Consider the following 45,911-nt stretch of genomic DNA (forward strand, 5'->3'; position numbering starts at 1 on the left):
CGCGCTGGACGTCCAGGGGTACGAGGCCCAAGTCCTGGACGGGGCGGGGGAGTTGGCGGACGAGATCTGCGGGGTGCGGATCGGGGCGCCGCTGGTGCCGCTCTTCGAGGGCGGGCGGCTCTTCGACGAGCTGCTCGCGCTGGCCCGGGAGCGGTTGGGGCTGACCCTGATGTCGCTGGAGCCGGGGTTCACCGATCCGCGTGAGGGGCGGATGCTTCAGTGTGCGCTGGTGCTGTTGCGCGAGGATGCCGCGGAGCCCCTGGGGGCCTCGGAGCTGGTTCCGGCTCAGGCCGCGCCTGCGTAGCGAATCGCGCGATGCGGGGTCGTGAGGGGGCCCCGCGCCCCTCAAACCCCCTTCGATCTGCGGACCGTGCCCGCTTCTCGCGCAGTTCCCCGCGCCCCTTGGCGGCATCGTGCTGGCCCGCATGGGCAACTTCAGCCCGTCCGGCGTTTGAGGACGAGCGCCCTTGAGGCGCGATACGGGGTCTGGGGCGGAGCCCCAGCGGGGTGGGGGCTAAGGGGCGTATAAAAGTTGAGCCTGGGGGGCTCAGCTCTGTTGACCGGGTGGGGTGGATGATGCATCCTTGAGTCAGTTCCACTCAAGTAGTCAGTTGGAGGAATCGAAATGGCACGTGCGGTCGGCATCGACCTGGGCACGACTAACTCCGTCGTCAGCGTTCTTGAAGGCGGCGAGCCCACCGTCATCACCAACGCAGAGGGCGCCAGGACCACGCCGTCCGTCGTCGCCTTCGCGAAGAACGGCGAGGTTCTGGTCGGCGAGGTCGCCAAGCGTCAGGCGGTCACCAACGTCGACAGGACCATCCGGTCGGTCAAGCGCCACATGGGCACCGACTGGAAGATCGAGCTCGACGGCAAGAGCTTCAACCCGCAGCAGATGAGCGCCTTCATCCTGCAGAAGCTGAAGCGCGACGCGGAGGCCTACCTCGGCGAGAAGGTCACCGACGCGGTCATCACCGTGCCGGCGTACTTCAACGACTCCGAGCGCCAGGCGACCAAGGAGGCCGGCGAGATCGCGGGCCTCAACGTCCTGCGTATTGTCAACGAGCCGACGGCCGCCGCCCTGGCCTACGGTCTCGACAAGGACGACCAGACCATTCTCGTCTTCGACCTCGGTGGCGGCACCTTCGACGTGTCCCTCCTGGAGATCGGCGACGGCGTCGTCGAGGTGAAGGCCACCAACGGTGACAACCACCTCGGTGGTGACGACTGGGACCAGCGCGTCGTCGACTACCTGGTGAAGCAGTTCCAGTCCGGTCACGGCGTGGACCTGTCCAAGGACAAGATGGCCCTCCAGCGCCTGCGCGAGGCCGCCGAGAAGGCCAAGATCGAGCTGTCCTCGTCCACCGAGACCTCGATCAACCTGCCCTACATCACGGCGTCCGCCGAGGGCCCGCTGCACCTGGACGAGAAGCTCACGCGCGCCCAGTTCCAGCAGCTGACCAGCGACCTCCTGGAGCGCTGCAAGACGCCGTTCCACAACGTCATCAAGGACGCGGGCATCAACCTGTCCGAGATCGACCACGTCGTTCTCGTCGGTGGCTCCACCCGCATGCCGGCCGTCGCCGAGCTCGTCAAGGAGCTGACCGGCGGCAACGAGGCCAACAAGGGCGTCAACCCGGACGAGGTCGTCGCCATCGGCGCCGCCCTCCAGGCCGGTGTCCTCAAGGGCGAGGTCAAGGACGTCCTGCTCCTCGACGTCACCCCGCTGTCCCTCGGCATCGAGACCAAGGGAGGGATCATGACCAAGCTCATCGAGCGCAACACCACGATCCCGACCAAGCGCTCCGAGATCTTCACGACGGCCGAGGACAACCAGCCCTCCGTGCAGATCCAGGTCTACCAGGGCGAGCGCGAGATCGCGGCGTACAACAAGAAGCTCGGGATGTTCGAGCTGACCGGTCTGCCGCCGGCCCCGCGCGGTGTCCCGCAGATCGAGGTCGCCTTCGACATCGACGCCAACGGCATCATGCACGTGACCGCGAAGGACCTCGGCACGGGCAAGGAGCAGAAGATGACCGTCACCGGCGGCTCCTCGCTGCCGAAGGACGAGGTCAACCGGATGCGCGAAGAGGCCGAGAAGTACGCCGAGGAGGACCACGCGCGCCGTGAGGCCGCCGAGTCCCGCAACCAGGGCGAGCAGCTCGTCTACCAGACCGAGAAGTTCCTCAAGGACAACGAGGACAAGGTCCCGGCGGACGTGAAGACCGAGGTCGAGACCGCCGTCGCCGAGCTGAAGGAGAAGCTCAAGGGCGAGGACTCGGCGGAGATCCGCACCGCCACCGAGAAGGTCGCCGCCGTCTCGCAGAAGCTGGGCCAGGCCATGTACGCCGACGCCCAGGCCGCGCAGGGTGCGGCCGCGGGTGCCGAGGGCGCCCAGCAGGCCCAGCCCGGTGGCAAGGAGGACGACGTGGTCGACGCCGAGATCGTCGACGACGAGAAGCCGCACGACACGAAGGGTGGCGCCGCCTGATGACGGAGGAGACCCCGGGCTTCGAGGAGAAGCCCGACGTCCCCTCCGGCGCTCAGGAAGACGCCGAGCCGAAGGCCGCCGACTCCTCCGAGGAGGGGAAGGCGGCCCCGGCCGGGGACGCAGCCAAGGACATCGCTCTGCAGGCTCAGCTGGACCAGGCCCAGACGGCGCTCACCGAGCGCACCACGGACCTCCAGCGCCTCCAGGCCGAGTACCAGAACTACCGCCGCCGCGTGGAGCGGGACCGCGTCACGGTCAAGGAGATCGCCGTCGCCGGCCTCCTGACCGAGCTGCTGCCCGTGCTCGACGACATCGGCCGGGCCCGGGAACACGGCGAGCTGACCGGCGGCTTCAAGTCGGTGGCCGAGTCCCTGGAGACGGTCGCCGCGAAGATGGGCCTGCAGCAGTTCGGCAAGGAGGGCGAGCCCTTCGACCCGACGGTCCACGAGGCCCTGATGCACAGCTACGCGCCGGACGTCACCGAGACGACCTGTGTAGCGATCCTGCAGCCGGGTTACAAGATCGGCGAGCGTACGATCCGCCCCGCGCGGGTCGCGGTGGCCGAGCCCCAGCCGGGCGCGGCCAAGGAAGAGAAGTCGAGCGACGAGGAGAGCGGTGGCCCCGACAAGGGCTGACGCAGCGGTCATTGAAGAAGTGATCGTCCGGAAGGAGGGACGTCGATGAACACGAAGGACTTCGTCGAGAAGGACTACTACAAGGTTCTCGGCGTCCCCAAGGACGCCACCGACGCGGAGATCAAGAAGGCGTACCGCAAGCTGGCGCGGGAGAACCACCCCGACGCCAACAAGGGCGACGCCAAGGCGGAGGAGCGCTTCAAGGAGATCTCCGAGGCCAATGACATCCTCGGCGACCCCAAGAAGCGCAAGGAGTACGACGAGGCGCGCGCCCTGTTCGGCAGCGGCGGCTTCCGGGCCGGTCCGGGTGCCGGGGGCGGCAGCTTCAACTTCGACCTGGGCGACCTGTTCGGCGGGCAGCAGCCCGGCGGCGCGGGAGCCGGCGGTTTCGGGGGCGGCCTCGGGGACGTGTTCGGCGGCCTGTTCAACCGGGGCGGCGCGGGCGCGGGCACGCGCACCCAGCCGCGCCGGGGGCAGGACCTGGAGTCCGAGGTGACGCTCAGCTTCACCGAGGCGGTCGACGGGGCCACCGTCCCGATCCGGCTGTCCAGCCAGTCCCCCTGCAAGGCCTGTTCGGGCACCGGCGACAAGAACGGCACGCCCCGGGTGTGCCCGACCTGCGTCGGCACCGGCCAGGTCTCGCGCGGCTCGGGCGGCGGCTTCTCGCTGACCGACCCGTGCGTGGACTGCAAGGGCCGCGGCCTGATCGCCGAGAACCCGTGCGACATCTGCAAGGGCAGCGGGCGGGCCCGCTCCTCGCGCACCATGCAGGTCCGCATCCCGGCCGGGGTCAGCAACAACCAGCGCATCCGGCTTCGCGGCAAGGGCGCTCCCGGTGAACGGGGCGGCCCCGCGGGCGACTTGTACGTGGTCGTCCACGTGGACACGCACCCGGTCTTCGGCCGCAAGGACGACAACCTCACCGTCACGGTGCCGGTCACCTTCGCGGAGGCCGCGCTCGGCGCCGAGGTCAAGGTGCCCACGCTCAGCGGTCCACCGGTCACCCTGAAACTGCCCGCGGGCACCCCCAACGGCCGTACGATGCGGGCCCGGGGCAAGGGCGCGGTCCGCAAGGACGGCACCCGGGGCGACCTGCTCGTCACGGTCGAGGTGACCGTGCCGAAGGAGCTGGACGACAAGGCCCGCGAGGCCTTGGAGACCTTCCGTGAGGCGACCGCGGGCGAGGACCCGCGGGCAGAGCTGTTCCAGGCCGCGAAGGGAGCATGAGATGGACCCCCGCCAGCGTCGGCAGCCCCCGTTCGGGGGCCGGGCGTACGAGTTGACCGACGAGACGCCGGTGTACGTCATCTCGGTGGCGGCCCAGCTCTCCGGTCTGCATCCGCAGACCCTGCGCCAGTACGACCGCCTCGGCCTGGTCTCGCCCGACCGCACGGCCGGGCGCGGCCGGCGGTACTCGGCCCGCGACATCGAACTGCTGCGTACGGTGCAGCAGTTGTCACAGAACGAGGGCATCAACCTGGCGGGCATCAAGCGCATCATCGAGCTGGAGAACCAGGTCGCCGCGCTCCAGGCCCGGGTCGCCGAGCTGTCCTCGGCGGTCGAGGGCGCGGCCGTCGCCATGCGGCAGCGCGAGGCCCAGGTGCACGCCTCCTACCGCCGGGACCTGGTCCCGTACCAGGACGTGCAGCAGGCCGGCGCGCTGGTCGTCTGGCGGCCCAAGAGACCGTCGGAGTAAGGCGGTTGGCCCCGGCCCCCGTACGCGCGCGAGAAGGCCCGCCGTCCCCTTCCGGGGCGGCGGGCCTTCGCGCGCCCGGTGATCTCCGTGAAGCGGGGTCCCGATGGGGATATGGTCATCGGGCTCGGTCGCAGGGAGGCGGGGGAGAGGATGTCTGAGCAGGTGGCGCATCCGCACGGCGCGGACCGGCTGTGTCCGGCCGGGGAACGGGCGTACGCGGACGCGCTGCGGGCCGGGCGCATCGCGCGGGAGGCCGCGGGCGACGCCACCTGCCTGATCGACCTGGGGCTGCTGCACCCGGACCCGGGCGCCCTCCAGTGGCTGCTTCCGACCTCGCCCCAGACGGTGATGGCGCGGCTGCTGCGCGGCATCCACGAGGACATCGCGGCGAGCCAGGCCCGGACGGGCGTGGTGGCGGCGGCGTTCGAGCGCTTCGCCGCGCTGGACGCGCCCGCGTCGGCCGGCACCGAGGCCATCCGCGTCCTGGACGGCATCCCCCGCATCAACGCGGCCATCGACGACGCCATCGCCGGCTGCGCCACCGAGGCGCTCACCATCCAGCCGCGCGGCATCCGCCCCGAGCACATCCTGTCGCAGGCGCTGCCGCGGGCCCTGGACATGGTGGGACGCGGGGTGCGGATGCGCACCCTGTACACGCACGTCGCCCGCTACGGCACCGGCCTCACCGACTACCTCCGGCAACTGGAGGGCCACGCGGTCGAGGTGCGCACCCTGGACGAGGTCACCGACCGGCTGCTCCTGTTCGACCGTACGGTGGCGATCATCCCGGCCGCCGCGGACGACAGCAGCGCCCTTGAGCTGCGGCACCCGGCGCTGGTGGAGTACCTGGCCACCGTCTTCGAGCGGCTGTGGCGGCTCGCGGTGCCGATGAACGAGTCGGTGCCGGCCGCCACCGACATCGAGGGCGTCACGCATCGCGAGCGGGTCATCGCGGCGCTGCTCGCGGAGGGCCACCAGGACGCGGTGATAGCCCAGCGGCTCGGCATCAGCGTGCGCACCTGCCGCCACCACATCAGCCGCCTCGCCGACGTGCTGGGCAGTTCGAGCCGCACCCAACTCGGCGTGCGCATCGCGCAGTCGGGCCTGGACGCGCACCCCCGGTAGTCCGGGGCGGGCTCGACATCGGGACATGTCAAGCTTTAATCCACCTCCAGTTGATGCAGTGCAGCAACATGATGGTGGTGGCCCGGCGGCTCCGGATGCATCGTGGTGTTCAGTATGAGCAGCTCACCTCACGGGGACGCGGGGCCGGGAAGCGGCGAGGTGGACGCCGCGGCCGTGGCTCTGCTCGTGCGCGGCATCCACGACGGCCTCGCCGAGGCGGAGCGCCGCGCGGGCGCGGTCGCGGAGGCCTTCGAGCGGTACGCGTCGATCGGCCTGCCCGCCGCCGAGCCCTGCGCGGCCGTCCGGGTCCTGGACGGCTTCGAGCGGATCGACGCGGCCATCGCCCGGGCGTCGGCCCTGTGCAGCACCGAGATGCTGACCGTGCAGCCCAACGGGATCCGCTCGCCCAGCATCCTGGCGCACGCCTCGACGCGCGACCCGGCGCTGGTGGCCCGCGGTGCCCGGATGCGCACCCTGTACACGCACGTGGCCCGCTACGGGCACGCCCTGAACGCCTATCTGGAGCGGCTGGGCGACGGCGCCGAGGTGCGCACCCTGGACGAGGTCCCCGACCGCATGATGATCTTCGACCGGGCGGTGGCGTTCCTGCCCGCCAACCCCGAGCGCACCAGCGCCCTCGAACTGCGCCAACCCGCCCTCGTCGGCCATCTGGTGACCGTCTTCGAGTCGCTGTGGAGCCGGGCCGTCCCGCTCGCCGATCCGGTGCCGGCGGCGACCGGCATCAGCGGCATCACCCACCGCGAGCGGGTCATCGCGGCACTGCTCGCCGAGGGCCACCAGGACGCGGTCGTCGCCCAGCGGCTCGGCATCAGCGTGCGCACCTGCCGCCATCACATCGGCCGTCTCGCCGAGGCGCTCGGCAGCTCCAGCAGGGCCCAGCTCGGCGTGCGCATCGCCCGGGCCGGGCTCGGCGGTCCCCCGCACCCCGGCGCCCCGCGGTGACGGCCTCAGGCGTCCTGGTCGAGGATGCCGGACTGCGCGATGAGGAAGCCGAGTTGGGCCCGGCTGCCGCTGCCGAGGGCGGCCGCCAGCTTGGCGATGTGCGCGCGGCAGGTGCGTACGTTCATGCCGAGGCGGCGGGCGATGGCCTCGTCCACGTGGCCCTCCACCAGGAGCTTGGCGATGGAGCGCTGGACGCCGGTGATGCCGGCCGTCTCCAGGTGGTAGGGCACCTCGTCGTCCCAGGGGACGGCGTACTGCCAGAACTGGTCGAAGACACCCACCAGGTACTGCACGAGCCCCTCGTGGCGCAGTTCCAGGGCGACTTGGCGGTCGCTGCGCGCGGGGATGAAGGCGATCTTGCGGTCCATGATGATGAGGCGGTCGATGATCTCCTCCAGGGTCCGCACCTCCAGACCGTACGGCGCGATCCGCTCCACGTAGCCGATGGTGGCGGAGTGGTGGCGGGCGGTGTGCTGGTAGAGGGTGCGCATCTCGACGCCGCGGGCGATCAGCGGCTCGATGCGGCGCAGTCCCGCCTCGAAGCTCTCGGGCCTGCGCCCGCTGCCGGGCTGGATGACGAGCAGTTCCTCGGTGCACTCGTTGATGACGCGGTCGAGCGTCGCGTTGATGAGCTCCAGGCCTTCGAGGACGGTGATCGCGTGCGTGCCGGTGGTCGCGGGGGTGGCGATCGACATGAACGGCTCGAAGGTGTCGGCGAGGGCGACCGAGAGGTTTCTGCGTTCCTGGATCTCGCGTTCCAGCGGCTGGGTCAGCAGGTTGAGCACCACCGTGGGCGGAACCGGGCGCAGCAGCTGGGCGTCGTCGGGATCGGGGCGCAGCAGGGTGAGGTCGACCAGGCACGGGGCGGCGTCGGCCTCTGAGCGGGTAATCCCGCCTGTACGCAGGGCAAGGGCGTACAGAGCCGTTCCTGTCTCGCACAGATCAACCGGGCCGTGATCGTGTCCTATATGCCCCTGTTTCAACCTAGTTGCACCCCCCTCATCCTTTTGAATTACAGGAACATGATGCCTGGCTGCGCTGGTGCAAGTGGCCGGAGTGGGCCATCGTCGTATCCGCGGGGGGAGGTAATGATCAAAAGAGGTGGAGATCGGCCATGAGCAGGATGGTTCGAGCACTAAGCACGACAGCCGTTGTGGCGGCTGCTCTCTGCGCTCTCTCGGCGCCTTGGGACCCCACTTGGGAGACCCACCCCGCGAACTCCGGATCAGCGACCGCCCTGGACGTCACCTGGGAGATCGCGCCGAGGACCGTGGCGATGGGCGCGGACCTCACCTGGGAGTCCGCTCCTGCGGGTGCTGTCGCATGAGCTTTCCGCCCGACGACCGCACCTTCCGGCGCGAAATGGCCACGGCCTACCGCTCGGGGTGGCATTTCATCGACCTCGCCACGGCAGTTCCGCATCGTGGCGATTCGTTGACGGTCACCCTGCTCGGTGAGCCGATCCTGATCGCCCGTGAGGACGACGAGGACGTCCGTGCCTACCGGTGCCTGCGCCGGCCGCGCGGGGCACCGCAGCCCATCCGCTGCGTGGTCCGGTACGGCATGGTCTTCGTGAACCTCGACCAACGTGACCACCAGCTTTTCGAGTCGGAGGCCCAACCCGATTCATCCACCGCCACCCCCCGCAGTGCCTGACGCGATCCCCCGTCGTTGTACATCGCGCAGGCGCTTCCCCCACACAGCGGCGCCATCGTGGACCTGAACACGGTGGCGCCGCTGTGCTGTCCGGGTACGGATCAGGTGTTGCCCATCGCCCTGGTCAGCCTGATCTCGATGAGTACCCGGTCCGGGTTCGGGGCCGGGGTCCGCTGGTAGCGCTCCGCGTAGCGCTCCACCGCGTCCGCGATCAGCTCGGGCTCCGTGCGCACCACCGCACGCCCCTCCAGCGTCGCCCAGCGCCTGCCCTCCAGCTGGCAGACCGCGACCCGCGCGCCCGCCGGGTCCGCCGCGACCGCGGCCACAATGTTGGCGACTTTTCGGCTCCTGCGGTTGCAGATGACGCGGGCGAGCCCCGCCTCCGGGTCGTACGTCACCCCCACCGGCGCCACGTGCGGCGAGCCGTCCGGCCGGGGCGTGGTCAAGGTGCAGAGGTGGCGCTCCCGCCAGAAGCTGAGATAGGCGCTGTCGGGATGGTGTACGTCGGTGGCCATGGTCCGGAAATCTAGCGGCCGTCTTTCCTTCGGCTCACCTTGAGCGGAATAGGCTCAACTTTGTGTACGTTGGAAGGGTCATAGGCGGCAGAGCCATGCCCAGTCGAACGACGAGGAGGAGCGAACGCACGTGGATGCCGAGCTGACGAACAAGAGCCGGGACGCGATCAACGCAGCAAGCAACCGGGCCGTCGCCGGGGGCCACCCGGATCTGACCCCCGCGCATCTGCTGCTCGCGCTCCTGGAGGGCCAGGACAACGAGAACATCGTCGACCTGCTGGCCGCCGTGGACGCCGACCAGGCCGCCGTGCGCTCCGGCGCCGAGCGGATCCTCGCCGCGCTCCCCAGCGTGACCGGTTCCACCGTGGCCCCGCCCCAGCCCAACCGCGAACTGCTCGCCGTCATCGCGGACGCCTCGCAGCGCGCCAAGGAGCTGGGCGACGACTACCTCTCCACCGAGCACCTGCTCATCGGCCTGGCGGCCAAGGGCGGACAGGCCGGTGAGATCCTCTCCCAGCAGGGGGCGAGCGCGAAGAAGCTCCTTGAGGCGTTCGAGACGAGCAGGGGAGGGCGCCGGGTGACCACACCCGACCCGGAGGGTCAGTACAAGGCGCTGGAGAAGTTCGGTACGGACTTCACGGCGGCCGCCCGCGAGGGCAAGCTCGACCCGGTCATCGGCCGGGACCAGGAGATCCGCCGGGTCGTGCAGGTGCTGTCCCGGCGCACCAAGAACAACCCGGTGCTCATCGGTGAGCCCGGCGTCGGCAAGACCGCCGTCGTCGAGGGCCTCGCCCAGCGCATCGTGAAGGGCGACGTACCGGAGTCGCTGAAGAACAAGCGGCTGGTCTCGCTCGACCTCGGCGCGATGGTCGCGGGTGCGAAGTACCGCGGCGAGTTCGAGGAGCGCCTCAAGACCGTCCTCTCCGAGATCAAGGAGAGCGACGGCCAGATCATCACCTTCATCGACGAGCTGCACACCGTCGTCGGCGCGGGCGCCGGCGGCGACTCCGCGATGGACGCGGGCAACATGCTCAAGCCCATGCTGGCGCGCGGCGAGCTGCGCATGGTCGGCGCCACGACCCTCGACGAGTACCGCGAGCGCATCGAGAAGGACCCGGCCCTGGAGCGCCGCTTCCAGCAGGTGCTTGTCGCGGAGCCGAGCGTCGAGGACACCATCGCGATCCTGCGCGGACTCAAGGGCCGGTACGAGGCGCACCACAAGGTGCAGATCGCGGACAGCGCGCTGGTCGCGGCCGCCACCCTCTCCGACCGGTACATCACCTCCCGCTTCCTGCCCGACAAGGCGATCGACCTCGTCGACGAGGCGGCCTCCCGGCTGCGGATGGAGATCGACTCCTCGCCGGTCGAGATCGACGAACTCCAGCGCGCCGTCGACCGGTTGCGCATGGAGGAGCTGGCGCTGAAGAACGAGACCGACGCCGGCTCGGTGCAGCGTCTCGACAAGCTCCGCAAGGACCTCGCCGACAAGGAGGAGGAGCTGCGCGGCCTGACCGCCCGCTGGGAGAAGGAGAAGCAGGGCCTCAACCGGGTCGGTGAACTGAAGGAGAAGCTGGACGAGCTGCGCGGCCAGGCCGAACGCGCCCAGCGCGACGGCGACTTCGACACCGCCTCCAAGCTCCTGTACGGCGAAATCCCGGGTCTGGAGCGGGAGTTGGAGGAGGCCGCCGAGGCCGAGGCCGAGCAGGAGAAGTCCAAGACCGGTGACAGCAAAAGCAGCATGGTCAAGGAGGAGGTCGGCCCCGACGACATCGCGGACGTGGTCGGCGCCTGGACCGGCATCCCCGCCGGGCGGCTGCTCGAAGGCGAGACGCAGAAGCTCCTTCGCATGGAGGCCGAGCTGGGCAAGCGCCTGATCGGCCAGTCCGAGGCGGTACGCGCGGTCTCGGACGCGGTGCGCCGCACCCGGGCCGGCATCGCCGACCCCGACCGGCCGACCGGCTCGTTCCTCTTCCTGGGCCCGACGGGCGTGGGCAAGACGGAGCTCGCCAAGGCGCTCGCCGACTTCCTCTTCGACGACGAGCGGGCCATGGTCCGCATCGACATGTCGGAGTACAGCGAGAAGCACTCGGTGGCCCGCCTGGTCGGCGCGCCTCCCGGCTACGTCGGCTACGAGGAGGGCGGCCAGCTCACCGAGGCCGTGCGCCGCCGCCCCTACAGCGTCGTCCTCCTGGACGAGGTGGAGAAGGCCCACCCCGAGGTCTTCGACATCCTGCTCCAAGTCCTCGACGACGGCCGCCTGACCGACGGGCAGGGCCGCACGGTCGACTTCCGCAACACCATCCTGATCCTCACCTCCAACCTCGGCAGCCAGTACCTGGTCGAGCCGTCGACCAGCGCCGAGGAGAAGAAGCGGCAGGTCCTGGACGTGGTGCGGGCCTCCTTCAAACCGGAATTCCTCAACCGGCTCGACGACCTGGTGGTCTTCTCCGCCCTCACCAAGGACGAGCTGTCCCACATCGCCGGGCTCCAGATCGGCCGCCTCGCCAAGCGCCTGGCCGACCGCCGGCTCACCCTGGACGTCACCCCCGAGGCCCTGGAATGGCTCGCGGACGAGGGCAACGACCCGGCCTACGGAGCGCGCCCGCTGCGCCGCCTGATCCAGACCGCCATCGGTGACCGGCTCGCCAAGGAGATCCTGGCGGGCGAAGTGACCGACGGAGACACGGTTCGGGTCGACCGATTCGGGGAGGGGCTGATCGTGGGGGCCGCGCGGTAGGGCCGATCCCGCCACCCCCGGGCACATCGGCCGATTCGGTCAGCCCGCAGCGGATACCCGGGGGCGGGGGTTGCCAGTCCTGCCCCGGCATGGGGGAGGATGACCGGAACCGTACGAAGGAAGATTCACGATGAGCATCGACCCGTCCTCGATTCCGAATTTCGGGGCTCAGCCCGCCGGTCCGCAGCCTGGCGGCGCCCCCGCCGGGCCCGTGGTCCCCGACCAGGATCTGGTCAAGCAGCTCCTGGACCAGATGGAGCTCAAGTACGTCGTGGACGACGAGGGCGACCTCGCCGCGCCGTGGGAGGATTTCCGTACGTACTTCATGTTCCGCGGCGAGGACGACCAGCAGGTCTTCTCGGTGCGGACGTTCTACGACCGGCCGCACAGCATCGACGACAAGGTCCAGATCCTGGAGTCGATCGACGACTGGAACCGCCGCACCCTGTGGCCCAAGGTCTACACGCACACCCACGACGACGGCACCGTCCGCCTCATCGGCGAAGCGCAGATGCTGATCGGCACGGGCGTCGCCCTGGAGCACTTCGTGTCCTCCGTGGTGAGCTGGGTGCGCGCCTCGATCGAGTTCGACAAGTGGCTCCTGGAGCAGCTCGGCCTGGAGAAGGACGTCGACGGTGACGAGGGCGACGAGTCCGGCGAGTCCGACTCCGAGTGAGCCCCCCGGGGATTCACAGCGCCATGGTGGCCAGCGTCAGCAGATAGGCCCCGTAGCAGAACGAGAGCCCGGCCAGGGCGGCGGTCACCGTGATCGCCGCCCGGGGCCGGGCTCTCGTCAGTGCGAGGGCGACCGGGATCAGGAGCGGGAACGCGGGCAGCAGGAAGCGCGGCTTCGACTCGAAGAAGCCCGACCCGCCGAGGGCGATGAGGACCAGGACGGCCGTGTAGACGAGCAGCGGCAGCGCCGGCCGGTCCAGGGCGAACAGCACGAACAGCACGACCATCACCGCGGTCAGCAGCGCGGCCATCGTGAACCCCAGGTCGTAGGGGGTCAGCGCCATCCGCTCGAGGAAGTGCGGCCAGCCCGCGCCGAAGTCGAACCGGGAGGTCCACCCGGCCTGCACCGAGAAGTAGCCCCCGAACGGATCGCCCTCGCGCACCCCCACCCACAGGACGTACCCGCACCAGCCCAGCGGCGCGAGCAGCGCGCCCGCCCACACCCGCCAGGACCGCCCCTCGCCCTGCCGGATCGCGTGTCCCGCCGCCACCAGCACGGCCGCGGCCACCGCGACGGCGTTCGGCCGGGAGAGCCCGGCGAGCAGCGCGAGCGAGCCCGCCCACAGCCAGCGGCGCTCCAGGACCGCCCACAGCGACCAGGCCGCCAGCGCCGTCATGACGGGCTCGGTGTACGCCATCGTCAGCACGACCGCGTGCGGCAGCAGGCCCCACAGCAGCACCAGCAGGGTGCCCACCGGCCGGCCGTACAGGCGCTCCCCGATCAGGTAGATCCCCCCGGCCGCCAGGGCCGCCGCCGTCCAGGACACGAGCAGCCCCGCGGTGCCGCCGGTGACGGGCAGCACCGTCGTCACGGCGCGGATCAGGCCCGGGTAGAACGGGAAGAACGCCAGGTCGCTCTGGACCGAGCCGTCCGGCCAGAACAGGGTGCGGCCGTAGCCGTGGGCCGCGATCCGGGTGTACCAGTCGGCGTCCCAGGAGGTGGCGAGCCGGACCCGCGGCGAAAGCCCCCGGTGCCAGGCCGCGGCCGCCATCAGCAGGAATCCGGTCAGCCGCGCGGCGGCGAACAGGCCGAGCGCCGGGGCCGCCCGGCGCAGGGTGCCCGTGTGGAGCGGGGCACTCACGATGCCGCCGACCCGGCTGCCGCGGGCGGGGGCGGTGATCTCGGCGGACAGGGGGCACCTCCGGGCGCTGATGGTCGGTCAGACCGACCATCAGCGCGGAACCCGCCGCCCGCGACCGCTGGGCCCCCGACCGGGTAGAACTCCGCCCGCCCGGCGGCGCCCGCGCGTGTCGCCGTGACAGCGGGGGAGGCCGTGAGCTACCCGGCCAGCGCCTTGAGGCGGGCGACCGCCTCTTCGAGCACCGAGGTCTGCTTGCAGAAGGCGAAGCGGACGAAGGGGGCGCCCTCGTCGCGGTGGTCGTAGAAGACGGCGTTGGGGATCGCCACGACGCCGCAGCGCTCGGGCAGCGCCCGGCAGAACGCGAAGCCGTCGCTCTCGCCCAGCGGACGGATGTCGGTGGTCACGAAGTACGTCCCGGCCGGGCGGAACACCTCGAACCCGGCCGCCGCGAGACCCGCGCTCAGCAGGTCCCGCTTGGCGAGGTGGTCGGCGCGGAAGTCGGCGAAGTAGGAGTCCGGCAGCCGCAGCGCCTCGGCCACCGCGTACTGGAAGGGACCCGACGCCACGTACGTCAGGAACTGCTTGGCCGAGCGGACCGCCGCCACGAGCGCGGGGGCGGCCGTCACCCAGCCGACCTTCCAGCCCGTGAACGAGAACGTCTTGCCCGCCGAGCCGATGGTGACCGTGCGCTCGCGCATGCCGGGGAAGGAGGCGAGCGGGATGTGCTCGGCGCCGTCGAAGACGAGGTGCTCGTACACCTCGTCGGTGACCACCAACAGGTCGCGCTCGCAGGCGAGTTCGGCGACGGCAGCGAGCTCGGCGCGGGTCAGGACCGTGCCGGTCGGGTTGTGCGGGGTGTTGAGGAGGATCAGCCGGGTGCGGGGGGTGACGGCGGCGCGCAGCTCGTCGAGGTCGAGGACGAAGCGCCCGTCACCGGCGCGCAGGGTGACCGGGACCCGGGCGGCCCCCGCCATCGCGATGCAGGCGGCGTACGAGTCGTAGTACGGCTCCAGGGCGATGACCTCGTCGCCGGGTTCGAGCAGCGCGAGCAGGGAGGCGGCGATCGCCTCGGTGGCGCCCGCGGTGACCAGGACCTCGCTGTCGGGGTCGTAGGAGAGGCCGTAGCGGCGCCGCTGGTGCTCGGCGATCGCGGTGCGCAGTTCGGGGACGCCGGGGCCGGGCGGGTACTGGTTGCCGTGGCCCTCGCGCAGCGCGCGGACCGCCGCCTCCCGTACGGCCTCGGGGCCGTCGGTGTCGGGGAAGCCCTGGCCGAGGTTGATGGACGCGGTCCGCTGGGCGAGGGCGGACATCTCGGCGAAGATCGTCGTCCCGAAGTCGGCGAGGCGGCGGTTGAGGAGGGGGCGCGCGCTGGAGGTCATGACGGCCATCCTGCGGGCAACCTCTGGAGTTGCTCAAGTGTGCTTTGGCGCCGGACCGCCGGGGGCATCCCCCCTCCACGCGGGACAACGGGGGACCGCGGCCGAGAGGACGGTGGGGGAATGGACATCGCGATCGAGATGGGGATCCTCGCTCTGGTGCTGCTGATCATCGCGGTCAGTCCGGCGGCGCGGCGCCGTCGCAAGGGCATGGCGGCGCGCCGCCGGTCGGGCTCGTCGTCCGCCGCCGGGGGCTCCGCCAGCTGGTGGGCCGGGGGATCGGACGGCGGGGGCGGGTCGAGCGGCGGTCACCACGGCGGCCATCACGGCGGCGGCCACCACTCGTGCGGGGGCGGCCATTCGTGCGGGGGCGGCCACTCCTCCTGCGGCGGCGGAGGCTGCGGCTCCAGCTGAGCGCCCGCCGCGAACCGCGGGCGTACCAGACCGCGAACTCCACGCACGCCAGGCGGAGTTCGCGCCCGGTCCGGCGGGTCGGCCGGATCGCGGGCGGTCGCGGCTGTCACGGGGCAGCCGATTCCGCCGCCGGTCGTGCCCGTTGTGCGCCCGGTTGGCTTTCGCCGGCCGGGCGCCTTCTTTCACGCCTGTAGTTGAACGTTTGAACCGAGTGGCCCCCGAGGGGATGGAAACCCCATCAAGTTGGGTAAAAAAGCTGTGACCGCCGCGCACTTCATGATTCCCTCGCAGATGAGAAACGACGCAGCCCTCGGGCCCCGGGCGATCACAGAGCGGTCCCCCGACCTTCGTTGCGGTCCGAGTCGACATCGGTCACCCACCCGCCAGATGTGTGTTTTGCGGAGCCCACCCATGCTCACGACCCTCAAGACCGCCTACACCGACACGCGTGCCGCCGACCTCGCCTGGGCGCTGGGCCGCGAGCCGCTGCCCGCCCTGGCCGTACTCGACCTCGAACTGTCCGGCGCCAAGCTCCAGTTGCGGCTGCTCGGAGCCTCGCACCAGGTGCTCCTCGACGAGGAGCGCGGAACCTGTTCGGAAACCGTCGCCTGCATGCCCGGCAGCAGTACACCGCTGCCGCTCGGCGTGGCGAAACGTCTCGGGGAGTGGTACTACGAGTTCGCCGCGCGCGTCGAGACGCTCTCGCGGGGCTCGTTCGCGGGGCGCGCGCAGGAGCTTCTCGCCCTGGTCGCCGACCACCCCCACGGCCTGGCCGGAACGTTTCCGGGCTCGCCGCACGCGTTCACGGCGATGCTCGCGCAGCGCGGCGACGGCCAGGTGTGGTGGCGCACCTGGCACGCCTACCCGCAGGAGGGGCAGCTGGTGGTGACGCGGACCCGGGTCGGCGTGCGGGTGCCCGCCCCCGCCGGGCTCTGAGGCTCGCGATTCCCGGGTGGGCGACTCCAGTTGAACCCGTGTGGGTGACAGGATGCGAACGGAGTGTCACGTAGCGTTCGCAAGGTGATCGAACCGCTCCCCGCTCCCGTGAGTAGTCCGCGGTCGGGTCGGTTCCTCGTCCTGGCCGTGGTGTTCGTCTGTGCGGCCTGCGGTCTCGTGTACGAGCTCGAACTGGTCGCCCTCGCCTCGTACTTGATCGGTGACTCGGTCACCCAGGCCTCGGTGGTCCTGTCGGTGATGGTGTTCGCGATGGGCGTCGGCTCGCTGCTCGCGAAACGGCTGCGCTGCCGGGCCGCCGTCGGCTTCGGGCTCATCGAGGCCGCGCTCGCCCTGGTGGGCGGCTGTTCGGCGATGGCGCTGTACGCGACGTTCGCCTGGTTCGGCGGCTCGCGCTACGCGCTGGTCGCCTTCTCGCTCGCCATCGGCATGCTGATCGGCGCCGAGATCCCGCTCCTGATGACCCTCATCCAGCGGGTCTCGCGGCGCGCCGCCGGGGACGCGAGCGGCACCGTGGCCGACCTGTTCGCCGCGGATTACGTGGGCGCGCTCGTGGGCGGCCTCGCCTTCCCCTTCCTGCTGCTGCCCGAACTCGGCCAGCTGACGAGTGCGTTGCTCACCGGCGCGGTCAACGCGGTCGCGGGCGGCGCGCTCGTCCTGCTGCTCTTCGGCCGCGACCTGTCCCCGCGCGCCCGCTGGTCGCTGCTCGCCGCCAACGCGCTCGTCCTGGCCGTGCTCGCCCTGACCACCGCCATGGTCGACGACTTCGAACAGGCCGCGCGCCGTGCCGTGTACGGCGGGCAGGTGCGGGTCGCCGTCCAGACCCGCGTCCAGGAGATCGTCCTGACCGGCAAGGGCGGCGGCCCGCTCGACCTGTTCCTGGACGGACGGCTGCGCGTCAACGGCAGCGACGCGTCCCGCCGCCACGCGGCCCTGGTGGGGCCCGCGCTCGACGGCGGGCCGCACGGCCGCGTGCTGATCCTGGGCGGCGGCGACGGGCTCGCCGCCCGCGAAGTCCTGCGCCGCCCCGGCGTGCGCTCGGTCACCCTCGTCGAGCTCGATCCGGTTCTGATCCAACTGGCCCGCAGAGACCCGGAGTTGGCGGCCCTGAACGGCCACGCCTACCGGGACCCCCGGCTGCACCCGGTCATCGGCGACCCCTTCGGCTGGCTGCGCGGCGAGGGCTACACCTCGGGCCCGTACGACGTGATCGTGTCGGATCTGCCCGATCCCGGCATGACCGCGAGCACCAAGCTCTACTCGCAGGAGTTCTACGGGCTCGCGGCCCGGGTCCTGGCGCCCGGCGGGCGGCTCGTGGTGCACGCGGGGCCGGTGGCGGGTCGGCCGCGCACGTTCTGGACGGTCGCCTCGACCGTGCGCGCGGCCGGCCTGACGACCTTCGCCTACCGGGCGACCGGAGCCGGCGCCGGGCTCACCGGGGGCCCCGGCCACGCGTCCGGGCCGGCGAGGACCCCGCGCGACTGGGGCTTCGTCCTGGCCGCCCGGCCCGCCCCGCGTCCGTTCGCGGCGGACGCGGGGCCGTCGGGGTCGCCGCCCGCGGTGCGGCTGCCGGCCGGCGCCGAGCCGCTGGCCCCGCCCGAGGACGCCGCCCGGTTCCCGCCGTCGACACTGGTGCACCCGCGCTACTCCGACTGAGGCGCCCCGCGGGGACGGCCGGGCGGGCCGGAGCCCGGCCGGCGCGGGGTGGGCCGGTGATCGGCGCCGCGTTTGCGCAGACGCGACGGCCGGCGCTGAGTAGGCTCGGTGGCTATGGAGCATGAGGTGTTCGTTCCGGTTGAGGCCCAGTCCCTCCGGCAGACGCTGCGCGACCCCGGCCGGGTCGCGCGCTGCGTGCCGGGGCTCCAGCAGGATGCGGGCGAGCCGCCCATCGCGGGCCGGCTGAAGGTCCGCCTCGGCGGGAGCACCATCACCTACCGGGGAGCCCTGCGGATCACCGAGCAGGACGACGACGCGTTCGCCGTCGAGGGCGAGGGGGTCGAGGTCCGCGGCGCGGGCGCGGCCAAGCTCACCCTGACCGTACGGCTGGAACCGGCCTCCGGCGGCACCACCCTCGCCTTCGCGGGGACCGCCCTCGCGGAGGGCCGGGCCACCGACGTACCGGCCGACGCGGCCCACGCCTCCGCGCTGCGCCTGCTCGACCGGTTCGCGGCGGCCCTGGCCCAGCCCGTCGGCGGCGAGGAGGATGCCGACGTCGCCGACCCGGACCGCACCACGGGTCCGGCGGCCGATTCCGGCCCCGCCCGCGAGGCAAAGCTCGACCCCGAGTTCGACACGGACCTCAACACCGACCTCGACGCGGAGAGCCTCGCCTCCGTCTTCGACACCGAGGTGCCGCCGCCCTCCCTGGACCGGCTCGCCGACGAGGAGTTCACCATCGAGGTGGGCGAGGCGATGCCCGCCGAGGCCGCGCACGCCCGGCGCACCATGATCGGCCGCAGCGCCGAGGAGGTCGACCACGCACCCCCGCGCGGCCGGTACGCCCCGGTCCCCGCCCCCTCGGGCAGCACCGCGAGCGCCACGCTGCGCTGGGTCGCCCCGGCCGCGGCCCTCGCGCTGGCCTCCGCGGTCGTCGTCGGCCGGGCACTCAGGCGCCGGCGCTGACCCCGCGGCCCGGGCCCACCGGCTAGGGTCGAAGGCGTGAGCAGTGACCAGATCAAATTGGGCGCCGGCGCCGCCGAACTGACCGTCGACGCGGGCAACGGCTGCCGGATCAGCAGCCTGCGGATCGACGGCACCGAGGTGCTGCGCCAGGGCGACAAGTACGGCTGCTTCCCGATGGTGCCGTGGTGCGGCCGCGTCGAGAACGGCCAGTTCCGCGACGGCGGCGTCAAATACCAGCTGCCGCTCAACTCGCCCCCGCACGCCATCCACGGCACGGCCCGCGACCATGCGTGGAAGACCGCGCGGGTCTCGGACAGCGAGGCCGTGTTCACCTATGAGCTCGGCGAGCCCTGGCCGTTCACCGGCCGGGTCACCCAGATCTTCGAGCTGACCCCGGACGCGCTGACCGTGCGCATGGGCGTCGAGACGTACGAGAACTCCTTCCCGGCGCAGGTCGGCTGGCACCCCTGGTTCGTGCGGGAGCTCGACGGCAGCCGGGTCGAGCTCGCCTTCGACGCCGCGTGGCAGGAGGAGCGCGGCGCGGACCACCTTCCCACCGGACGGCGCATCGAGCCGCTGCCGGGTCCCTGGGACGACTGCTTCGGGATGCCCGACGGCGTGGACGTCACCCTCACCTGGCCCGGGCGGCTCGAACTGAAGGTGACCAGCCCCAGCGAGTGGGTCGTGGTCTACGACGAGCAGGACGAGGCCGTGTGCGTGGAGCCGCAGTCAGGCCCGCCCAACGGGCTCAACACACTGCCCCGCCTGGTCACCCCCATCGACCCGCTGGAGCTGACGACGACCTGGAGCTGGCGCCGCCCGTAGACCGGGCCCTTAAGCTCTTGGGTATGACTGACGTACGCGCTGACCTGCTCCAGCAGATCAAGGACAAGGCCGTGGTGCACGGCAAGGTGACCCTCTCCTCCGGGATCGAGGCCGACTACTACGTCGACCTGCGCCGGGTCACCCTTGACGGCGTCGCCGCGCCGCTGGTCGGCCAGGTGATGCTCGACGTCACCGCCGAGTTCGACTTCGACGCGGTCGGCGGTCTGACCATGGGCGCCGACCCGGTGGCCGGCGCGATGCTGCACGCGGCCGCCGCCCGCGGCCGCACTCTGGACGCCTTCGTGGTCCGCAAGGCCGCCAAGGCGCACGGCATGCAGCGCCAGGTCGAGGGCCCGGACATCAAGGGCCGCCGGGTCCTGGTCGTCGAGGACACCTCCACCACCGGCGGCTCGCCGCTGACCGCCGTCGAGGCGGTCCGCGCGGCGGGTGCCGAGGTCGTGGCCGTCGCCACGATCGTGGACCGGGCGACCGGCGCCGCTGAGAAGATCACCGAGGGCGCGGGCGTGCCGTACGTCTTCGCGTTCTCCTCGACGGAGCTGGGCCTCGCGTAAACCTCGCTACCGAGGGCGGAAAGTCGTGACCTAGGTCCCGGGACCCGGGCGGCCACTTCCTGACCTGCGCGTTCTTGAAGGGGCGGGCCGTTTCACGTGAAACGGCCCGCCCCTCGCGCATCCGCCGGGTGGAGCCACGGCCAGAGTCTGGAAAGATAGGCCGCGACGATGACGTCGCCCCCAGGTCAGGGCCAGCACATATCGCACACCCCGCACATCACAAGGAGCGGACAGATGCCCATCGCAACCCCCGAGGTCTACAACGAGATGCTCGACCGGGCGAAGGCAGGCAAGTTCGCCTACCCGGCCATCAACGTGACCTCGACCCAGACCCTGCACGCTGCGCTGCGCGGCTTCGCGGAGGCCGAGAGCGACGGCATCATCCAGATCTCCACCGGCGGTGCGGAGTTCCTGGGTGGCCAGTACAACAAGGACATGGTCACGGGCGCGGTCGCGCTGGCCGAGTTCGCGCACGTCGTCGCCGCCAAGTACGACATCACGGTCGCGCTGCACACCGACCACTGCCCCAAGGACAAGCTGGACGGCTACGTCCGCCCGCTCCTGGAGGTGTCCGCCGAGCGCGTCGCCAAGGGCCTGAACCCGCTGTTCCAGTCCCACATGTGGGACGGCTCCGCCGAGACCCTCGCGGACAACCTGGCCATCGGCCAGGAGCTGCTCGCCAAGGCCGCCGCCGCGAAGATCATCCTTGAGGTCGAGATCACCCCGACCGGTGGCGAGGAGGACGGCGTCAGCCACGAGATCAACGACGAGCTGTACACGACCGTCGACGACGCGCTGCGCACCGCCGAGGCGCTGGGCCTGGGCGAGAAGGGCCGCTACCTGCTCGCCGCGTCCTTCGGCAACGTCCACGGCGTCTACAAGCCGGGCAACGTCGTGCTCCGCCCCGAGCTGCTCAAGGACCTCCAGGCGGGCGTCGGCGAGAAGTACGGCAAGGCCTCGCCGTTCGACTTCGTCTTCCACGGTGGCTCCGGCTCCACCGCCGAGGAGATCGCGACCGCGCTGGAGAACGGCGTCGTCAAGATGAACCTCGACACCGACACCCAGTACGCCTTCACCCGCCCGGTCGCGGACCACATGTTCCGCAACTACGACGGTGTCCTGAAGGTCGACGGCGAGGTCGGCAAGAAGTCGACGTACGACCCGCGCACGTGGGGCAAGCTGGCCGAGGCCGGCATGGCCAAGCGCGTGACCGAGGCGTGCGCGAACCTGCGCTCGACCGGTACGAAGCTGAAGTAGGCGCTGCTGGTACGTCCGCTTACGGCTCGGGCCCGGTGTCCCCTCGCGGGGGTGCCGGGCCCGAGCCATGTCCCGGGGAGGCCCGCATGACCACGTACGACTTCGACATACCCGTTGACCGGCGCGGCACCTGGAGCATCCAGTGGGACGGGGTGGCCGACCGGTTCGGGGCGCCGGGGCTGCTGCCCTTCACCATCTCCGACATGGACTTCCCCTCGCCGCCCGCGGTGCTCGCGGCGCTCCAGGAGCGGGTCGCGCACGGCGTCTTCGGCTACACCGACTGGCAGAACGAGGAGTTCCGCTCGGCGGTGCGTGACTGGTACCGCATCCGGCACGACACCGAGATCGACACCGCGCGTCTTGTCTACGCGCCGTCCGTGCTCAACCAGCTCTCGCAGCTCCTGCGCATGTGGACCGAGCCGGGCGACGCGGTCGTCGTCCACACCCCTGTGTACGACGGCTTCCGCAAGGCCGTCGGCGGGCTCGGGCGCGAGCTGCGCGGCGTCCCGCTCGACGATCCGGCCGCGCTCGAAGCGGCGCTCGCGGGGCCGCGGAGCCGGGTGCTGCTCCTGTGCTCGCCGCACAACCCGACCGGCCGGGTGTGGACGGAGCCCGAACTGGCGCACTTCGCGTCGCTGGCCCAGCGGTACGGGGTCGCGGTGATCAGCGACGAGATCCACGCGGACTTCGTCCACGACGGCCACCGGCACCTGCCGTGGACGCGGTTCGGGCGGGGCCGCTGGGCACTGATCACCTCCGGCACGAAGTCCTTCAACTTCCCCGCGCTGACGGGTTCGTACGGGCTGATCGGGGACGCGGCGGACCACGCGGAGTTCGTCCGCCGCATGGAGACCGGGGAGGGCCTCGGCTCGCCCGCGGTGCTGTCGCTGACCGCGCACATCGCGGCGTACCGGGAGGGGGCGGGGTGGCTGGACGCGCTGCGGGCGTACGTCGCCGCGAACCTGGAGCTGGTGGCGTCGCGCCTCAACTCCGCGTTCCCCGAGCTCGGTTGGGCTCTGCCGCAGGCCGGGTACCTCGCCTGGATCGACCTGCGGGCGCTGGGCGTGGACGAGGGGGCGTTGCAGCGGGAGCTGGTGGAGGTCGAGAAGGTGGCGATCATGCCGGGTGGGGTTTATGGGGCGCCGGGGTTTGTTCGGCTGAACGTGGGGTGTGCGCGGGGGAAGGTGGGGGTGGGGGTGGAGGCGTTGACGCGTGCGCTGGCGAGGCTGGGCTGACCTGTCCCCCACCCCGCCCTTGCCCGAACCACCCCCTTCACGGTCCGCCCCCTGCCCGGGGGAGGGGGGCCGCTTTGCGCAGTTCCCCGCGCCCCTAACCCCGTTTTCGTCCGCGGGCCGTGGACGGCTGCTCGCGCAGTTCCCCGCGCCCCTAACGGCATCGGTGCTGGCCAGCATGAGCAACTTCAGCCCGTCATGGGGGTCCCCCCTGGCCCTTAAGGCCTTGGGGGAGTTTGAGGACGAGCGCCCTTTAGGCGCGATCGGGGTCTGGGGCGGAGCCCCAGGGCGGGTGCGGATCGTGCGGGGTCGCTCGCGCAGGTCTCCGGGCCCCTGGCGGTACGGGTGCCGGGGGGTTTCGGGGGTGGGCGGGGTGGGGGACAGTCGTGCTGTGGCGGACAACGTACGCATGGGCACCGGCCCCGGCCGCTGGGTGCTGCTCACCACCGTCCTCGGCTCGGGCATGGCCCTCCTCGACTCGACGGTCGTGAACGTCGCCCTGCCCCACATCGGCACGGACCTCGACACGGACATGGCCGTGCTCCAGTGGACCGTCAACGCCTACATGCTCACCCTGGCAGGACTCATCCTGCTCGGCGGCGCCCTGGGCGACCGGTACGGCCGGCGGAAGGTGTTCGTGATCGGGGTGGTCTGGTTCGCCGCCGGGTCGCTGCTGTGCGGGCTCGCCCCCGACGCCGGGGTGCTCATCGCCGCCCGCGCCCTCCAGGGCATCGGCGGCGCCCTGCTCACCCCCGGCTCCCTCGCCATCATCCAGGCGAGCTTCCACCCCGACGACCGGGCCCGCGCGGTCGGCGTGTGGTCGGGACTCGGCGGGGTCGGAGCCGCCGTGGGCCCGTTCCTCGGGGGCTGGCTGGTGGACGGCCCCGGCTGGCGCTGGGTGTTCCTGATCAACGTGCCGCTGGCCGCGCTCTGCGTACCGGTGGCCCTGCGGCACGTACCGGAGTCGCGGGATCCGCGTACGCACACGGGGCGGTTCGACGTGCTGGGCGCGGCCCTCGGGGCGCTGACCCTCGCGCTGGTGACGTACGCGCTGATCGAGGCGCCGGGGCAGGGCTCGTCGGGGCTGGTCGTCGGGTCCGGGGTCGCGGGACTCGGCCTCGGCGCGGCCTTCGTACGGCGCGAGCGGCGGCTGGCCGACCCCATGCTGCCGCGGGACATCTTCCGCTCCCGCGTGTTCACGGCGGTCAACGCGGTGACGGTGTGCGTGTACGCGGCCTTCGGCGGGTTCTTCTTTCTCGCCGCCCTCCAGCTCCAGGTCGTCGCCGGGTACTCGGCGCTCGGCGCGGGTGCGGCGCTGCTGCCGACGACGGTGCTGATGCTGCTGCTTTCGGCGCGTTCGGGCGAGCTGGGGCAGCGGCTCGGGCCGCGCGTGCCGCTCACCGTCGGGCCGCTGCTGTGCGCGGCGGGGATGCTGCTGATGCTGCGCGCCGGTGAGCACGCGTCGTACGTACGCGACGTCCTGCCCGCGCTGCTCGTGCTCGGGCTCGGCATGGTCACCCTGGTGGCGCCGCTCACCGCGACGGTGCTCGGCTCGGTCGACGAGGGGCGGGCGGGGCTGGCCAGCGGCATCAACAACGCGGCCGCGCGGGCCGCAGGTCTGATCGCGGTGGCGGCGTTGCCGCTGGCCGCGGGGATGGGGCCGGAGGCGTACCGGTCGGCGGCGGAGTTCGGGGCGACGTTCCGGCGGGCCATGCCGATGTGTGCGGGGGCGTTGGTGCTGGCCTCGCTGGTGGCCTTCCTGGCCGTGCGGCGGCCGGTGGGGCCGGGGGTTGTGCCGGCGTGTCGGATGCAGTGTGGGGTGTCCGGGCCGGCCCTGGAGCCCGACCACGGCGACCCCGCGCCGTGACCCTGGCCCCCTGGGGTTTGGCCCCCCCATTTGCTTTGCCCGTGGGCCGTGCGGGGCCGTTCGCGCAGTTCCCCGCGCCCCCAAACCCCGTTTGTCTGCGGACCGTGCTTGCTTGCTCGCGCAGTTCCCCGCGCCCCTAGCCGTACCGGTGCTGGCCAGCATGGGCATCCGGCGTTTGAGGACGAGCGCCCTTGAGGCGCGAGCGGGGTCTGGGGCGGAGCCCCAGGTCGCCTTTCGTGCTCGGAGGGGCTCGGGTGGGGGAAACTGGCCGCATGTCCATTCATGAGAATCTGCTCGGGGGCCCCGCCCCGACCCTGCTGCCCGACGACCCGGAGCCGCGCGAACTGCTGGCCACCGGCACCGCCCCCGCGGACGTCGCCGCGAAGTACCCCACCTCCTCCCTCGCCTGGGCACAGCTCGCCGACGACGCGTTCGACGCCGGCCGCACCGTCGAGTCGTACGCCTACGCCCGTACCGGATACCACCGCGGCCTGGACTCGCTGCGCCGTGCCGGGTGGAAGGGCCACGGCCCGGTGCCGTGGGAGCACGAGCCCAACCGCGGCTTCCTGCGCGCCCTGCACGCCCTCGCGCGCGCCGCGCAGGCGATCGGCGAGGCCGCCGAGTACGAGCGCTGCACCACCTTCCTGCGGGACTCCTCGCCGCTCGCCGCCGACACCCTGGGCTGATCCACTCCGGTCCGATCGGGAACGCCCGGGCCGTTCGCGCCATCTGTATGGCTGGAACGGACGGCCCGGGCACCTGCGCAGCGGCACCATCGCACGCGCCCGGCCGCATGGACAGGCTGGCGCGGAGGCCCCACTCCTCTTCCCCCCAACTCCAGCCGGGATCAGGGGAGTTGACGTCTTGGGCAAGCGAGGCGCCCGCAGTGCGATCAGTCATGGCCGCCAACGGTCAGGAGAGGGAGCCCCGGCGCGGCCGCCGGGGCGGGAGGGCCGCGGACGGGCCCGTCGACGCCGGGCGCGCACCCGCGTGCTGCTCGTCGTCGGGTGCCTGCTCGGCGCCACCCTGGTCGGCGGGATCGCGCTCGCCCGGTGGCCCGGCGGCGCCCACGCGCCCGTCGTGGAACCCGGCAACATCGGCGCGAGCCCCATGGAGGACCGCGCCCCGCTGCCCCTGGACCCGTCGTCCGCCAGACCGTCGCCCACCACGAGCCCGAAGTCCGTACCCCAGTCCGGGCCCGGCACCTTCACCACCGCCCAGGCCTCCGGCGAGATCGTCGGGACCGGCGGCCCGCTGCGCCGCTACCAGGTGCAGGTCGAGGAGGGCGTCGACCTGTCCGCCAAGCAGGCCGCCCTCGACGTCCAGAAGATCCTGGCCGACCCGCGCAGCTGGGCCGCGCACGGCAAGGGCCGCTTCCAGCTGGTTTCCAGCGGCGCCGACGTCGTCATCAAGATCGCCACCCCGAAGACCACCGACCGGCTCTGCGCCGTCAACGGCGACACCGGCGGCGAGCTGAACTGCGAGGTCACGGGCGGTGTCATCGTCAACCTCAAGCGGTGGGTGACCGGTTCGCCGCAGTACGACGGGCCGCCCGCCGAGTACCGGCACCTGATCATCAACCACGAGATAGGCCACATGATCGGCTATCACGAGCACATGGCCTGCCCGGGTCCCGGAAAGCCCGCCCCCGTGATGCAGCAGCAGATCAAGGGCCTGAACGGGTGCAAGTCCAACGCGTGGCCCTACACCGCGGACGGGACCTTCGTCTCAGGCCCCTCGGTGCCCTGACGCGGCGCGCGCGGGCGTGCTTATGATGCCGGTGGGGACCGGGGCTCCGATGCCGACGAAGGAAGGGGCGGACCGCTACCCGGACACATCGAGGAGACAGCGATGTCATCAAAGATGTCCGATCCGGTCATGCCGCCCGAGGAGGGCGACGAGCCGGAGACCCCGAATCTGGACTTCGAGGGCACGACACCGTACGAGGACTACGTCCAGGCGGACGTCCTCACCCACCTCCAGCACCTGCGCTCCGACGACCCGGGCGAGATGGTCTTCCTGGTCACCACCCAGGTCATGGAGCTGTGGTTCACCGTCATCGTGCACGAGTGGGAGACCGCGTCGCGGGCGCTGCGCGAGGACCGGGTGCCGGTCGCCGTCGACGCCCTGAAGCGTTCGGTGCGCGAGCTGGAGGCGCTGAACGCCTCGTGGACGCCGCTGGGGCAGCTGACCCCGGCGCAGTTCAACTCCTACCGGTCCGCGCTCGGCGAGGGCTCCGGGTTCCAGTCGGCGATGTACCGGCGGATGGAGTTCCTGCTGGGCGACAAGTCGGCGTCGATGCTGGTGCCGCACCGGGGCGCGCCGCGCGTGCACGCCGAGCTGGAGAAGGCGCTCGGCGAGCCGAGCCTGTACGACGAGGTCCTCGCGCTGCTCGCGCGGCGCGGGTACGCGGTGCCGCCCGCCGTCCTCCAGCGCGACCTGACCCGCAAGTACGAGCCGAGCGCCGAGGTCGAGGCCGTCTGGGCCGAGCTGTACGCGGGCGACCAGAACGGTGAACTGGTGCGCCTGGGCGAGGCGTTGACCGATGTCGGCGAGCTGGTGTGGCGCTGGCGCAACGACCACCTCGTGGCGACCCGGCGGGCCATGGGCGCCAAGTCCGGCACCGGCGGCTCGGCCGGGGTGGCCTGGTTGGAGAAGCGGGCCACCAAGAGCGTCTTCCCCGAGCTGTGGACGGCGCGCAGCCATGTCTGAGGTCCTGGCCAAGAAGGCGGCGGCGCTGGACGCCGCGGACGAACTCGCGGGCCACCGCGACCTGTTCGTCCTGGACGACGGTGTGGTCTACCTCGACGGCAACTCGCTCGGAGCGTTGCCCCGGCACGTTCCGGCCCGTATGCAGGACGTCATCGCACGCGAGTGGGGGCAGCTGCGCATCCGCTCCTGGGAGGAGAGCGGCTGGTGGACCGCGCCGGAACGCGTGGGCGACCGGATCGCCCCGCTGATCGGCGCGCCCGCGGGCAGCGTCGTGGTCGGCGACTCGACGAGCGTGAACGTCTTCAAGGCGCTGGTCGGCGCGGTCCGCCTCGCCGCGGACGACCGCGACGAGATCCTGGTCGACGACTCCACGTTCCCCACCGACGGGTACGTCGCCGAGTCCGCGGCGCGCATGACGGGCCGCCGCATCCGGGCGCTGGCCCCCGCCGACATCCCGGCCGCGCTCGGCCCGCGCACGGCGGCGGTCCTGGTCAACCACGTGGACTACCGCACGGGCCGCCTCAACGACCTGCCGGGGATCACGGCGGCGGTCCAGGCGGCCGGGGCCCTGGCGGTCTGGGACCTGTGCCACAGCGCGGGCGCGCTGCCGGTCGGCCTGGCCGCGCACCGCGTCGACTTCGCGGTGGGCTGCACGTACAAGTACCTGAACGGCGGACCGGGTTCCCCGGCGTACCTGTATGTGCGCGACGACCACCAGCCCCGCTTCGACACCCCGCTGCCCGGCTGGAACTCGCACGAGGACCCCTTCGGGATGCGGCCGCGGTACGTGCCGGCCGAGGGCGCGGTACGGGGCCGGGTCGGCACCCCCGACATCCTGTCCATGCTGGCCCTGGAGTCGGCGCTCGACGTGTGGGACGGCGTCTCGGTCGAGGCGGTCCGCGCCAAGTCCCTCGCCCTGACGGACTTCTTCCTGGAGTGCGTCGAGGCGCACGTCCCGGCCGGGCGGGTGGCGTCGGTGACCCCAGCCGCCCACGCGGAACGCGGCAGCCAGGTGTCCCTGAGCTGCGAGGGAGCGGGCGAGGTGATGCGTGACCTCACCGCACGCGGCGTGGTCGGCGACTTCCGCCGCCCCGACGTCCTGCGCTTCGGCTTCACCCCGCTGTACGTGGGCTTCGCCGACGCCGAGCGGGCGGCACGGGAGCTCGCGGCGCTGCTCGGCTGAGCCGCACCGCCCCCGCGTGGAAGCCCCGGACGCCCTGGTAGCGTCCGGGGCAACCCGGGTGATCAACCGGCTTGGCCTGGCGAAAGGTTGGGGAATGACGGATCCCGCAGAGCGTGACGCGGCCGAAGAGGCGTCCGCCTTCTCCCATCCCGCCGTCGCCCCGGACAGCAGTGCCGCGTACGGCGACCATCCGGACCAGGTGATCGACTTCTACGCCCCGCGCGACGGCCGCGCGGGCGCCCCCCTCGTGGTGCTGCTGCACGGCGGCGCCTGGCGCGCCCCGTACGACCGCACGCACCTCACCCCGTTCGCGGACTTCCTGGCCCGGCGCGGGTTCGCCGTGGCCAACGTCGAGTACCGGCGCGGGAGTCTGCTGCCGCAGCAGGGCGGCGGGGGGCCGGTGGCGGGGCGCTGGCCGGACACCTTCGACGACGTGGCGGCGGCGCTGGACGCGCTGCCCTCGCTCGTACGGGACGCCGTCCCGCAGGCCGACCCGCGCCGCACCGTGCTGGCCGGCCACTCGGCGGGCGGCCACCTCGCCCTGTGGGCGTCCGCCCGCCACGTCCTGCCCGAGGGCTCCCCGTGGCGCACCCCCGCCCCCGCGGCCCTGCGCGGCGTCGTGGCCCTGGCCCCGATCGCCGACTTCACGAAGGCGATCGAGCTGGAGGTCTGCTCGGGAGCCACGCTCCAACTCCTGGGCGGTCCCGCCGAGTTGCCGAACCGCGTCCCCCACGCCGACCCGGCCGCCCTCCTCCCCACGGGCATCGCGACCACGGTGGTGCAGGGCCGCGAGGACATCGTCGTACCGCAGGCGGTGGCGGAGGCGTACGTCGACGCGGCGGCCCAGGCAGGCGAAACGGTGGGCCTGACCCTCCTGGAAGACGTGGGCCACTTCCCTTTGATCGACCCAGCCGCAGACGCAAGCGCAGTAGCAGCCGAAGAAATCGCCCAACTGGCCTATTGAGCAACCTTCCCGCCGACCCCCTAAAGGGGCGCGGGGAACTGCGCGAGCAACCGAGCACGGTCCGCAGTCGAACCGGGACCTATAAGGGGCGCGGGGAACTGCGCGAAGGGCCCGCACCGGCCCACCGGTGAACCCCGCTCAAACCGGAGCCCCGCTCAAACCTCACGCACCCCCCAACAGGCCCTCCCCAAAGGCAAGTTGGGCAAACCGTTCCCCCACAAGCCGATGCGTAGCCGCATCAGGATGCAACGCATCAGGCAACGGCAGCCGCCCCGCATCATCCACCCCGTACAACTCCCGCCCGTCCAGATACCGCAGGTGGGGGTCGGAAACGGCCCGCCGGGAGACGATCGCCGCCAGCTCGGACCGGATCACGCGGAGCGTGAGGCGCCCGGGGTCGGAGGGGTCCCCCGCCGCCCGGAACCGCAGGCGCCCGGCGGCCAGCGCGGTGAGGTCCGGGAGGCTGGGCCCCGGCGTGTCCTCGTGGATGGGACACAGCAGGGGCGAGACGACCAGCAGGGGCACATCGGGATGCCCTTCCCGGATCGTGTCGAGGAACCCGTGCACCGCGGGCCCGAACGCCCGAAGCCGCATCAGATCGGTGTTGACCAGATTGATGCCGATCTTGACGCTGATCAGATCGGCGGCCGTGTCCCGCATCGTGCGCGCGCGGTGAACGGATCGAGCAGCGCGCTGCCGCCGAAGCCGAGGTTGACCAGGTCGACGCCGCCGAGCGAGGCGGCGAGGGCGGGCCAGGTGGTGGTGGGACTCGCCGCGTCGGAGCCGTGGCTGATCGAACTGCCGTGGTGCAGCCAGACCTTGCGGCCCCGGTCGGGCGCGGGCTCGACGGGCGCGTCGGTGCGCAGCGCCACGAGTTCGGTGGTCTCGTTGTACGGCAGCCAGATCTCGACGTCCTTGGCGGTGGGGGACAGCCCGTCGAAGCGCAGGGTGCCGGGTTCGCCCGGCCGGGTCTCGGTGGTTCCGGCGGCCATGTCGATGGTGAGGGTGCGACCGCCGGACACACTGCCCTGACTGGTCAGGCGGCCGTCGACGAGCAGGTCGTACAGTCCGTCCGGCCGGGCGGGGGCGCCGACGTACACCCGCTTGGTGGGCAGCGCGTCCAGCTCGATGACGGTGGCCCGGGTGCGGAAGGCGAGGCGTACGCCGGAGGGCTGGGACTCGGCCATGGCGAGCTGCGCGTCGGCGCCCTGGGCGAGGGCCCGGGCGGGCAGCCGGTGCGGCAGCACGCCGTGCTCGGTGTGCTCCAACTCGATGGCGCCGCGCAGGAGTTGGGGGGTGATGGCGGTGGTGGTCCAGCGGGCGGGCTCGGTCATGACGCCACCGGCCAGTTCCGCAGCAGGGCGTCGAGGGCGTCCAGGGCGCGGGTCCAGCTCTCCTCGGAGTCCGGCGCGCTGTGGCTGAAGCCGCCGGCCGACTCCAGGTCGACGAAGCCGTGGAAGACGCTGCCCAGGAGCCGGACCGCGTGGGTCTGGTCCGGCTCGTTCAGCGCGTAGCCGCGCAGGATGGCTCGCATCATGAGGGAGTGCCGGAAGGCGGCGCTGTCCGCCGCGGTGTCGGGGTCGAGCCGGAACCGGGTCGCGGTGTAGCGGCCGGGGTGTTCGCGGGCGTAGTCGCGGCAGGCGTTCGCGAAGCCCGCGAGCGCGTCCTTCCCGGCCCGCCCGGCCACGGCGTCGGCCGCGAGGTCGGCGAGTTCCTCCAGGGCCAGCAGCGCGATCCGGGTCTTGAGGTCCTGGGCGTTCTTGATGTGCGAGTACAGGCTCGCGACCTTCACGTCGAACCGCCGGGCGAGTACCGACGGGGTCACCTGGTCGAAGCCGATCTCGTCGGCGAGCTCCGCACCCGCCCGGACCAGGCGTTCGGTGGTCAGTCCTGCGCGCACCATGCTCGTCATCCTCCCGTTCTCCTGCAACGATTATGCAGTTGCCTAAAACATTTAGGCAAATTAGCATCGTGTTTATGAAGCCGCTGACCGAACAAGAGATCCGTGCCGCGTTCCTGAACTGCACCAAGGGCGAGGCCAAGCGCCTGTCCGTGCCGCGCGACCTGGCCGACCGGCCCTGGGACGACCTGGACTACCTGGGCTGGCGCGACCCCCAGGCGCCGGACCGCGGCTACCTCGTCGTGGAGCTGGACGGCCGTCCGCGCGGTCTCGCCCTGCGCTGCTCCAGCGCCGCCGTCGGGCAGCAGCGGCGCAGCATGTGCTCCCTGTGCCTGACCACCCACTCCGGCGGCGTCTCGCTGATGGTGGCGCCCAAGGCGGGCAAGCCCGGCCAGCAGGGCAACAGCGTGGGCGCCTACATCTGCGCCGACCTCGACTGCTCGCTCTACGTACGGGGCAAGAAGGACGCGGGCATCGGCGCCCGGCTGCACGAGACGCTCACGGTGGAGGAGAAGATCGAGCGGACCGTGGCGAACATCGCCGCGTTCGTCGCCAAGGTGACCGCCTGAGCGCGTCCGGCACGGCGGGATGGGCCTCTGGCGTCCGCGTAGTCCCTGAGGCGGACCTCGAAGGATCCCCATCGCGCCGGACGCCACGGCTCCGCGTGCCGCCTACCTTTGAGCCTGTGAACGAGACGACCAGGCTCCGGCAGGGGAGCGGCAAAGCAGCGGGCGGCGCCGACGGGCGCACCCCCGAGTTCCGGCTCGCCATGGGTCTCTACGGCGGGCTGCGCCGGGACCTGTTCGAGGACGCCTTCGCCTACCGCCCGCTGGGCCGGAGGCGGACGGACGGCCCGCTGAGCCGGCGGCTCCCGGGCCGGATACGCGAGGCCGTCTCCTGGGCCCCGCACGCCGCGGTGGGCTTCCTCGCCTTCATCGCGCTGATGATGGAGTTGTCGCGGGGCTCGGCCGGTGTGGGCAGCAGCGTGGGCTGGTTGATCGGCGGTCTCGTGATCGCCGCCCCGATGGTCATGACGCTGGTGCGGCCGATCGGCGCGTTCTGGCTGTCGTGTGCGGTGTCCGTCGTCGTCGGCGCGTTGGCCGGGCGGCAGGGCGGGATGGGTCCCTGGACGCCGGGCACGTACGTCATGCACCTCACCGTCCTCGCGGTGGTGGCGCTGCGCACCCGCCCCCGGGTGGCCGGCTGGATGTGGCTGCTCACCCTCGCCCTCGGCCTCACGACCGGCACCTTCACCGGCGGCTACAACGACGACACCGGCCCGATGGCGGTCCTCTCCGCCCTGGTGCTGCTCGTCGCATCCCTCCTGAACACCCGGCGGGACGCGCAGCGGCAGGTCAGCGCGGAGAAGTCGGTCACCGCCGTGGAGCGGGACAGGCGCACGGTCCTGGAGGAGCGCACCAACATCGCGCGCGAGCTGCACGACGTGGTGGCCCACCACATGTCGGTGGTCGCCATCCAGGCCGAGGCCGCGCCCTACCGGGTGGAGAACCCGCCCCCCGAACTCGCCCAGGCCTTCGCGACGATCCGCGAGAACGCGGTGGCGGCCCTCACCGAACTGCGCCGGGTGCTCGGCGTCGTACGCGCGGAGGACTACGAGGCGCCGGACGCCCCCCAGCCCACCCTCGCCGACCTGGACGGCCTCCTCGCGAACGTGCGCGAGGCCGGGCTGCCGGTCGAGAAGATCGTCACCGGCGCGGTACGCGAACTCCCGCAGGGCGTCGAGCTGTCGGCGTACCGGATCATCCAGGAGGCCCTCAGCAACACCCTGCGGCACGCGCCCGGCGCGGCGGCGCGGGTGGAGATCGGGTACGTTCTGGGCGGGCTCGGCCTGCGCGTGGTCAACGGCCCCGCGACCTCCGAGGCGGGCCCCTCCCAGGGCTCCGGGCACGGGCTGACGGGCATGGCCGAGCGGGTGGCGATGCTCGGCGGCGCGATGACGGCGGAGGCCACGCGGGAGGGCGGATACGAGGTGACGGTCTTCATCCCGGTCGAGGCGGCCGAGCCGGTGGAGCCGGTCGCGGGGACGGGCACGGGCGTGAACCTGGAGAAGGAAGACCAGTCATGACGATCCGGGTGCTGATCGTCGACGACCAGATGATGGTGCGCGAGGGCTTCTCCGTGCTGCTCGGCGCGCAGCCGGACATCGAGGTCGTCGGCGAGGCCGTCGACGGCCGAGAGGCGGTCGCCCAGGTGCGGGCGCTCCACCCCGACGTGGTCCTGATGGACATCCGGATGCCCGGGATGAACGGCATCGAGGCGACGCGGGAGATCGTGGCGGCGGGCGACGCGTCGAAGGTGCTCGTCCTGACCACCTTCGACCTGGACGAGTACGTCTACCAGGCGCTGCGGGCGGGCGCGTCCGGCTTCCTCCTGAAGGATGCCTCGGCCCGCCAACTCGCCGAGGGGGTACGGGTGGTGGCCTCCGGCGAGGCGCTGCTCGCCCCCTCGGTGACCCGGCGGCTGATCAACGAGTTCGCCCGGGTCGTGCCGGTGCAGCGGGCGGGGGCGTCGGCGACGGGGCAGGTGGAGGAGCTGACCGACCGCGAGACGGAGGTCCTCGTCCTGATCGCCCAGGGCCTGTCGAACCAGGAGATCGCGGATCGGCTGGTGGTGGCGGAGTCGACGATCAAGACGCATGTCAGCCGGGTGCTGGTGAAGCTGGGGCTCCGGGACCGTACGCAGGCGGCGGTGTACGCGTACGAAACCCGCCTGGTAACCCCCAACTAGCCCCACCCCCTGGGGGCTCCGCCCCCAGACCCCCGTTCGCGCCCAAAGGGCCCTCGTCCTCAACCGCCGGACGCCGCTGAGGTTGCCCCTGCGGGCCAGCACCGGTGCCGCCGGGGAGACGTATGCCCGCCTGGGCACCCGGCCAAGTGCAGCCCTGTCTGGGGCGCGGGGAACTGCGCGACCAGCCACGCACGGTCCGCGGGCGCCCTGGGGCTCCGCCCCAGACCCCGGTTCGCGCCTGAACGGCGCTCGTCCTCAAACGCCGGACGGGCTGAGGTTGCCCATGCTGGCCAGCATGATGCCGCTAAGGGGCGCGGGGAACTGCGCGGCCAGCCACGCACGGTCCGCGGGCGCTCCTGGGGCTCCGCCCCAGACCCCGGTTCGCGCCTTAAGGGCGCTCGTCCTCAATCGCCGGACGGGCTGAGGGTGTCCATGCTGGTCAGCACCATGCCGCTAAGGGGCGCGGGGAACTGTGTGAGGGGGCTGGGTGGGCCGTACCCCGTACGCGCCCGGGGCGGACCCGAAGCGCACCCCGTACAAAAGCGCACCCCGCACCCCCTTGATCCCCGCGGAGCGACCCCGCATGGTCGAGCCCATGGACGCCACCCCCCTCTTCCGCCCCCGCGCCGCGGACTTCGTCGCCGACCCCTACCCCGCGTACTCGGAGCTACGAGCGGCTGGCCGGCTGCATCATTACGCGCCCACGGGGCAGTGGCTCGTCCCCCACCACGAAGACGTCTCCGCGCTCCTGCGCGACCGCAGGCTCGGCCGGAGTTATCAACACCGCTTCACCCACGAGGAGTTCGGAAGGACACCCCCGCCCCCGGCGCACGAGCCCTTCCACACCCTCAACGACCACGGCATGCTCGACCTGGAGCCCCCGGACCACACCCGCATCCGCCGCCTCGTCTCGCAGGCGTTCACCCCCCGCACCGTGGAGCGGCTCGCGCCGACCGTGCGGCGGCTCGCCGCCCGGCTCGTGGACGACTTCTGCGCGGCGGGCGGCGGCGACCTGCTGGCGGAGGTCGCCGAGCCCCTCCCCGTCGCGGTCATCGCCGAGATGCTGGGCATCCCCGAGCCGGACCGCCCCCTCCTGCGCCCCTGGTCCGCGGCGATCTGCGGCATGTACGAGCTCAACCCGGGGGAGGAGACCGCGGCCCGAGCGGTCCGCGCGTCGCTCGAATTCGCCGCGTATCTGAGGGAGTTGATCGCCGAGCGCCGCAAACAGCCCGGCGATGATCTCGTCTCCGCGCTCATCGCCGCGTACGACGACGGCAGCGACGGCGACGGCGGTCGGCGCCGCCTCTCCGAGCAGGAGATGGTCTCGACCTGCGTCCTGCTGCTCAACGCCGGTCACGAGGCCACCGTGAACACCACCGCCAACGGCTGGTGGACGCTGCTGCGCCATCCCGGGCAGCTCGCCGCGCTGCGGGCCGCGCCCGAGGCGCTGCTGCCCACCGCCGTCGAGGAGCTGATGCGGTACGACACCCCGCTCCAGCTCTTCGAGCGCTGGGTGCTCGACGACATCGAGTTCGCCGGGCACACGCTGCCCCGCGGCAGCGAGGTCGCGCTGCTCTTCGGTTCCGCCAACCGGGACCCGGCCCGGTTCGCCGACCCCGACACCCTGGACCTCGCCCGCGCCGACAACCCGCACATCTCCTTCGGCGCGGGCATCCACTACTGCCTCGGAGCCCCGCTCGCCCGCCTCGAACTCCGCGCGTCCTTCGGTGAGTTGCTCGCCAAGGCGCCCGGCCTGCACCTCGCCGCCGAACCGGCGTGGGGCCCCGGCTTCGTCATCCGGGGCCTCACGGAGCTGCACGTGGAGTGCTGACGAGAGCGGTTCAGGACAGCATGTCCCGGCGGCGCAGCGCTCCCACTCCCGTCGCCACCAGCGCCGCCGCGACCGCCGTCAGGACGAGCACCGGTGTCCACGCCATCTCCGTACCCGGCAGCTTGGGCAGATGACCGAAGGGGGACACGTCCAGGACGGCCCGCGGCAGGTTCAGCGCGGGGCCGATCCAGCCGAGGGACAGGCACAGGCCCGTCACGCCGAGCGAGGCCTGCGCGATCCTCGGGAACGCCCCGAACAGCAGCACCGCCAGGCCCGCGAGCGTCCAGATCGCGGGGAGCTGGACCAGGGCCGCGCCCAGGATCGGGCCGGGCTCACGGCCGTGGCCCGCGGCCAGGCCGAGCCCGCCGACCACCATGATCAGGGCGGCTCCGCCGAACGCGATCACCAGGTGACCGGCCGCCCAGCGCGCCCGGCCGACCGACGCCGCCAGGACCGGTTCGGCGCGCTGCCCCGTCTCCTCTCCGTGCAGGCGCAGCACCGACGAGGTGGCGTACAGGGCGGCGACCATGCCCAGCATGCCGACCATCGTCGCGAGGAACGCGTCGGTCAGGCCCGACTGGCCTCCCATCCGCTGGATGATCTCCTTGGTCTGCGCGTTGTCGCCGACGAGGTCGGCAGCTCCGTCGGTCATACCGCCGAACAGCAGCCCGGCCAGGGCGAACCCGAGGGCCCAGCCGACGAGCCCGCCCCGCTGGAGGCGCCAGGCGAGTCCGTACGCCGAGGACACGCGGCCCTCGGCCGGTCCGGGGCGCGGCGGCACGAAGCTCATCCCGATGTCGCGCCGCCCGGCCAGGACGTAGGCCGCGGCCCCCTGCGCGAGGGCCGCCGCCCCGATCAGGAGCAGCGCCCACCACCGTTCGCCCGCGTAGGGCCGCACGTGCTCGGCCCAGCCGAGCGGGGAGAGCCAGTCGAGTACCGAGGAGGCGTCCTGTGTCGCCGTGTCGCCCGCCGCCTTCAGGAGGAACGCGGCGCCCAGGACCGCCCCCGTGAGGCCCTTGGCGAGCCGGGCGCTCTCCGTCAGCTGCGCCATGATCGCCGCCAGACCCGCGAACAGCATGCCGATCGCGGCGGTCGTGAGGCCGAGCGCCACCGAGCCCGCGGTGTTCCCGGTCGGCCGGGCGAGCCCCGCCGCGATGATCACGGCGACCGCCGCATTGGCGACGAACGCGGCGAGCAGGGCCGAGGTCAAGGGCGCGCGGCGGCCCACCATCGCGGAGGACAGCAGTTCCTGCCGGCCCGTCTCCTCCTCCTCGCGGGTGTGCCGTACCACGATGAGCAGGCTCATCACCGCCGCGAGTACGTATCCGAACCCCCCGAACCGCCACGCGGTGAGCCCGCCGAGCGAGTCGTCGAAGACCGGCCCGTACAGCGCCCGCAGCGAGCCGTTGCCGTTCATCGAGTGCGCCACGTCCGCGCGCTCGGCGGCGGTCCGGTACACCTTGTCCAGGGTGCTCGCGCCGCTGGCGACGAGGCCGCCCAGCGCGAGGGCCCACACCGGGATCATCAGCCGGTCCCGGCGCAGCGCCAGCCTCAACAGGGCTCCGCTGCCGATCAGTTCACGCGAGGCGCGGCCGGGCGCCGCCAGGTTGGTCATCGGACCGCCACCTCTTCATCGGCTCCCGTGTAGTGGCGCAGGAACAGCTCCTCCAGCGTGGGCGGGGTGGAGGTCAGGGAGCGTACGCCCGACTCGGTGAGCGAGCGGAGCACCGCGTCCAGCTTGTCGGTGTCGACCTGGAGCTTGACCCGGCGGCCCTGGACGTCGAGGTCGTACACGCCGGGCAGGCCCGCCAACCCGTTGGGGGCGCCCGCCAGTTCGGCCGTCACCGACGTACGGGTGAGGTGGCGCAGCTGGGCGAGGGAGCCGGTCTCCACCGTGCGGCCCTTGCGGATGATGCTGACGCGGTCGCAGAGGCTCTCCACCTCGCTGAGGATGTGCGAGGAGAGCAGCACGGTGCGGCCCCGGTCGCGCTCCTCCTCCACGCAGCTCTGGAAGACCTCCTCCATCAGCGGGTCGAGACCCGAGGTCGGCTCGTCCAGGATCAGCACGTCCACGTCGGACGCGAACGCGGCGACCAGGGCGACCTTCTGCCGGTTTCCCTTGGAGTAGGTGCGGCCCTTCTTCGTGGGGTCGAGTTCGAACCGCTCGATGAGGTCGCGGCGCCGGGACCGGTCGAGCCCGCCCCTCAACCTGCCGTAGAGGTCGATGACTTCGCCGCCCGAGAGGTTCCGCCACAGGGTGACGTCGCCCGGTACGTACGCCACGTGCCGGTGCAGTTCCACGGCGTCGGCCCACGGGTCGCGGCCGAGCAGTTGCGCCGCGCCGGAGTCGGCGCGCAGCAGGCCGAGCAGCACGCGGATGGTGGTGGATTTCTCGGCGCCGTTGGGCCCGAGGAACCCGTGCACCTCGCCGGACTCGACGGTGAGGTCGAGCCCGTCGAGGGCGTGGGTGCGCCCGAACGACTTGTGCAGCCCGGAGGCCGTGATTGCCTTCGTCATGTTTTTGAACGTACTGTACTTTCACGAAGTTGTGAAGTTAAGGAAGCATATAAAGTCTGCGGCGGGACGGGTCCGGGGCGGCGAGGGGAGACGATGAGGCGATGAGCGGCGTGGACAGCGAGCGGGAGGTGCCGGGCGGCATGGCGGTCGAGCGGGACGAGGACGCGGTGGGCCGGTTCGTCGAACGGTTCGCCGCCGAGCTGGCCGAGGCGGGCATGCAGCGGATGGCGGCCCGCGTCTTCGCGGCGCTGCTCTGCTCCGAGACCGGCTCGATGACCTCGGCGGAGCTGGCCTCGGCGCTGCGGATCAGCCCCGCCGCCGTCTCCGGCGCGGTCCGCTACCTCTCCCAGGTCAACATGGTCGGCCGCGAGCGCGAGCCCGGCTCCCGGCGCGACCGGTACGTCCTGCACAACGAGCTCTGGTACGAGACCTTCACCAACCGCGACCGGATCCTGACCCGCTGGGAGCAGGTCATGAAGGACGGGGTCGCGAGCGCGGGCGGGCCGGACACGGCGGCCGGGGCGCGGATGGCGGAGACGGCGGCGTTCTTCGCGTTCCTGCACGGCGAGCTGTCCCAGCTGATGGACCGCTGGCGAAAGCACCGCACGACCCTGGACCTCCCCCCGATCCCGCCCCGCTGAGCCGCCTCCGGGCGCGGATCACGTCGACGCGACCCGGGGCCTCCCCCCGATCCCGCCCCGCTGAGCCGCCTCCGGGCGCGGATCACGTCGGCAGGACCAGCTCCCACGCGCCCGCGAGGGCCGTCCACGTGCGGGTGCGCACCGGGCCCGCCACGGTCTGGTCCGCCCGGTAGCGGAACCCGCCCACCGGGCCCGAGATCGTCACGGCCCGCGCGGCCGCCCGCACCCGCTCGCCGGTCCGCCCGTGCACCACGACCTGCGCGAGCCCGTCCGCGGAGGCCACCGAGACCCCCGCCACCGGCCGGTCCAGGTCGCTGAGCAGCTTTCCGTCCGCCTCCACCCGCAGCCGGTGCGCGACCGCCGCGGCCACCGGCGCGGGCGCCCGCACCAGGGTGCGGACCAGGGAGCGGGCCGCGCCCCACACCGACGGCGGCTCGGGCCGGGCGACGGGCGGGCCCATCGCCGGGATCCGCAGCGCGCCGATCACCACCTGGTCGCTGTCGTCCACCAGCAGGTCGAGCCTGCGCCCCGTGCCGTCCAGGGCGGCCCGGGCCGCGGCCACCGCGCCCAGCGGCACCCCCAGCGAGCGCGCCAGCTCCAGGGAGTCGGCCGCGCCCACCGGCACCAGGGCCAGCGGCCCCCGGTCGAGCTCACGCTCCTTGTGCAGCAGCGTCACGGTGCGTAGCAGCGCCTGGTCGTCACCGACCAGCACGGTGCGCCGGCCGGCCCGGCGGGCCAGTGCCCTGGCAAATTCCTCCGGCCCCTGTGGCCAGCAGATTTTCGCCTGTGCTCCCGCACACAGCACATCCTTCGCGATCCGTACGGACTCGCCGTCAATACGGCGGGCGACCGGGTCGATGAGCACGACGAGCTGGTGCGCAGCCGACACCTCGGTCCTTCCTCGGGTAGCATCTTTGTGCAAGAGCCCCTTGCGCTATTGCGCCAGGGGCTTCGTCTATTCCGGGGCAGCTTTCTACGGTTCAGGCCCATGGTGTACGCATCCACATGTGGAGCGCGTATGCCCCTGACCTTGGACATGCCCCGCCCGGAAGGGGTGTACGCCTGTGCCCGCACTTGTGCTGCTCGGTGCTCAGTGGGGTGACGAGGGCAAGGGAAAGGCCACCGACCTCCTCGGTGGATCCGTTGACTATGTGGTGCGTTACCAGGGCGGCAACAATGCCGGCCACACGGTTGTCGTAGGCGACCAGAAGTACGCGCTGCATCTTCTCCCTTCCGGGATCCTCTCGCCGGGGTGCACCCCGGTGATCGGTAACGGAGTCGTCGTCGACCCGGCGGTCCTGCTCTCCGAGCTGAGCGGTCTCAACGAGCGCGGCGTCGACACCTCCAAGCTCCTGATCAGCGGCAACGCTCACCTGATCACGCCGTACAACGTCACGCTCGACAAGGTCTCCGAGCGCTTCCTCGGCAAGCGCAAGATCGGCACCACCGGTCGCGGCATCGGCCCGACCTACGCCGACAAGATCAACCGCGTCGGCATCCGCGTCCAGGACCTCTACGACGAGTCGATCCTGGAGCAGAAGGTCGAGGCGGCCCTCGAGGGCAAGAACCAGCTGCTCGCCAAGGTCTACAACCGCCGCGCCATCGAGGTCGGCAAGATCGTCGAGGAGATGCTCCAGTACGCGGAGCAGATCAAGCCGTTCGTCGCCGACACCACGCTGATCCTGAACCAGGCGCTGGACGACGACAAGGTCGTGCTCTTCGAGGGCGGCCAGGGCACCCTGCTCGACGTCGACCACGGCACGTACCCCTTCGTCACCTCCTCGAACCCGACCGCGGGCGGCGCCTGCACGGGCGCGGGCGTGGGCCCGACGAAGATCAGCCGTGTCATCGGCATCCTGAAGGCGTACACGACCCGCGTCGGCGCCGGTCCCTTCCCGACCGAGCTCTTCGACGAGGACGGCGAGGCGCTGCGCCGCATCGGTGGCGAGCGCGGTGTCACCACCGGCCGCGACCGCCGCTGCGGCTGGTTCGACGCGCCGATCGCCCGCTACGCGACCCGCGTGAACGGCCTGACCGACTTCTTCCTCACCAAGCTGGACGTGCTGACCGGCTGGGAGGAGATCCCGGTGTGCGTCGCGTACGAGATCGACGGCAAGCGCGTCGAGGAACTCCCGTACTCGCAGACCGACTTCCACCACGCGAAGCCGATCTACGAGAAGCTGCCGGGATGGTCCGAGGACATCACCAAGGCCAAGACCTTCGACGAGCTGCCGAAGAACGCGAAGGCGTATGTGAAGGCGCTGGAGGAGATGTCGGGGGCGCCGATCTCCGCGATCGGGGTGGGGCCCGGCCGCACCGAAACGATCGAGATCAACTCGTTCCTCTAGCACCCCCTGAGCGGGGCCACCCGGCCCCGCTCAACCCCCCCGGGGCCAAGCCCCGGCCCCCCCGGCCCCCGCCTCCCGGCCTCCGGACCGTGGACGCCTGCTCGCGCAGTTCCCCGCGCCCCTAGCAGCATCGGTGCTGGCCAGCACGGGCATCTTCAGCCCGTCATGGGGGTCCTCCCTGGCCCTTAAGGCCTTGGGGGACGGCTACGTGGGGAACTCGCCGAGCCAGGCGCGCCGCAGGAGCTCCCCCGGCAAGTAGGGCGTCTCGACGTCGATCTCGAAACCCGCATCGACCGCGAGGCACGCAATGGCGAGCGGACCGAGAGCAAGGTAGCCCTCCACGCTCCCCTCCCGCTTCTCGGTCGCCGTCCAGTACGCCTTGTGAGCCTGAACGGCTTCCAGCAGAGCCTGGTTGAAAGCCTCGTGGTCCTTGACGAGGAAGCGGTGGAAGAGGCTGATGGGCTGGTAGAGGATGTTCTGGAGCAGGTCGCGCGGCGCGATGGTGGCCACGTCGGGGTGCGAGGTCTGAATGGCCAGGGTCAACTTCTCGACCAGGCCCGGCCGTTCGAGCCAGTAGGTCTGGAGCGCGTCCACCCAGTGGTGGACGTACTCGTCGCCTTCGGCGCCCGAAGCGCGCAGGACGTCGAGGGGGATCTCGCAGAGCTGGGTCATCCGGGCCTGGTCACGGCAGACGATCGCGAGCCAGAACGCGGTCAGCCAGTTGCCCGCGTTGGCGTAGTACTGGGGCCCGGTCGCCGGGATGGTGTGGACTTCGTGGTTGATTCGGTACTCACCGCTGCCCTCCGTGGCGCTGGCCGCCGCGAACGCGGCGGAGTGCACCTGCATGGCGGTGACCACCGCCTCCCAGGTTTCCAGCTGGGAGCCGTCGGGATTGACGGCGAGCCATGCGTTCACGCAGGAGAGCGATTCGTTCATCGCGAGGCTGAAATTGCGCGGCGTGCGCGGGAGTGTCTCGATCGAGTCCGCCAGGTCCTCTCCGAGTTCCCGTGCGTACTCCTCGTCGTCGGGTCCGGGGCTGCCGTGCCGAGCTACGTTCACCGTCATCAGAAACTCCCGTTCAGCCCAGGTTGAAACGCCGCATGGAATACCCAGCGTACGTTCCTGCCTTGGGGTTCCCCTTCACGAGGATGTAGTCGATCTTCCCCTGCTTGAGGGCCTTGCTGAGCTCTCGGTAGAGCCGGCGTTCATTCGGGTTGGTACGCCCGCGCTCCTTCATTTCATTGAGGATGTCCTCGAAGTATTCGCGTGACCCCTGCCGTGCGTTGAAACCATTCGGCAGTCGGCGCTGGCCGAGTTCGGTGTCGAGACTGCTCTTCGCCTCGACCACCACGAAGCGGCCGTCGTCGCGCTTCCACACCTGGTCGAACTGGTCGTTGCCGTTCTTGGGGCCGTCGAGCGTCTCCCACTTGGCGTCGGGATAGTGCTCCGGGATCACGTGATGCCTGGCGACCGCCTCACCGAAGGCCTCGGTGTCCTTCGTCATCTTTTCGTGCAGCGGTGCGTGCTCGGCCTTCGCCTCGTTCCAGGCCTCGAGGTTCTCCGGGGTCGGGTGCGCCTCGTAGAGCTTCTTGGCGTCGTTGACCTTCGGGTGGATCGCGTTGTCGGCCGAGACCGAGGCGTGCCGGTCGCGGGCGGCCTGGTCGAGGATCTCCCGGCCCTTGGGCGTGACCACCGTCGAGGCGTCGCGCTTCACATCGGCGCCCGGGACGTACTTCTCCGGGATCGGCGGCGGCTCGTCGCTCTTGGCTATCCACTCACCCGTGGTCGGGTGCTTGACGAGCTGAGGCGGTACGAGGCCGCTCTCGTCCGGAATGTTGGAGTACTTCCGGTAGGCGCTGACCTTGTAGTCCTTGTAGTACTTCTCGAAGTAGCCGGGCTCGTGCCGGGCGCGCTGGACCTGGTGGTCCATGATTTCGCGCGCGCTGGCGCCGTTCCACCGGCTGGGTCCGTCGTAGTTCGGGTGCGGGCCGCTGCCTCCGTGCCCACCGGTCGGCGGCTCGTCGCCCGACCCACCCCCGTGCCCGCCGGCCCCCCCGTCGTGCCCGCCGGACCCCCCGTCGTGTCCACCAGCCCCGTGCCCGCCGTGGCCGCCCGCGTCCGCCGTGTGGCCGGCCGTGTGGCCTGCCGTGTCTCCGGTGGAGGGGGTGCCGCCGCGGGAACCGCCCGTGGCGCCGCGGTCGAGGTCGTTGGTGGCGCCGCGGCCGAGGTCGTGGGCGGTGCCGCCCGGGGCTCGCGTGCCCGGGTTCGCGGGGTGGTCGCCCAGGTGGCCCGCACGGTCGCCCGCGCCCACGAGGACCGGTTCCTTGACGCCCGCGGGGACGGTCTCGCCGACGTGGGGGAGGGAGCTCTTGAGGCGGGCGATGTCGTCGGCGCTGAGTTCGACCTTGGCTTCCGAGAGGGTGCCGTCGGGCTTGTAGACCTTGCCGTCGTCGAGGTTGAGGCGGCTGCCGCCGGGCCATTCGACGTAGTTGCCCTTGATGGTGGGCAGGTCCGCGGTCTTGGGGAAGGTGCCGTCGAGGTTGACCTTGCCGCCGTTCGCGAAGATGTCGGCGTAGTGGCCGTTGGTGATGTTCTTGAGGCCGGTGAACAGGTCGCCGACCTTGATGATGCCGAACTTTCCGGCCTTGGCGACGTAGGTCATGGGGTCGACGACCTTGGCGACCTTGCCGGTGACGGAAAGGACCTTGGCGACGGCGCCGCCCTTGGCCGCGCTGCCCGAGCCGCCGGTGAAGACGGTGGTCAGGACGTTGAAGGTGACCCCGCCCGCCGCGCGGGCCGGGTTCTTGCCCCACTCGTCCCAGGCGACCAGCGCCTTGCCGGTCTCCTTGACCGCGGTGCGCGAGTCGCGCAGCCAGCTGGGGAGGTCCTTGTCGGGGGCCGTCCAGTAGGCGGCCGCGAAGGGTGTGGAGGAGATCGCGAGGCCGGTGGCGAGTTTGGCGAGGCCCGTCCAGGCCTGGCCCGCCTTGTCCCAGCCGTCGGTGCCGACCAGGGTGCCCAGGCCTTTGACCGTGCCCCAGATCCCGTCGACGATGAACCCGTCCCACACGAAGGACTTGACCTGGTGCCAGACCCAGGACAGGCCCGTGTACTCGCGTTCGGCGTGGCCGCCCCAGGGGGTTTCCTCGGCGTGCTGGAGCGCGTCGGCGCTGTACCCGTACATGCCGGGCTTGTGGCTGCCGTCGTCGACGGTGAGCTTGCTGCCGTTGACCAGCGCGGTGATCTTGTCGTGGCAGGCGCGCTCGGCGTCGGTGAACGCGGCGATGGTCGCACCGACCTCGTTCATCAGCCGCTCGTTGTGGTCGATCTTCTTCTGGTCGCGGCGCCAGTGGTCGTCCCCGGCGATGCTGTCGGTGAACGCGAACGCCTCGGTGCGCAGCGAGGCCAGCTTCGCGACCAGCGGGCGTACGACGCCTTCGTACTCGGTCAGCGCCGCGGCCGCCTTCTCCAGGCCGCCCGCGAAGTCGTCCGCCTTCGTCTTGACCGGCAGGGTGGTCGCGAACAACTGGTCCGCTTCCGGCGCGTGGTAGCAGGAGGACAGGCCCTGGAACTCGTTGTGGACGTTGGCTCCGCCGTCGCGGAACGCGCCGGCCTGTTTGGTCAGGGCGGCGGCGTCCTTGGTGAGCTGCTCCAGGTTCCCCGTGAACATCGGGATACCGCCGGGCTCGATGACGTCCTTGCTCACTTGGGTGCCCCCGGCTTCTCGACCGGCTTGCCGTCCGGGCCGATCTCCTGTCCCTTGTCGTCGATGACGGGCTCCTTGATCGCCTGGCTCTGCTTGTTCGCGGCCATGGCCAGGTCACCCTGGGCGTACTCCGTCGTCGCGTCGTACGCGCCGTTGAGGGAGCGCTCGGTGCGCACCGCGATGTAGCCGAGCTCCTGCGCCTTGTGCTCCATGAACTCGCCCAGCGCGCCGCCGACGGGGCCCATCGGGGCCTCCACACCGCAGTACGGACCCGACAGCGTGCCCGCCGACGAGGCAGCCGATTTCAGAGCCTCCTGCATGGCCGTTCCGGCCGTCGACATGGCCTCGGCCGCCGTGGCCGTCTTCTTCAGTACGCCCGACACGTCGGACGGTTTGATGTCCCAAGCCGACACGAAAAAATCCCCCGTTCCCTGCCTGCTGTCCAACTACCCTGCGCTGGCGCCGAGTTACTGCTGAATGTGCGTGCTCAGCCGATGGCGTCGACGGCGGCCTTGGCCTTCGACAGTGTGGACTGGGCGGTTCCGTCGTTGAGTTCCAGGGTGCCGCGGACGAGGCGGATGATTTCGCGGACCTCGTTCGCGGCCTTGTT

Annotated in this window: 41 protein-coding genes and 1 pseudogene (1 of these 42 cut by a window edge); 30 read left to right on the top strand and 12 right to left on the bottom strand. The window is 71.8% G+C overall.

The features are described from left to right. The 7 genes from DT019_RS33220 to DT019_RS33250 all read left to right on the top strand — a co-directional run. On the top strand, positions 1-304 hold the 3' portion of the coding sequence (locus tag DT019_RS33220) for an FkbM family methyltransferase (RefSeq protein ID WP_189390142.1). 476 nt of this gene lie to the left of the window's left edge; the window shows 304 of its 780 coding nt (coding positions 477-780); its start codon lies off the left edge, out of view; the stop codon is at positions 302-304. A gap of 321 nt (positions 305-625) precedes the next feature. Further along, positions 626-2,491 (top strand): molecular chaperone DnaK, encoded by a 1,866-nt coding sequence (gene dnaK / locus DT019_RS33225; RefSeq protein ID WP_114040698.1) that lies wholly within the window; start codon positions 626-628, stop codon positions 2,489-2,491. Continuing rightward, on the top strand, positions 2,491-3,126 hold the full coding sequence (gene grpE, locus DT019_RS33230; protein WP_114040699.1) for a nucleotide exchange factor GrpE: 636 nt from the start codon (positions 2,491-2,493) through the stop codon (positions 3,124-3,126). Before dnaK ends, grpE begins: the two co-directional genes overlap by 1 nt. 45 nt (positions 3,127-3,171) lie before the next feature. Beyond that, positions 3,172-4,353, top strand: coding sequence for a molecular chaperone DnaJ (gene dnaJ / locus DT019_RS33235; RefSeq protein WP_114040700.1), 1,182 nt, complete (start codon positions 3,172-3,174; stop codon positions 4,351-4,353). A 1-nt stretch (position 4,354) separates the two neighbouring features. Continuing rightward, complete coding sequence (locus DT019_RS33240) at positions 4,355-4,822, top strand: heat shock protein transcriptional repressor HspR (protein ID WP_114040701.1); 468 nt, start codon at positions 4,355-4,357, stop codon at positions 4,820-4,822. A gap of 150 nt (positions 4,823-4,972) precedes the next feature. Then, complete coding sequence (locus tag DT019_RS33245; RefSeq protein WP_114040702.1) at positions 4,973-5,947, top strand: LuxR C-terminal-related transcriptional regulator; 975 nt, start codon at positions 4,973-4,975, stop codon at positions 5,945-5,947. Between the two features lie 114 nt (positions 5,948-6,061). Next, positions 6,062-6,910, top strand: a complete 849-nt coding sequence (locus tag DT019_RS33250) for a helix-turn-helix transcriptional regulator (protein WP_114040703.1) — start codon at positions 6,062-6,064, stop codon at positions 6,908-6,910. Between the two features lie 5 nt (positions 6,911-6,915). On the opposite strand, the gene DT019_RS33255 is transcribed toward DT019_RS33250, so the two are convergent. Beyond that, the gene (locus tag DT019_RS33255; protein ID WP_223279878.1) at positions 6,916-7,893 is read right to left on the bottom strand and encodes a helix-turn-helix transcriptional regulator; all 978 of its coding nucleotides are present in this window, start codon (positions 7,891-7,893) and stop codon (positions 6,916-6,918) included. Between the two features lie 340 nt (positions 7,894-8,233). Between DT019_RS33255 and DT019_RS33265 the strand changes: the two genes are divergently transcribed. Then, entirely contained in the window at positions 8,234-8,566 is a 333-nt protein-coding gene (locus tag DT019_RS33265) for a (2Fe-2S)-binding protein (protein ID WP_114040705.1), read from the top strand. Positions 8,567-8,667: 101 nt separating this feature from the next. Here the strand turns inward: DT019_RS33265 and DT019_RS33270 are convergent, their stop codons facing one another. After that, positions 8,668-9,081, bottom strand: coding sequence for a pyridoxamine 5'-phosphate oxidase family protein (locus DT019_RS33270; protein WP_114040706.1), 414 nt, complete (start codon positions 9,079-9,081; stop codon positions 8,668-8,670). Positions 9,082-9,211: 130 nt separating this feature from the next. Between DT019_RS33270 and clpB the strand changes: the two genes are divergently transcribed. Next, a complete protein-coding gene (clpB, locus tag DT019_RS33275) occupies positions 9,212-11,818 on the top strand; it encodes an ATP-dependent chaperone ClpB (protein ID WP_114040707.1) in 2,607 nt (868 codons plus the stop codon). Positions 11,819-11,948: 130 nt separating this feature from the next. Next, a complete protein-coding gene (locus DT019_RS33280) occupies positions 11,949-12,494 on the top strand; it encodes a YbjN domain-containing protein (RefSeq protein ID WP_114040708.1) in 546 nt (181 codons plus the stop codon). A 13-nt stretch (positions 12,495-12,507) separates the two neighbouring features. On the opposite strand, the gene DT019_RS33285 is transcribed toward DT019_RS33280, so the two are convergent. Together DT019_RS33285 and DT019_RS33290 are read right to left on the bottom strand one after the other, a co-directional pair. Beyond that, positions 12,508-13,635 (bottom strand): hypothetical protein, encoded by a 1,128-nt coding sequence (locus DT019_RS33285; protein ID WP_223279879.1) that lies wholly within the window; start codon positions 13,633-13,635, stop codon positions 12,508-12,510. A gap of 197 nt (positions 13,636-13,832) precedes the next feature. Further along, positions 13,833-15,023, bottom strand: a complete 1,191-nt coding sequence (locus DT019_RS33290) for a pyridoxal phosphate-dependent aminotransferase (RefSeq protein ID WP_114040709.1) — start codon at positions 15,021-15,023, stop codon at positions 13,833-13,835. A 111-nt stretch (positions 15,024-15,134) separates the two neighbouring features. Here DT019_RS33290 and DT019_RS33295 point away from each other — a divergent pair, with 111 nt between their 5' ends. The 14 genes from DT019_RS33295 to DT019_RS33360 all read left to right on the top strand — a co-directional run bounded on the left by DT019_RS33295 (position 15,135) and on the right by DT019_RS33360 (position 29,613). Further along, complete coding sequence (locus tag DT019_RS33295) at positions 15,135-15,425, top strand: hypothetical protein (RefSeq protein ID WP_189390144.1); 291 nt, start codon at positions 15,135-15,137, stop codon at positions 15,423-15,425. Between the two features lie 411 nt (positions 15,426-15,836). After that, positions 15,837-16,361 (top strand): DUF2617 family protein, encoded by a 525-nt coding sequence (locus DT019_RS33300; protein WP_114040710.1) that lies wholly within the window; start codon positions 15,837-15,839, stop codon positions 16,359-16,361. Positions 16,362-16,445: 84 nt separating this feature from the next. Beyond that, positions 16,446-18,035: a polyamine aminopropyltransferase gene (locus DT019_RS33305; RefSeq protein ID WP_223279880.1), complete on the top strand. Its 1,590-nt coding sequence runs from the start codon at positions 16,446-16,448 to the stop codon at positions 18,033-18,035. Between the two features lie 114 nt (positions 18,036-18,149). Beyond that, entirely contained in the window at positions 18,150-19,001 is an 852-nt protein-coding gene (locus DT019_RS33310) for an SRPBCC domain-containing protein (RefSeq protein WP_114040711.1), read from the top strand. A 36-nt stretch (positions 19,002-19,037) separates the two neighbouring features. Next, positions 19,038-19,826: an aldose 1-epimerase gene (locus tag DT019_RS33315; protein WP_114040712.1), complete on the top strand. Its 789-nt coding sequence runs from the start codon at positions 19,038-19,040 to the stop codon at positions 19,824-19,826. 23 nt (positions 19,827-19,849) lie between these two features. Continuing rightward, positions 19,850-20,398, top strand: a complete 549-nt coding sequence (gene pyrE / locus DT019_RS33320) for an orotate phosphoribosyltransferase (RefSeq protein ID WP_053726438.1) — start codon at positions 19,850-19,852, stop codon at positions 20,396-20,398. 234 nt (positions 20,399-20,632) lie between these two features. Beyond that, positions 20,633-21,655, top strand: coding sequence for a class II fructose-bisphosphate aldolase (fbaA, locus tag DT019_RS33325; protein ID WP_114040713.1), 1,023 nt, complete (start codon positions 20,633-20,635; stop codon positions 21,653-21,655). Between the two features lie 86 nt (positions 21,656-21,741). Further along, entirely contained in the window at positions 21,742-22,890 is a 1,149-nt protein-coding gene (locus DT019_RS33330) for a MalY/PatB family protein (protein ID WP_114040714.1), read from the top strand. Positions 22,891-23,296: 406 nt separating this feature from the next. Continuing rightward, positions 23,297-24,754 carry an MFS transporter gene (locus tag DT019_RS33335; protein WP_114040735.1) on the top strand — a complete coding sequence of 486 codons (1,458 nt, stop codon included), beginning with the start codon at positions 23,297-23,299 and terminating at the stop codon, positions 24,752-24,754. Positions 24,755-25,026: 272 nt separating this feature from the next. After that, a complete protein-coding gene (locus DT019_RS33340; RefSeq protein WP_114040715.1) occupies positions 25,027-25,440 on the top strand; it encodes a DUF3151 domain-containing protein in 414 nt (137 codons plus the stop codon). Positions 25,441-25,744: 304 nt separating this feature from the next. After that, positions 25,745-26,503, top strand: coding sequence for a DUF3152 domain-containing protein (locus DT019_RS33345; RefSeq protein WP_223279881.1), 759 nt, complete (start codon positions 25,745-25,747; stop codon positions 26,501-26,503). Positions 26,504-26,632: 129 nt separating this feature from the next. Continuing rightward, a complete protein-coding gene (locus DT019_RS33350; protein WP_114040737.1) occupies positions 26,633-27,466 on the top strand; it encodes a tryptophan 2,3-dioxygenase family protein in 834 nt (277 codons plus the stop codon). Then, complete coding sequence (kynU, locus tag DT019_RS33355) at positions 27,459-28,649, top strand: kynureninase (RefSeq protein ID WP_114040716.1); 1,191 nt, start codon at positions 27,459-27,461, stop codon at positions 28,647-28,649. The genes DT019_RS33350 and kynU overlap by 8 nt, the downstream gene beginning before the upstream one ends. 94 nt (positions 28,650-28,743) lie before the next feature. Beyond that, positions 28,744-29,613 carry an alpha/beta hydrolase gene (locus DT019_RS33360; protein ID WP_114040717.1) on the top strand — a complete coding sequence of 290 codons (870 nt, stop codon included), beginning with the start codon at positions 28,744-28,746 and terminating at the stop codon, positions 29,611-29,613. A 162-nt stretch (positions 29,614-29,775) separates the two neighbouring features. Here the strand turns inward: DT019_RS33360 and DT019_RS33365 are convergent. After that, positions 29,776-30,947, bottom strand: a pseudogene (locus DT019_RS33365) (GDSL-type esterase/lipase family protein). Continuing rightward, positions 30,944-31,516 (bottom strand): TetR/AcrR family transcriptional regulator, encoded by a 573-nt coding sequence (locus DT019_RS33370; RefSeq protein WP_114040738.1) that lies wholly within the window; start codon positions 31,514-31,516, stop codon positions 30,944-30,946. The pseudogene DT019_RS33365 and the gene DT019_RS33370 overlap by 4 nt, the downstream one beginning before the upstream one ends. Positions 31,517-31,590: 74 nt before the next feature. Between DT019_RS33370 and DT019_RS33375 the strand changes: the two genes are divergently transcribed. The 4 genes from DT019_RS33375 to DT019_RS33390 all read left to right on the top strand — a co-directional run bounded on the left by DT019_RS33375 (position 31,591) and on the right by DT019_RS33390 (position 36,092). After that, entirely contained in the window at positions 31,591-32,082 is a 492-nt protein-coding gene (locus DT019_RS33375) for an FBP domain-containing protein (RefSeq protein WP_114040718.1), read from the top strand. Positions 32,083-32,282: 200 nt separating this feature from the next. Then, a complete protein-coding gene (locus DT019_RS33380; protein WP_114040739.1) occupies positions 32,283-33,599 on the top strand; it encodes a sensor histidine kinase in 1,317 nt (438 codons plus the stop codon). After that, on the top strand, positions 33,596-34,261 hold the full coding sequence (locus tag DT019_RS33385) for a response regulator (protein WP_114040719.1): 666 nt from the start codon (positions 33,596-33,598) through the stop codon (positions 34,259-34,261). The genes DT019_RS33380 and DT019_RS33385 overlap by 4 nt, the downstream gene beginning before the upstream one ends. A gap of 595 nt (positions 34,262-34,856) precedes the next feature. After that, positions 34,857-36,092, top strand: coding sequence for a cytochrome P450 (locus DT019_RS33390; protein ID WP_114040740.1), 1,236 nt, complete (start codon positions 34,857-34,859; stop codon positions 36,090-36,092). 10 nt (positions 36,093-36,102) lie between these two features. Here DT019_RS33390 and DT019_RS33395 read toward each other — a convergent pair whose 3' ends face one another. Continuing rightward, positions 36,103-37,707, bottom strand: coding sequence for an ABC transporter permease (locus DT019_RS33395; RefSeq protein WP_114040720.1), 1,605 nt, complete (start codon positions 37,705-37,707; stop codon positions 36,103-36,105). After that, positions 37,704-38,609 carry an ABC transporter ATP-binding protein gene (locus DT019_RS33400; protein WP_114040721.1) on the bottom strand — a complete coding sequence of 302 codons (906 nt, stop codon included), beginning with the start codon at positions 38,607-38,609 and terminating at the stop codon, positions 37,704-37,706. The genes DT019_RS33395 and DT019_RS33400 overlap by 4 nt, the downstream gene beginning before the upstream one ends. Positions 38,610-38,710: 101 nt before the next feature. Here DT019_RS33400 and DT019_RS33405 point away from each other — a divergent pair, with 101 nt between their 5' ends. Continuing rightward, positions 38,711-39,250 (top strand): GbsR/MarR family transcriptional regulator, encoded by a 540-nt coding sequence (locus DT019_RS33405; protein WP_223279882.1) that lies wholly within the window; start codon positions 38,711-38,713, stop codon positions 39,248-39,250. 82 nt (positions 39,251-39,332) lie between these two features. Here DT019_RS33405 and DT019_RS33410 read toward each other — a convergent pair whose 3' ends face one another. Further along, complete coding sequence (locus tag DT019_RS33410) at positions 39,333-40,139, bottom strand: diacylglycerol kinase (RefSeq protein ID WP_114040722.1); 807 nt, start codon at positions 40,137-40,139, stop codon at positions 39,333-39,335. A 175-nt stretch (positions 40,140-40,314) separates the two neighbouring features. Between DT019_RS33410 and DT019_RS33415 the strand changes: the two genes are divergently transcribed. Next, complete coding sequence (locus DT019_RS33415; RefSeq protein ID WP_114040723.1) at positions 40,315-41,598, top strand: adenylosuccinate synthase; 1,284 nt, start codon at positions 40,315-40,317, stop codon at positions 41,596-41,598. Between the two features lie 204 nt (positions 41,599-41,802). Here the strand turns inward: DT019_RS33415 and DT019_RS33420 are convergent, their stop codons facing one another. From DT019_RS33420 to DT019_RS33430, 3 genes are read right to left on the bottom strand one after another with little or no spacing between them, the layout of a single operon-like run. Next, complete coding sequence (locus DT019_RS33420; protein ID WP_114040724.1) at positions 41,803-42,663, bottom strand: immunity 49 family protein; 861 nt, start codon at positions 42,661-42,663, stop codon at positions 41,803-41,805. Positions 42,664-42,676: 13 nt separating this feature from the next. Further along, the gene (locus tag DT019_RS33425; protein WP_114040725.1) at positions 42,677-45,301 is read right to left on the bottom strand and encodes a hypothetical protein; all 2,625 of its coding nucleotides are present in this window, start codon (positions 45,299-45,301) and stop codon (positions 42,677-42,679) included. Further along, positions 45,298-45,714 carry a DUF6507 family protein gene (locus DT019_RS33430; protein ID WP_114040726.1) on the bottom strand — a complete coding sequence of 139 codons (417 nt, stop codon included), beginning with the start codon at positions 45,712-45,714 and terminating at the stop codon, positions 45,298-45,300. Before DT019_RS33430 ends, DT019_RS33425 begins: the two co-directional genes overlap by 4 nt. Positions 45,715-45,911: the final 197 nt, after the last annotated feature.

Origin of the sequence: Streptomyces sp. SDr-06 (assembly GCF_003324565.1) — a bacterium.
Lineage (GTDB): Bacteria > Actinomycetota > Actinomycetes > Streptomycetales > Streptomycetaceae > Streptomyces.

Excerpts from the sequence above, each read along its gene's own strand:
- dnaK (WP_114040698.1), top strand. The coding sequence starts at position 626 with ATGGCACGTGCGGTCGGCATCGACCTGGGCACGACTAACTCCGTCGTC.
- grpE (WP_114040699.1), top strand. The coding sequence starts at position 2,491 with ATGACGGAGGAGACCCCGGGCTTCGAGGAGAAGCCCGACGTCCCCTCC.
- dnaJ (WP_114040700.1), top strand. The coding sequence starts at position 3,172 with ATGAACACGAAGGACTTCGTCGAGAAGGACTACTACAAGGTTCTCGGC.
- DT019_RS33240 (WP_114040701.1), top strand. The coding sequence starts at position 4,355 with ATGGACCCCCGCCAGCGTCGGCAGCCCCCGTTCGGGGGCCGGGCGTAC.
- DT019_RS33245 (WP_114040702.1), top strand. The coding sequence starts at position 4,973 with ATGTCTGAGCAGGTGGCGCATCCGCACGGCGCGGACCGGCTGTGTCCG.
- DT019_RS33250 (WP_114040703.1), top strand. The coding sequence starts at position 6,062 with ATGAGCAGCTCACCTCACGGGGACGCGGGGCCGGGAAGCGGCGAGGTG.
- DT019_RS33265 (WP_114040705.1), top strand. The coding sequence starts at position 8,234 with ATGAGCTTTCCGCCCGACGACCGCACCTTCCGGCGCGAAATGGCCACG.
- DT019_RS33270 (WP_114040706.1), bottom strand. The coding sequence starts at position 9,081 with ATGGCCACCGACGTACACCATCCCGACAGCGCCTATCTCAGCTTCTGG.
- DT019_RS33280 (WP_114040708.1), top strand. The coding sequence starts at position 11,949 with ATGAGCATCGACCCGTCCTCGATTCCGAATTTCGGGGCTCAGCCCGCC.
- DT019_RS33290 (WP_114040709.1), bottom strand. The coding sequence starts at position 15,023 with ATGGCCGTCATGACCTCCAGCGCGCGCCCCCTCCTCAACCGCCGCCTC.
- DT019_RS33295 (WP_189390144.1), top strand. The coding sequence starts at position 15,135 with ATGGACATCGCGATCGAGATGGGGATCCTCGCTCTGGTGCTGCTGATC.
- DT019_RS33300 (WP_114040710.1), top strand. The coding sequence starts at position 15,837 with ATGCTCACGACCCTCAAGACCGCCTACACCGACACGCGTGCCGCCGAC.
- DT019_RS33310 (WP_114040711.1), top strand. The coding sequence starts at position 18,150 with ATGGAGCATGAGGTGTTCGTTCCGGTTGAGGCCCAGTCCCTCCGGCAG.
- pyrE (WP_053726438.1), top strand. The coding sequence starts at position 19,850 with ATGACTGACGTACGCGCTGACCTGCTCCAGCAGATCAAGGACAAGGCC.
- fbaA (WP_114040713.1), top strand. The coding sequence starts at position 20,633 with ATGCCCATCGCAACCCCCGAGGTCTACAACGAGATGCTCGACCGGGCG.
- DT019_RS33330 (WP_114040714.1), top strand. The coding sequence starts at position 21,742 with ATGACCACGTACGACTTCGACATACCCGTTGACCGGCGCGGCACCTGG.
- DT019_RS33335 (WP_114040735.1), top strand. The coding sequence starts at position 23,297 with ATGGGCACCGGCCCCGGCCGCTGGGTGCTGCTCACCACCGTCCTCGGC.
- DT019_RS33340 (WP_114040715.1), top strand. The coding sequence starts at position 25,027 with ATGTCCATTCATGAGAATCTGCTCGGGGGCCCCGCCCCGACCCTGCTG.
- DT019_RS33350 (WP_114040737.1), top strand. The coding sequence starts at position 26,633 with ATGCCGCCCGAGGAGGGCGACGAGCCGGAGACCCCGAATCTGGACTTC.
- kynU (WP_114040716.1), top strand. The coding sequence starts at position 27,459 with ATGTCTGAGGTCCTGGCCAAGAAGGCGGCGGCGCTGGACGCCGCGGAC.
- DT019_RS33360 (WP_114040717.1), top strand. The coding sequence starts at position 28,744 with ATGACGGATCCCGCAGAGCGTGACGCGGCCGAAGAGGCGTCCGCCTTC.
- DT019_RS33370 (WP_114040738.1), bottom strand. The coding sequence starts at position 31,516 with ATGGTGCGCGCAGGACTGACCACCGAACGCCTGGTCCGGGCGGGTGCG.
- DT019_RS33375 (WP_114040718.1), top strand. The coding sequence starts at position 31,591 with ATGAAGCCGCTGACCGAACAAGAGATCCGTGCCGCGTTCCTGAACTGC.
- DT019_RS33380 (WP_114040739.1), top strand. The coding sequence starts at position 32,283 with ATGGGTCTCTACGGCGGGCTGCGCCGGGACCTGTTCGAGGACGCCTTC.
- DT019_RS33385 (WP_114040719.1), top strand. The coding sequence starts at position 33,596 with ATGACGATCCGGGTGCTGATCGTCGACGACCAGATGATGGTGCGCGAG.
- DT019_RS33390 (WP_114040740.1), top strand. The coding sequence starts at position 34,857 with ATGGACGCCACCCCCCTCTTCCGCCCCCGCGCCGCGGACTTCGTCGCC.
- DT019_RS33395 (WP_114040720.1), bottom strand. The coding sequence starts at position 37,707 with ATGACCAACCTGGCGGCGCCCGGCCGCGCCTCGCGTGAACTGATCGGC.
- DT019_RS33400 (WP_114040721.1), bottom strand. The coding sequence starts at position 38,609 with ATGACGAAGGCAATCACGGCCTCCGGGCTGCACAAGTCGTTCGGGCGC.
- DT019_RS33405 (WP_223279882.1), top strand. The coding sequence starts at position 38,711 with ATGAGCGGCGTGGACAGCGAGCGGGAGGTGCCGGGCGGCATGGCGGTC.
- DT019_RS33420 (WP_114040724.1), bottom strand. The coding sequence starts at position 42,663 with ATGACGGTGAACGTAGCTCGGCACGGCAGCCCCGGACCCGACGACGAG.